Consider the following 45,058-nt stretch of genomic DNA (forward strand, 5'->3'; position numbering starts at 1 on the left):
GAGCGAGACTTACGCAGCTAGGGAGCGAGACTTACGCAGCTAGGGAGCGAGACTTACGCAGCTAGGGAGCGAGACTTACGCAGCTAGGGAGCGAGACGCTCCCACTACTGTATTCTATCCGTATGGTAGTGCGGGCATCTTGCCCGCTAATGCGTCAGTCCTATAATTATCAATTATCAATGAAGAATTATCAATTTATCAATTATCTAACTTAATTATCTAACTTGTCGCTGTAACTGGTCTTGTAAAGGTTGTTCGGAATCGATCGCTAAACCGATGAGATTTCCTGTAACATCTGAGGGAACAAAACTGGCTGTAGAATTGGTAAAGAGTAGATAACAACTGCCACGAGGAAGAGTATTTATACTATTTGCATGAGGTGTTAACCAAACTAAGGGAAACTTTAAGGGAATTTCTGTCGTTTTTTCTTCTTGAATATAAGTAGCGGCAAGGGTTTCCAAAACAACGCGATTTCCTTGCACTAAACCTGTTTGTGCAGTCCACAATTGGACGCTAAATTGGCAGCGACTGGCGTAAAAATAAAGAGATGCTGCTGCAATGACAGCCCGTTCAAATTCCTCGGAGTTCCAAGCTGCACCACTATCTAAACAAATAATTACTTCTTTGCCACTGGTAATCACTTCGAGTTCTCTAACTTGTAGTGTTCCCAGTCTGGCGCTAGTTCGCCAGTGAATTAAACGGGTCGGATCGCCAGTACGATAGGGACGCAGGGCTTTGGTAATTCCTTCTGTTGCTGATTGATAGCGGCGATCGCTTTCATTTTGCAGTCTTTCTTCTCTCCCAATGGTATCGACGAGAGGACAATAACGCAGGGGTAAAACTTGCGGGTAAACAATGGCTTTTGCGGGGACTTTTCGACTGCGACGCGCCCAAAATAAACCCAAGGGAGTTGCGGTTCTCAGTTCTACTTCTTGCCAGCGATAAACGCCCCGTTTTTGGGTAGGATGATAATAGGTAATGCGCTGGGTTTGATGGGGAAGAATTTGCTCGATCGCCGTGGGTTTGGCTGTTCCGAGAACTGAAGGTAAAAGATCGTAGGCTTGTAGCAGCGATCGCGGACTATTGCTAGTATTTTCTATTTCTAGCTCTAATGTGATATTATCTCCCGCACTAATTGGAGCGATGAGACGACGACTTACCTTAATGTGAGAAAGAGAGCGCCCAGCGAGGACGGCACCGAGTCCCAATAAGGCGAAAATAATGCCGCTAATGGCATATAACCACCCGGCCATTGTATTAGTAGCTGCCCCAAAGAAACATAAGGCGATCGCCAGTAAAACACCCCCAGAATAAGCGGGTTTAACCCAATTGCGTTCTAACCAATCTAGCGTCCGTGTCATTATTTTGAACATGATTTCCGCGATCGCAATCTTTGCTTTTCGATTTTAACCGAAAAGATTAGGATTGCAAAGCATCAAATTGTTGTTAAGAAGGTTAGACAGCAATCGGTTCGCGGAATTGCCCCGTATTTCTCAAGGCATCTAAAAAGGCAAAAACAACTGGAGGATGCAGGGCATTTTCTAAAATTGAGGCTCCCAAAGTACGAGAGAGATGACAAGGTAACTTACAAACTTTAATATTAGCAGGAATGGGTTCCGCCGCCATGCGGGGTAAAATTGTTGCCCCTAACCCGCGCATTACCATTGCGATCGCCGTAGAATCTTCTTGGATTTCGTAAGCAATGTCAATGGGTACTTCCGACTGTTGCAAGCATTTGCGAATTCTGGCGCTACAACTGGCATGACGTGAGAGAATTAAAGGATAAGAGGCAAGTTTCTGCCAAGTGAGTTGAGTTTGTTTTTCCCGTGCTTGAGGCGGTAAAAGCGCAATATATTCATCTTCAACGATCTCCCAAGTGGAAAACCCTTCCCCAACTAAACATTCTGTGACTCCAATATCAACTTCTCTTTGTCTAAGTGCCTGTTCGATTTCATAAATTTCTCCGTATTCGGCGATATCGATTTGAATATTGGGGAAATGGCGATGCAGCCTGGCGATCGCCGACGGTAATAAGTGAGTTGCCACGCTTCGGAAAGCAGCAATGCGAACTTGTCCCCCATCTAATCCTTTATCGCGATTGGCTTCTCGGGCGATTCCCTCCAATAAGTGTAAAACCTGCCGAGCTTGTGCTACAATGCGATCGCCAACAGGGGTGACTTTTGCCCCCTGTCGCCCTCGTTTAACCAGTTGTACCCCTAATTCTTCCTCGAGTTGCGCGATCGCGTGGCTGACTGTCGATTGAGACAAGTCCAATTCAAGAGCAGCCGTACTGAAATTTTGACAATCTGCAACCGCAACGAGGGCGCGGAATTGCGAGATTTTTAACTTGTAGGGGTTGATAGCACTCATGGGAAAGAGAGTTGGGAGAGGATAGTGGATAGTTGAGAGTTGAGAGTTGAGAGTTGAGAGTTGAGAGTTGGGAGTTGAGAGTTGGGAGTTGGGAGTTGGGAGTGGATAGTGGATAGTGGATAGTGGATAGTGGATAGTGGATAGTTGGGAGTGAGGGATTGATAACTATAATAGGTAGCTATTTTTTGCTATCTATCGATTTTATCGATAGAAGATATCTACGTTATGCTTTGAATATTAAGTTTTCTTCTTGCTATAGTCAAAGTATCAACCGCAAAAGACGGGAGCGAATATTGAATTATGACTAACTATAGCATTTCCACGACGCAACAAAAATTAGAGCGCATTTACAACGAAGGTGAAGCGAAAACGACTCAAAATGTTGAATTTAACTCAGGATTTCAGCAATTTCTGCAAGATTTCTTTGCTTTTCTCTCAGGTAGCGAAGAACCTCGCGTTTCGATCCGTCGCGATCGCACTGGAAACAAAGTATACAACGCTTACGATCCTGTAACAAATTCTTCATTTTCCAGCACCAGCGAAACAGAATTGAGAACCTGGCTAGAAGGACGCTACTATCATTAAAAAAGGATGTTAGAGCAAAAACACAATCTCGCTAATTCTTGAAAAACTCAAAGGCTTAAAAATGCGATCGCGATCGGTTTTTGACTTTTGAGTTTTTCAGATTCTAGAAGCAAAGCTAAAGCTAAATTGAGGATGGAAATCTATAAATCTCATCACGCGATACAATAGAAGGCGATCGATAACGCATTCTCGAAACGATAATGGCAACAACCGACCTCGAAGAAGCCCCCGCAACAACTCCTGAACTCGATGACCTTCCCGATGATGTTGAAATGTCTCTCTTCGACCATCTCGACGAACTGCGATGGCGGATTTTCTCAAGTTTAATCGCGATCTTCATTTGTTGTATTGGTTGCTTTTTCTTCGTAAAACCCATTGTTAATCTACTGGAAATGCCCGCTCATGGGGTAAAGTTCTTAGAACTTACACCAGGAGAATTCTTCTTCGTTTCCATTAAGGTCGCAGGCTATACAGGTATACTGATTTCTAGCCCTTGGATTCTCTACCAAGTTATTCAATTTGTCTTACCAGGGTTAACTCGTCGCGAACGTCGTCTTCTCGGTCCCGTTGTTCTAGGATCGGGAATTCTCTTTTTTGCAGGCTTGGCTTTCTCATATATTGCCCTCGTTCCCGCAGCCTTAAACTTTTTTATCAATTACGGTGCAGATGTTGTCGAACAAGCCTGGTCGATCGATCGCTATTTTGAATTTATTCTTTTATTGCTGTTCGGAACCGGTTTAGTTTTTCAAGTGCCAATCCTCCAGTTAATTTTGGCACAATTGGGAATCATTAGTTCTGAGAAAATGCTTTCGGGATGGCGTTATATTGTTCTTGCTGCCGCAATTTTGGGTGCAGTGATTACACCTTCTACAGATCCCATTACTCAGTCTCTTCTGGGAGGGGCAGTTTTAGTTTTATATTTTGGTGGTATCGGTGTTGTCAAACTGATTGGGAAATAATTTCTTGATTGTTGGGCGATCGACTCATCTCAAATCTGCTTAAATGAAATAATAAAATGTTTCTAAGGTAATGAACCAAACTCCATCCATATCCGATCCCAGTGTCGATATTTTCCTCTACGATCTATATAGCGGACTCGGTAAAAGCGAAGAGGATATTGAAAGCGATCGCCGCCGTTTTTGGAATCGCATTTACGACGAAAACTATATCGACAAAAACATAGAAGCCTTCAAAAAGAAAGAACGAGATTTTTCTAACTCTATCGAATTGTTAGATTCACATATTAAGCCTTTTGATGCCCCTCTCGATGGCTACTATTACCCTGTTAAACTGGGGGATACTCTGGCTTTACAAATCAATTGTACTGGACGCAATAACGATCCAGATCGCGAACAAAACTCTACTGCTGAAAGATTCCTAGAACTGCAAAAATTTGTCAGAATTATTGACAATCATACCACAAAAATACCAGCTAAACTCGGACAAAGCTGGCTTTTTTTAGGACAGATCGATAGTGCAACTCAAGACCCAAAGGAAATCGAAAAAATTGCCGAATCCTGTTCTAAATATTTAGAAATAATCAAAAAAATTAATTGGAAACAAGATTTAATCGGACAAGGAATCTATCAAGAAGCATATTTATACGAACTCGAACAACCCAATACTATTCTGGATGGAGAAAATCGGACTCATCATATCTTAATCTGTTTATTTCCTCAATATAAAACCCCAGCAGAAATTGAAAAAATTATAGGAGATTTGTATCCCGATTTTATGTCCTTGTTTCATTATCGCAGCAAAATCCTCTGGATTTACGAACAAAGCCGCACAATTAAAGCAATTTTACAAAGCGTATCGGGGGATCTAAAAAATATGGTTGATAATATATCGAGACGGTTAGAAAGTTCTCAACTCGATCTGAAGCAGTTGCAGAAAGACCTCGGAAATACTTTGGAAATGTTGTGTTTGTGTGGTACTCACCTCAGCTATTTTCAAGAATACCTGATGAATATTAAAATAAACCAAAAAAATTATCAAAACCGTTTGCAATGGATGCGCGATCGCAATAATTCTACCCTCTGCGATCTGAAATTTTTTGAGGCATTTGCCAACTCTGCTAAGGATAAAACCGAACAAATAGAGATAGATTATAAAGTTCTCAGTGAAGGAATAAAACCCCTTTATAGTTTCATTCAAACCCTAGAAGGAATCATGGCGATCGAACGCACTCAAAACGAACGTACTTTGAATAATACGATCGCGATCGCAGGAGTAGGAATTAGTGTCGCTTCCTTAGTTGCTGCTAGTATTGGACAAGAAGAAAGTCGCATCATAATCAAACAATTTGTGACTATTCCAGAAGACTCAATCTCTTCTTTTCTACAAATTAGTTTCATATTTTTTCCTTTAGTAATCAGTATTTTTTTAGGAGTCATTAGTGGAGTTTTGACCTTTCTAATCTTGCGATTCTTCAAAAAATAGTCTCAAAAAGATGCACTCTTTTTTCTATTCAATAGAACATAATTCGCCGCAGGGCAAATGCTAACACAGAAACCCCACAGACAATCGTACTTTGTCCAAATAAAGGACGTAGAGAATATTGTAAAATGTCTTGCAATAACGCAATAAATCCCTCATCAATGAAGCCAAAAAGATGCAAACCAATCAAATAGATAATACCTAACAGATGAATGGTAAATAAGCCACAAAAACAACTAAATGCCAGTGCTTCTAGGGTAGGTTTTGTGCGAAAAGCCAAAGAACCGCAAATCCAAGCCCCAGGAATAAAGCCCAATAAATAACCAAAAGTCGGCTCTATAATGTAGTCTAAGCCGCCTCCGTGGGTAAAAATACGAAATCTCGGTAAAAATAGCCCTAATAAGATATAGATAATTTGTGAAAGCGCCCCTGATTGCTTCCCTCCCAAACATCCCACCAGTAATACCGCCCCCACCTGAAATGTTACCCCTAAAGCGTAAGTTTGTACGCCGCTTTCCGATGCCCAATTCCACGGTAAAGTTGTCGTAGAAGGTTCCATAAAAGTCCCACCAATCGTCAAAAACAAACCCACCACCGCCCAAAGCAGTTTGTAAGGTAGGGAAAGATTGGGATTATTTGCGGATTTGCGGCGAATGGGACGACTGCGCTTTCTTCTACGAGGGTTTTTTGTACTCATCTTTAAAATACGGAGAGGGTGGGATTCGAACCCACGGAACCTTTCGGTTCACTCGATTTCAAGTCGAGAGCGTTCGACCACTCTGCCACCTCTCCACAAGTCTTTTCTTATAATAACAAGGAGAAGGGAAAAAAGATGTCTTGAGAAATAATTTGATAATCCTGACCTACCCAAACCAGAGAAATCTTTGTCACCTCTCCATCTTGCAAAACCACAATCGAAAAATTGCGCCGAATGTCGTTCTTACGGTTAATAATACGGGGAACCTGTGCTGCATTCAGATAAAAGGTACTTCCTTGAATTTGTAGCATCTGGCGCTGTTGGTGTTGGGTATGGCGCAAACTTTGGTGCATATGACCAAAGGTGACAAGGGGAATTTTTTTGTTGAAGTGGCGAGTTTTGGCGATCGCCTCCGTTAAATCCAAGTCTCCGCGATCGCCTCCTATGGGTTCCCAGTCCCGGCCGCAAATATCTTCTGGGCGATCGCCTAACCCATAGGGTCCATTATGGGACAGGAAAATCAAGGTTTCTTGAGATGTTTCTTGGGCTGCTGCAACAATGCGATCGCATGACTCAGTAAATCCGTTGACGTTGTAGCGATCGCGGAAAAATTCTGGGCTACTCCACTCAGATCCTCCCCAACTAAAGGGACGACCTCCGACGACAGAAAGCCCCAATTCGGGAAAATCTCGCTTTCCATAGCCCACGTGCGCCTCTCCTAAGATGTCCAACTGTTCTTGCACGCGATCGACCTTTTTAGGGTCATAGGGGGGCTTTTTCCGACCCCAAGGAGAGGCAGTATACCAGGCATCGTGATTGCCTAAAACAGCCGCAAAAGGGAGAGTCGTGGCAGCAACTTCTCGAACGACGGCGATCGCCTCGTTACCAAAATCCCCCACAAAAAGAACTAAATCAACCCCTAAATGTTCGAGAGCAATTCTATCTTCTGCTTCCCATTGGTCGTGAATATCCCCCACGACTGCAATTTTAATTTCTGCTTTCATAACAAAAACAATACAAGTATCCTATTTTGTCTTAAATTGGCCAGAAAAAGCTATTTTCATTAATAATAGGAAAAAGAAATCGAATTCTGGATTAGACCGTGACAGAACAACAGAGCTACAAAGAAACCGTCAATCTTCCCAAAACTGACTTTAGCATGAGAGCTAATGCCGTCCAGCGCGAACCGGAATTGCAACAATTTTGGGCTGATGAGCAGATTTATGAAACCCTGTCGCGGGATAATCCAGGGGAAATTTTCGTGCTTCACGATGGACCCCCCTACGCGAATGGGTCTCTGCACATGGGTCACGCCCTCAATAAGATTCTTAAAGATATTATTAATAAATATAAAATTTTGCAAGGGCGCAAAGTTCGTTATGTTCCAGGTTGGGACTGTCACGGACTGCCTATTGAACTGAAAGTTCTGCAAAAAATGAAGCAGAAGGAACGGGAAAAACTAACTCCTTTATCTCTGCGTCAAAAAGCGAAAGAATTCGCGATCGCGTCCATGGAGGAACAGCGATCGGGATTTAAACGCTACGGCATTTGGGGAGATTGGGACAATCCTTATTTAACTCTACAACCGGAATACGAAGCCGCCCAAATTGCCGTTTTTGGCAAAATGGCACTCAAGGGTTATATCTATCGCGGTTTAAAGTCAGTTCATTGGAGTCCCAGTTCTAAAACTGCCCTCGCGGAAGCAGAGTTAGAATATCCTGAAGGTCACACTTCTCGCAGTATCTATGTTGCTTTTTCCATGTTAAAGGCTGCCCCAGCAGTTGAGGAAAAATTGGCTGAATTTTTGCCCAATTTAGGAGTAGCCATTTGGACAACAACCCCTTGGACAATTCCTGCTAATTTGGGTGTCGCGGTTAACCCTGAATTAACTTATGCTGTGGTGGAAATGGCGGGGGAAATTACTACTCCTCAATATTTACTCATTGCTGAGGATTTACAAGCAAGATTGAGTGAAAAATTAGGCACAATATTAACAGTAAAAACAACAGTTAAAGGGGCAGAATTAGAAGGCTGTACTTATCAGCATCCTCTCTGCGATCGCGAGAGTAAAATTCTCATTGGTGGCGATTACGTGACCACAGAATCAGGGACGGGTTTAGTACATACGGCACCCGGTCACGGTCAAGAAGATTTTATCGTGGGACAGCGCTACGGACTGCCTATTTTGTCTCCAGTTGATGAGAATGGAAACTTTACCGAAGAAGCAGGAAAATTTAAAGGTTTAAATGTTTTAAAAGATGCCAATGGCGCAATTATTGAAGCCTTAATTGAAGCAAACGCTTTACTTTTAGAAGAGTCCTACGTGCATAAATATCCCTACGATTGGCGCACCAAAAAACCGACCATTTTCCGGGCAACAGAACAATGGTTTGCTTCTGTAGAGGGGTTTCGAGATGAAGCATTAAAGGCAATTTCTACTGTAGAATGGATTCCCTCTCAAGGACAAAATCGCATCACCCCAATGGTTAGCGATCGCGCAGATTGGTGCATCTCTCGTCAGCGCAGTTGGGGAATGCCGATTCCTGTATTCTACGATGAAGAAACCAACGAACCTTTAGTGACTCAAGAAACTATCGACCATATCCAAACAATTATCGCCAAAAATGGCTCTGATGCGTGGTGGAAACTATCCGTAGAAGAGTTACTTCCCGAACAATATCGCAATAATGGTAAGACCTATCGGAAAGGCATGGATACAATGGATGTTTGGTTTGATTCCGGTTCTTCTTGGGCTGCTGTTGCTAATAACCGAGAAGAATTAAAATATCCTGTGGATATATATTTAGAAGGATCGGATCAGCATCGCGGTTGGTTTCAATCTAGTTTGTTAACTAGCGTCGCAACTAATGGAATTGCTCCCTATAAAACAGTATTAACCCACGGATTTGCTCTCGATGAAAAGGGATATAAAATGAGTAAATCCCTCGGTAATGTCATCGATCCCAACATGATTATTAATGGCGGGAATAATAAGAAGAAAGAACCCGCTTATGGTGCCGACGTACTGCGTTTATGGGTTTCTTCCGTCGATTACTCTAACGATGTTCTGATTGGTAACAATATTATCAAACAACTGTCCGATGTGTATCGCAAGATTCGCAATACATCGCGATTCTTGTTGGGAAATTTACATGATTTTGACCCTAAAAAACACGCGGTTGCTTATGAAGAAATGGCAGAACTCGATCGCTATATGCTACATCGCATTACGGAAGTTTTTGACGATATTACCGAAGCATTTGATACTTATCAATTTTACCGTTTCTTCCAAGCTATCCAAAATTTCTGTGTAGTCGATCTATCCAATTTCTATCTCGATATCGCCAAGGATCGCCTCTATATTTCTGCGTTGAATTCTCCCCGTCGTCGCAGTTGTCAAACTGTCCTATCTATTGCTTTAGAAAGTTTAGCTAAATCGATCGCCCCAGTATTGTCCCATACGGCGGAAGACATCTGGCAATTTTTGCCCTATAAGACCCCTTATAAGTCCGTCTTTGCCTCGGGTTGGTTGGAAATGAAGTCTGAGTGGAAAAAGCCAAAACTTGCCGCTTCTTGGACGATTTTACGCGATATCCGAACGGAAGTGAATAAGGTGATGGAACAAGCACGCAGCGAGAAGGCGATCGGTTCTTCTTTAGATGCTAAAGTGTTAATCTATAGCACCGATGTAGCGTTAAAACAATCTTTGCAAGCATTAAACCCAATAGAGAGTTTAGCCGGAAATCGCATTGACGAACTGCGCTATCTTTTCCTAGCTTCCCAAGTTGAATTAGTCGATTCTCTCGATACAATTCAAAAAGCAGAATACAAAAGTGAATCCGATAATATTGCCATTGGTATTATCAAAGCAGAGGGAGAAAAATGCGATCGCTGTTGGAATTATTCCACTTATGTTGGTCAATCTAGCCAACATCCTTTGCTGTGCGATCGCTGCGAAACTGCATTGTCTGGAGATTTTTAACTCCTATATATGAAATTATATGAGTTGATTTTAGACGTTTATCTTCTTGCCAATCAACCGTTAACTAAAGATAATGAGGAGGGGCGATCGCCAAATATAATCCGTCCAGGACGGATCATTGTTGCTCCAGCTTGTAGGGCGAGGGGGTAGTCTCCAGACATTCCCATTGAGAGTTCAGGTAGAGTTAAATTGGTCGTGGGATCTTGGGTGATGCGATCGCCGAGTTCTTTTGTTGCTTGAAAAGTCGCCAACTTTTCTGCATCTGAGAGTCCCAAGGGCAGAATTGTCATCAAACCTTGAATTTTTAAATGGGAGAGGCGATCGAGTTTCCCAAGATCGGCGAGTAATTCCGATTGACTCCAACCATATTTATCAGCATCGGGTAAGATTTTTACTTGCAGACAAATTTTAGGATTGCGTTGCATATCTGCTGCAAGACTGTTCAGACGTTGAGCCAGTTTGAGGCTATCACAAGAGTGAATCCAATCAAAACTTTCGATCACCTTTTTGGCCTTATTACTTTGAATATGACCGATAAAATGCCAGCAAATATCCTTTAAATCTTGTAGTTGCTCTTGTTTGGGTAATGCTTCTTGAATGCGACTCTCCGCAAAGTCTCTTGCTCCCGCTTGGTAGGCCTCCCGCATCGCCTCAAGAGAAACTTGCTTGCTTACGGCGATCGCGCGAACCCCCGAGGGCAACTGTTGGTAAATTCGCTGTAGGCGATCGCTAATGGAGTCAGTCATTTTAGAGAAGTAACAGGCAACAGGCAAGAGCAGGATTATTGGAAAGTGCGTTGGTAAACGACTTGTAGACCTTTATAGTCTATATCGGCTCCAATGCGGCGTAATTGACGCAGGCGATTTTCCACCACTAGGCGAGCATCAGAACGCTTGATAGGTTCAAAGCTCAAGTTATCTCGATTGTGAGTTACAAAAAAAAATAAACGTTGAGCATAAAGGGTCGTATATAACTCTCGATTGTCTTCAATCGGGCAAACCTTGAAGAGTAAACCAAACGTAGGGTGATTGAGGTAAGTTTCGTTATTTTTATCCATCGATCGCGAAATAAATTACCCTTATATAACCAGAGGAAACAATCGGAAAAATTGCTAAAATTTTAATTTTCAGACAACTGCCCCAACTCATTATATCTCAATATGGTCTTCTCTGCTGTCTTCTCTTTTTCATTGATTAAGCTGCCCATCCCCAAACCAAGCGCACCCACCAAAAAAGAACTAAAATGCCGAGGGCAACTCCATCACTAATACCCAAGCGGAGTTGATGCCATTGAACGCGATGGCGATCGGGGCTGGTAAACCCGCGCACTTCCATTGCGATCGCAATTTGTTCGGCACGCATGAGGAGATTTTCTAAGAGTCGTTCGGCGACAATCAGCCATAAGTTGAAACTTTGGCGCAGTCCCAGTTTTTTCCAATTGATGGCGCGGGTGGTGACAGACCGGAAAAGATTTTGGATTTCCTCGAGTACGAGGGGAATAAAGCGCAGGGAAAGGGTTAAGGTTAGGGCAATTTCAGTCACAGGAATTTTGAGGCGGCGCAGGGGCTGCATGAGGTCTTCCAGTCCGGCGGTAATCTCTTCGGGAGCCGTGGTCAGGAGATAAAGACTGCTACTGTAGATCAAGACGAAGAGGATGCTACTGAGATTTATAGCAAGATCGAGGGAGTGACGGGTGACATGAAAGCGTCCCACTTGTAGCAAAATATACTGATAATTTGTTGCGGGGGCGATCGCCAAGGCTGAATCTGGCCAGCGCGGTTGTGAGGAAATCGCCAGCCCATCATTGACAAAACAAGTGACAATAAAGGCGATCGTGCAGACAATGAGAAGCCAACCGGCTTGCTGTCGCAATGCTCTAAAGGGAATGCGGGCTGTTAAGGTAATCGCGATCGCCCCTAAAGCTAGAACAATACGCCAATTTACATTAGAAATTACGGGGGTAATCAGAAAACTGAGTAACCATACTAATTTAACCCGAGGATCGAGACGGTGCAGCCATGTAACGGGATGCTCCAGGTAGAGTCCAATGGGAAGCGATCGCAGTAAATCCATATATTTTTATCTATTTTTCTTAACAGAATTTTTGCATCTTATGGTAAGGACTGTCATGGTTTTGCCCAGCTAAACTAGATCTTCTACACCCCATACCCTTTAAGATATGGATTAAAGAATTTACCAAAACGGGTTAATCTTGATGGAGAATGTGACTTCTGCACAAACAATCTCGCGCCACGAGCTTCGCCAATTGGTATGCAACCAATTGCATACCCTTTTGGAGCGAGAAAATTGGGAAGGAGCCAAAGCATTGCTTATTCCCGTACAGCCTGTGGATATTGCGGAAGCAATTGAAGGACTGCCCGATTCAATGCAGGCCATCGCCTTTCGCTTGCTCTCGAAAGATGAGGCGATCGAGGTGTACGAACATTTAGATTCCTCGGTACAACAGAACCTGATTCAAGATTTTAAACGTCAAGAGGCGATCGAGATTGTTGAAAATATGTCTCCGGACGATCGCGCCCGATTATTTGATGAATTACCGGCGAAAGTCGTGCGTCAATTATTGGCTCAATTGAGTCCCAAAGAGCGCCAAGCAACGGCATTATTGCTGGGATATGAGGAAGATACTGCCGGGCGGATCATGACTCCTGAGTATATCTCTCTCAAGGAGAATATCACGGTAATGCAAACTCTCGATCGCATTCGCGCTCAAGCCAATGCTTCAGAACTGATTTACTATCTTTATGTGACGGATAATGCTCGTCGTTTAACGGGAATTGTCTCTCTGCGAGATTTAGTGGTTTCTTCTCCTGAGAAAACTCTTGGGGAAATTATGACTCGGGATGTGGTCAGCGTGACGACGGAGATGGATCAAGAGGAAGTGGCGCGATCGATTCAACGTTACGATCTGTTGGCATTACCTGTGGTGGATAAGGAGGCGCGTTTGGTGGGGGTGGTCACGGTGGACGATACGATTGATATTTTAGAGCGGGAAGCGACGGAAGATATGTACGCTATTGGAGGGGTACAAGGGGATGGAGATAAGTATTTCCAAACCAGTTTATTAGTTGTGGCTCGCAAGCGCATTTTTTGGTTGTTAATTTTGTTGGCAACAAATACGGTGACGGGGGCAATTATTCAAACTCAAGGTGCTTTGTTGGAATATACGGGACAGGCGATCGCGATCGTGGCATTTATTCCCCTTTTAACGGGGACGGGAGGGAATATTGGGGCGCAGTCTTCTACAGTGGTAATTCGGGGTTTAAATACGGATGAGTTACGTGCTTTAGGACCCTTACAAGTGATCTTTCGCGAGGCAATGGCGGGGTTATTATTGGGGACTTCTTTAGGAATTATGGCGACTTTGTGGGCGCATTACCTGATGCAAAAAAATATTTTTGTGGCTTTATCTGTGGGGAGCAGTTTAGTGGTTATTTCTTTATTGGCTTCGGTTTCTGGGTCTTCTTTGCCGTTTTTATTCCGTACTTTGGGTCTAGATCCGGCGTTGATGTCGGCTCCTTTTATTACTACGGCGGTGGATGTTTTAGGGGTTCTTATTTATTTTGCGATCGCGCGGAGTATCTTGAATTAGCAGGTTAATTAAATTTTGTAGTTTGGCGTTGTAAAAATCTGCTAAAATCAAGTATTATCAAGTATTATAAGTTAATTTAGAAGTTAATGACTAAAACCACAGTCCTTCGCGATCGCACTATTACCACAACTACTCCAATCCTATCTTACTGCGTTGCCCTACCAGAACCGCAGAATCACCTATTTGAGGTAACATTGAAGGTCGAAAACTGGCGATCGGATCGGCTAAATCTGCAAATGCCAGTTTGGACTCCTGGTTCTTATTTAGTGAGGGAATATTCGCGTCACGTCCAAGACTTTAAAGCAACAATAAAAAGTGAGAAAGAAAGTGAGGAAGAAAGTCTTCATCTCCGCAAACTGGAGAAAAATCACTGGCAAATTGATACTGAGGATACCACTAGCATAACGGTATATTATCGCGTTTATGCCAACGAACTAACTGTGCGAACCAACCATCTCGATCGCACTCACGGCTATTTTAATGGTGCATCTCTCTTTTTCTTTATTCCCAGTTGGGAAAATATACCTTATCAAATTGCGATCGCGCTACCCTATCCCGACTGGCACATTACTACCAGTTTACCCAAGGTTAAAGGGCAAGAAAATACTTTTATTGCCGAAAATTTTGACGTTTTAGTTGATAGTCCCTTCGAGATTGGCAAGCAAACAATCTACAATTTTGAAGTGTTGGGAAAACCCCACCAATGGGCAATTTGGGGAGAGGGAAATCTAGAACCAGATCGCCTGATAGAAGACACGAAAAAAATCATCAAAACCGAGACAAAGTTATACGGGAATTTACCTGATAGTTTACCCTATGATGAGTATATTTTTCTGCTACATCTAAGCAATGATGGCTTTGGTGGTTTAGAACATAAAAATTGCTGTTCTTTGATTTACGATCGCTTAGGATTTCGCAATAAAGAACGCTATAATCGCTTCTTACAGTTAGTTGCCCACGAATTCTTCCACCTCTGGAATGTAAAGCGTATTCGTCCTAAAGCACTGGAAACCTTCGACTATACCCGCGAAAATTATACTACTTCTCTATGGTTTTGTGAAGGAGCAACGAGCTATTACGACACAATTATTCCTCTTTGGGCAAAAGTCTACGATCGCAAAACCTTTTTTGAGACTATAAATAAAGATATTACTCGTTATTTGCAAACTCCCGGACGCAATGTACAATCTTTAAACGAATCCAGTTTTGATGCTTGGATCAAACTCTATCGAAGACATCCCAATAGCGATAATTCTCAAATCTCCTACTATTTGAAAGGAGAAATGGTATCTTTCTTGCTTGATCTTCGTATTCGTCGTAAATATAAGAATACGCGATCGCTAAACGATGTTATGCAAATAATCTGGGAGAAATTTGGCCAAGCGGAAATTGGCTACACTCCTCAACAATTGCAAGAGGTAATAGAATCCGTCGCTGAGGAAGATTTAAGCGACTTTTTCCACAAGTATTTACAAGAAATGGTTAAATTACCATTCGAGGAATATCTGTTACCTTTTGGTTTAAAAATAGAGAGTGTTTTTGAGAAAAATCCCTACCCGTATTTAGGCATTAGAACAATTATAGAAGAACAAAAAACTAAAATTCAATTTGTTTGGGATCATTCCCCTGCGGCTAAAGTAGGGATTGATATTGATGATGAACTTTTGGCTATTGATGGCATTCGAGTAACTCACGACAATTTAAACGAACGTTTGCGGGACTATCAAGCGGGAGATGCGATCGCAGTAACAGTATTTCATCAAGAAATCTTACAAACCTATCAAATTATACTCGATGAACCTGAACCTATACGCTATCAAATTATACAAATTAAATCTTCAACCTTTGCGGAAAAAGAACTATTAGAAGGCTGGTTAAATAGTTGATAGTTGATAGTTGATAGTTGATAGTTGGGAGTTGGGAGTTGGGAGTTGGGGGTTGGGAGTTGGGAGTTGGGAGTTGGGAGTTGGGGGTTGGGAGTGGGCAAAAATAACTGAATCGATCGCCTATAATTGAGCTATATCAATTGCTAAGAGGTCGTTATAAAGCGATCGCCCCCAATAAGGGCGATCGTTCAACATCAACCTAGATAACCTTTAACATCTGATGGGATGAGTCTGACTATTCACAACTTCCCAAATTCCTTTAAAAATTAAGTCTAAATCAAGCTCAATCTTTCCTGCAAACTCTGAATAAAGAACAGATAAAGTCTCTACTAACCAGGCCCCATCTCCTCCCGTAAAAATAACTCGACCTTCAGGAAAATCTTCCCACCAATCTATAATAAACTCGCGAATTCCTGGTAAAATTGTATAGAGAATTCCACTGGCGATCGCCTCTTCTGTATTCAAACTCCATCGCGCAGGCAATTGGGAAGGTAACACCAGATCGGGTAATGCTGCTGTTGTTTGAGAAAGAGATAAAAACTGCGATCGCAAACCTGGTAAAATAGCTCCCCCTATTAACTTATAATTCTCTTGGATTCCCGTTAAAGTTAGTGCGGTTCCTCCGTCGATAACCAATGCCGGAGAATCCCAAGATTTCACCGCACCATAGGCTGCTAAAGCGCGATCGATACCCATTGTTGGATAAATTCCCTCTAAAGGAAGATGCGCTAAAGTAATTTCTTTGCCACAAGTATAAGACCGCCATAATTGTGTTTGTTCTGGAACAACGGAAGCGAGATAAAGAGGAAGAGAATGGCTCAATTGAGGGGGAATCCCTAACGGCAAAAGTTCCCTAGGGATCGCCGTGACGGGTTGGGAAATATGCTCTGTATCCCAAGTTTTCACGAGTTTTTGCCCGGCAAAATAGCCGAAATGCGATCGCGAATTACCAATAACTAATATAAGGAATCGGAAATCTTTAACAAATGCAGGACTTGAATGTGGCAAAATAGAAATGTCAAGAAAATTTAAGCAATTAGGGGAGGTGGCTGATGTTAGCAACTCTGGAAAAAACGGAAAAGCGCTTGACCATTCAAACGGCAGATATAACCCAAGATACCACCACGATCCGCTCTTTAGACTGGGATCGCGATCGCTTTGATATTGAATTTGGATTGCAAAACGGTACTACCTATAATTCCCATCTGATCCGAGGGGAGAAAATTGCCCTCGTTGATACCTCCCACGCCAAATTCCGTCAACTCTATCTCGATACTCTGACGGGATTAATTGACCCCAAACAAATCGATTATCTGATCATTAGTCACACGGAGCCGGATCATAGCGGTTTGGTGAAAGATTTTCTCGCCTTAAATCCTAATGTTATTGTGGTTGGGGCGAAAATTGCGATTCAATTCCTAGAAGGATTTGTGCATGAAAAATTTGAACGCCAAGTGATTAAAAATGGGGATAAAATTGACCTGGGTAAAGGTCATGTTCTCGAGTTTGTTAATGCGCCCAATTTACACTGGCCGGATACGATTTTAACTTATGACTGGGGAACGCAAACATTATATACTTGCGATGTTTTTGGACTACATTATTGTTCTGATGATCTCTTTGATGTTAATTTGAAGGCGATCGCACCGGATTATCACTTTTACTATGAATGTTTGATGGCACCTAATGCCCGTTCTGTTTTGTCTGCCCTCAAACGCATGGAAAAAATAGGGGAGGTAAAGATAGTGGCTAATGGTCATGGACCTTTACTAAAACATAATGTAGATGAACTGATTGGACGTTATCGGGAATGGAGTTTAGCCCAAACAAAAGGAGAAAAAAGCGTTACTGTTTTTTATGTTTCTGGATACGGAGATAGCGATCGCCTTTCTCAATCTATCGCCCGAGGGATTACTAAAACTGGAATTACTGTGGAAATGATCGATGGGATCGGTGCAGATCTGCAAGAAGTCCGAGAAATTGTCGAAAATTCTGCGGGAATTGCGATCGCCATGCCTCCTGCCTCCGGTGAGAAAGCGAAAGAAGCAGCAACTACTCTCAGTACGATTCTTGCCTCTGCTAATGGTAAACAAGTAATAGGCTTTTTTGAGTCCTATGGAGAAGATGACGAACCTATTGATCCTATTTTAACCAAGTTTCGAGAATTGGGATTAACGACAGTTTTTCCCAGTATTCGCATTAAGGATACTCCCACCGAAGCAACTTACCAACTCTGCGAAGAAGCAGGGACGGATATGGGGCAGTTTTTAACTAAAGAAAAGTCGATTCAAAAGCGGAAATCTCTCGACAGCGATCTCGATAAAGCGATCGGTCGCATTAGTGGAGGACTCTACATTATCACGGCACAAAAGGGCGATATTAAAGGGGCAATGTTAGCCTCCTGGGTCACTCAAGCTAGTTTTGAACCCTTGGGACTTACCATTGCTGTAGCGAAAGATCGTGCAATTGAGTCTGTAATGCAGGTTGGCGATCGCTTTGTTTTGAATATCCTAGAAGAGGGTAATTATCAACATTTAATGAAGCACTTTCTCAAGCGATTTAAACCAGGTCAAGACCGTTTTGAAGGCGTAAATATCCAAGATGCTAAAAATGGTTCTCCAATTTTAATTGATGCTTTAGCTTATCTTGAATGTGAAGTGATTAGCCGCATGGAAGTTAGCGATCATTGGATTGTTTACAGCCAAGTTGATGAAGGCCGCGTCTCTAAACCTGACTCTTTAACGGCTGTTCATCATCGTAAGGTGGGGAATTATTATTAACGAGTAAAAAGTAACAAACAACAATCAATAAAACCATGCCAGAAATTAAACCTCGTGATGTTCAAGTGTTCCCCATTGGCGCAGAAACAAGGGTGCTGCGATCGCGGACTTGGGACAGACTCAAGTTTGAAATTGAATATGCCCTACAAAAAGGCACAACTGCTAATTCTTACCTCATAGAAGGGGATAAAATCGCCCTTTTCGATCCTCCAGGTGAATCTTTTAGCGACATCTTTTTAAAGGCACTTCAAGACCGTATCAATCTGCCAGAGATTGATTATATTATCTTGGGTCACGTTAACGCCAATCGTGCCAAAACCTTAACACTTTTACTGGATATTATTCCTGAAGTTACCCTTGTTTGTTCCAATCCTGGCGCGATCGCCCTTCGCAAACTTATTGAAGACCGAGACTTGAATATTCTCACCATTAAAGGAGAAGAAACCCTCGATCTTGGTCAAGATCATCACCTCCAATTTATTCTCACCCCTAGTCCGAGATGGCCCGATCGCCTCGCCACCTACGACCCTAAAACCCAGATTCTCTACACGGATAAACTCTTTGGGGCGCACGTTTGTAGCGATCAAATCTTTGATGAAGGTTGGACAGTTTACGCAGAAGACCGCCGCTATTATTTTGATTGTTTGATGGCACCCCACGCAACCCAAGTGGGGACAGCTTTAAACAAATTTAACGAATATGAAGTTAAATTTTACGCCCCCGGCCACGGTCCCCTCGTGAAATATGGCTTCACAGAACTCACAAATCTTTACCAAGAGTGGGTGGAAGAGCAGAAAAAAAAAGCGAATACCGTCGCCCTCATTTACGCATCGGCTTACGGCAATACGGCAACCATCGCTCAAGCGATCGCCCGAGGTATCACCAAAGCCGGAGTCGCCGTCACCTCTCTCAATTGCGAGGTCGCCGAACCCGAGGAAATCAAAGCCGCCGTGGAAAAATCCGCCGGCTTTATTATGGGATCTCCTACTCTCGGCGGTCACGCCCCCACTCAAGTGCAAACCGCCCTCGGCATCGTTCTTTCCACCGCCGATAAGAACAAATTAGCGGGGGTTTTTGGCTCTTTTGGCTGGAGTGGAGAGGCGATCGACATTTTAGAAGGAAAGTTCCGGGATGCGGGCTATCGCTTCGGATTTGAACCGATCCGGGTTAAATTTAAACCCACCGATGCTATTCTCAAATATTGTGAGGAAGCGGGGACGGATTTTGCTCAACTGTTGCAGCGACAGGAGAAAAAACGCAAATCTACAGCCTCGGGGGGGGAGTCGGAGTCTGCCCGCACGGAACAAGCTGTGGGGCGAATTGTCGGCTCTTTATGCGTCGTTACGGCACAGAAAGGAGAACTTTCTAGCGCTATGTTAGCCTCTTGGGTATCTCAAGCCTCCTTTAATCCACCAGGATTAACTATGGCCGTTGCTAAAGATCGTGCTATTGAGAATTTAATGCAGACTGGCGATCGCTTTGTCCTCAATATTTTGCCGGAAGGAAATGCGATTCAAAAGCGATTTATGAAGAATTATACCCCAGGAGAAGACCGTTTTGAGGATATTGAAAAAGAGGATGCAAGTAACGGTGGTTTTATTCTCAAAGATGCTTTAGCTTATGTAGAATGTCACGTTAGTAGTCGTATGGAGTGCGGCGATCATTGGGTAGTTTACGCAGTTACCGATACAGGTAAAGTGTTAGATGAGAAAGGCAAAACTGCTGTTCATTATCGCAAAACAGGGAGTTTTTATTAAACACAGATTTTTGATCAATTCTGGTAGTGACGTTACCTGCAACGTCACTACAGAATAGGTTGGATGGGTTACAAATTTTATCAGAGGTAACAAAAATTAAAAAATCCGATAGAATCAATACATTTCCAAAACCAATGATTTAATCATATCCGACAAAGGTAAGGTGCATGAGAGCAATTTTCCTGGGAAAAAGCAGAAAACCCTTAACTATTTTGCAGTGGGTAATTTATTTAGGGGTTGCATTAACCATACTTCGAGGTCATTTTGCTTTTGCGAGTACCGATATTTTTGCCATAAATTCTGAGGAATTAGAACAAAATAATTTATTCTCACAAAATCCCCTGAATATCCCTCAACCTTCAGATCTACAACCGCAACCCCCTTCTCCTCCTATCCCAGAAACTCCCATTCCTGTTTTAGAAGACCCTATTGAATTACCTACAGTCGATCGCCTATCCTGTCCAAAACCTACAGCAAATCCCGAGGGCGATCGCGATACAATTGTTATTCAAGCCTTTGAATTCACTGGGAATACTGCTTTTGATGGCGATCGCTTGGCTCGAGAATTGGCAGGTTATACAAATATTCCGATTACTTTTGCTCAATTATTACAGGCAAAATCCTGCCTGACTGACTTATATGTGAGAGAAGGTTATATTACCACAGGAGCATTTCTTCCCGCTAATTTGTCTCTCGGACAAGTTGAAGCGGCGATCGTTCCCATTAAGATTGTGGAAGGTCGTCTCAGTGAGATTAAAATTGACATTCAGGGTAGACTCGATCCCAGTTATATTCGCTCTCGGTTGCAACTCGCAACCCATCCCCCCCTACACCGCGATCGCCTCTTGGAAGCATTGAAACTCCTACAACTCGATCCCCTCATTCAGTCCCTGAGTGCGGAACTTGCGACTGGGATCGATCCCGGAACTAATGTACTGTATATCTCTGCGGTTGCGGCCAATCCTTGGACGATCGCCATCGATAGCAATAACAGTCGTTCCCCCAGTATAGGTAGTTTTCGGCGCGGTGCAAGTATCGGGAATGGGAATTTTATCGGCATCGGCGATCGCCTCGCTTTGACTTATAGTAACACCGATGGGAGTAATAGTTTTGATATTAGTTATGCTCTCCCCTTGAGTCCTCACAATACGCTTTTGCAATTTAACTTCGGTACTGCAACCAGTACCATTATCGAATCCCCTTTCGATCGCCTCAATATCGATGCAAGTTCCCAATATTATCAGCTTACCCTGCGCCATCCCCTCCAACAAACGCCAACAGAAGAATTAGCCCTTAGTGTTGTATTGTCTCATACTCGCGGCGCAACCACCCTTCAGGATATCCCTTTTCCTCTCTCTCCCGGTGCCGATATCGACGGGAAAACTAATATTACTGCATTGCGATTCATTCAAGAGTGGACGAAGCGGGATACTCAACAAGTTTTTGCTTTGCGATCGCAGTTTAGTTTGGGAATTGATGCGCTGGGGTCTACGATTCAAAGGAGTAACCCCGATAGTAACTTTTTTGCTTGGCAGGGTCAAGGTCAATGGGTAAGACAATTAGGAACCAATACGACTGCTCCCACTATACTCCTGCGGGGCGGGGTGCAACTGTCCGATCGCCCTCTCCTTTCGGGGGAACAATTTGGTTTAGGAGGTTTTGGGAGTGTGCGAGGTTACAGACAAGATAGCTTACTTACCGATAATGGTATTTTTGCGAGTGCAGAAATTCGCATTCCTATATTAAAATTAACAAAAGCACAAACTACTGTACAAATTATTCCTTTTATTGAGGGAGGAATGGGTTGGAATAGCGGTGATTCGGAAACTCCCGATCCGAATACTTTAGCCGCAGTTGGGGTAGGTTTACAAGTCCTACAAGGCGATCGCTTTAACGCTCGTTTAGATTGGGGTTTACCTTTAGTTGATATCCTTTCTTCGGAGAGAACATGGCAAGAAAACGGCATCTACTTCTATATACAGTACAATTTTTAAAACAATTTTCAAACATTTCTCGCTTATTTCTGAGTTGTGTTTTAGTGGGAATGAGTTTCTCTGTTTTAACAAGGGAAGTATTGGCTTCTGAGAACTTTATTTTACAAGGTCGTAGAGCTTATGAAGCCGGCAATTATGAAGCAGCGAGGGAGTATTTATTGCAAGCATTACCAGAAGCGGAAGATAATGCGATCGCACAGATTACGATCTTGAGTAATTTATCTTCTATTTATCAGCAATTGGGAGATTGGGAGCAAGGGGAGGAGACTTTAAAACGTGCTGAGATTTTACTTAATAATGAACCTCGTTCAACCCAAAAAACTGATCTCTTCGCTCAAATTCAAACTTTATCAGGTCAATTAGCCTTTTTGCAAGGACACAGCGATCGCGCTTTGGAAGCATGGAAACAAGCTGAGGAAAGTTATCGGGAAATCGAACAAATTCAAGGACAGATCGAAAGCAAAGTTTATCAAACAATTGCTTTACAAGAATTGGGATTTTATCGAGAAGCATTAAAGATACTTTTATCCCTCTTTCCGCAAGTTTCTTCTGAAGACAGACTTTTACAAGGGAAAGTATTTCATCAACTGGGTAATACAATTCGGGTGGTGGGAAAAGTGGAGGCTTTAGAGCAGTATAACTTATTCGATCGCCAAGGTGATTCGGAAGAAGAGAAAGATTATTTGCAAGTCTCTGAAGTATTTTTAAACAAGAGTCTCGAAATTACGAATCAATTGGGACAAAATTCAGATCGTGCCGATATTTTACTAGATTTAGGCAATACAATCTTTGCTCAATATTATCGGCTTAAAGATGACTTTTATCGGCGTTATACTCTTGAAAATAAAGACGATATTCCTTTTAAACGCCAACTTAAAGAACAAATTATACTCCTCGATCGCGCCCTAAATTATTACCAACAAGTTCAAAAAATCGACAATATTTTGCCAGAGGTGAAACAACAAGCGCGTTTGAATGCGATCGATCTGATGTTGGAATTTTACCCTCGACAACAGAAAGAAGATTTTGCGCTGTTAGGAGGGTTTTCCGAACTGCAAGAACTTCAGAATCATTCTGATGTCTTCTTGGCAGAATTAACGGCATTAGAAGCGGATATATCTACTCTTCCTCTGTCCCAAACGCATCTCAAAATGCAGTTAAAATTGATTCATCAACGGATTCAATGGTACAAACTAACAGGAGAAGAAATTTCCCTACCACAGTTCGAGCAATTGTTACAGAAAGCAGAAAAACAGGCTCAAGAATTGCAGAGCGATCGCGACTATTCTTATGTTAAAGGATATCGAGGATATTGGCAAGAATTGCAGGGAAATTTAGAGACAGCGCAGCAGTTAACGGAAGAAGCAATTTTACTGACTGAAAAGATTCGCGCTCCCGAAGTACGTTATCTTTGGGAATGGCAATTGGGGCGAATTTTAGCAGCAGAAAGTGTACAAAAACCCTATAAAACTGATTCTGCGATCGCAGCTTATCGATCTGCCTTGAACAATTTGGATCGGGTACGCGAAGATATTATTAGCTTAAAAAATCCCGATTTTCGCTTTCTGTTTCGGGATGATGTCGAACCTATTTATCGCGAATTTGCGGCGCTTTTATTGCGTTTTCCTACATCTTTAGAAGTAGCGCAAAAACAGGATGATCAGAAGAGAGAGGAGGCGATCGCCCCCGAAAAAGTACAAGAAGCTATTTCCGTTATTGAACGCTTGCAAGTCGCCGAATTAGAAGACTATTTACGCTGTAATTTACAACAGCGATCGCAAACTTCTTTAGAGCAGTATTTAACCCGAAATTCTCAAGCTAAGGCTGCATCAATTTATCCAATTTTATTAGGCGATCGCCTAAGAATTATTGCCCAACTACCAGACCAAAAAGCCCCAATTTATTATACACATCCTGAACCAATTTCTCGTCAAGAAATGTACGAAAAAATAGACCAACTTAGAAGAGCAATTAGTGAGAAAAAATTCTCTAAAAATAATACAATATTTAGCGAAATTTACAATCTATTATTGGGAGGAATTGAGACAAAATTAGAAGCAAGTGGTGTTAAAAGTTTAGTTTTTGTCATGGATAGCGAATTGCGAAATATTCCCTTAGCTTCCCTCTACGATGGTGAAAAATATGTAATCGAACGCTATAATCTTTCCCTCAATATTGGTTTAGAAGTCGCAGAAAATAAGCCTTTAATTTGGTCAGAAACCCCTATTTTAGCAGCCGGAATCAGTGAAAGAAATCTGAATAAAAAACCCCTCCCTTATGTTAAAGAAGAACTCGAATTTATTAAGAACTACTTTGATCGCGCAGAAATTCTGCTGAATGGAGAATTTACAATTTCCACCTTACAAGATAAAATTAACCAGAATCCCTTTGCGATCGTCCATTTAGCAACACACGGAATATTCAGTTCAAATCCTGATGAAACTGTTCTTTTTGCTTCCGGAGAAACCATTCATTTAAATCAATTGAGTCAGCTATTATCTAGCCAACAAGAACAGCAAGAACAGGCGATCGAATTATTAGTTTTGAGTGCTTGTGAAACCGCAGTAGGAGACAAACGCGCTACCCTAGGAATTGCTGGAATTGCTACTCAAGCGGGAGCAAAAAGCACCCTAGCCACATTATTTACGGTTGATGACGAACCGACTGCACAATTAATGGAAACATTCTATAAAAAACTCAATACTTCCCATATTTCCAAAGCAGAAGCCTTGCGTCAAGCGCAATTAAGTTTGTTACAAGGAGATCATTCAGGAGATGATTCAGAATATCAGAAACCTTATTATTGGTCGTCTTATATTCTGGTTGGTAATTGGCAATAAATAGAGAGTTAAAAATAAATTATGTAATCTTAAATCAAGCGATCGCTAAATAATTAAGTTGTTCTTCACATTTAATTTTCAGGAGTCGAAATCCCATCGGCGATCGCATCATACCCTAATTCGCGTAAGATTTCAATCCAAGCATTTTTACGGGTTTGAGGGTCTTCTATTGCAGCAATTTCTGCAAGGTGATCGTAAAGGCGATCGCCAGACACATTTTCTGATCGTTGAACCCATGCAGAAATAGAGTCTTGTTGCAGGCGATCGGCTTCTTCGGTACAGTAGACATCTAAGAATAAATACCAGCGATACCATTGTCCCATTTCTAAGGTATTTTCTGACTCCTCGAGAGAGAGAGGAACAAGACCGGGAGTTTTCCCTAAAGTATTAAGAGATAATCGTTCTTCGTAAATAATCTCCTCTTCATTTTGAGTACGAACTGATAGTTTTGCTCTCGATAATTGCTCTCTCGTGTAAGGAATATAAACCCACAAAATCGGACGTTCTGCACTTGTTTTTCCCCAGTTAGAACCCACTTCAGAATTGTTTTGATTGATAACAATAGGAGTGAGATTCAGATTGGATTCATCACAAGGATTACGTTCTCCTTTGCCTACGGTTGGAGGATTACCATTTTCGTCCACAGTAACAATGAGTTGACGAAAATGATTTTCTAGACTTGGTAGAGAATCTAAAGGTATAAAAGTGGAAAAATTAGAAATTGTCCACGGAAAAATCATCATAAAGGACACAAAATATTGTTTATTCATGTTGTTTATTTTTGATAAAATGAAGAAAAATGGTGAATAAAGTTGGAGTGAGAATGATGCCAAAACAAACAGGTAAAATAGGAATCCAAAATCCGACAATTAGAGCTTTGTATCCTATAAAAAATAATAACCCGATCGCAGAACATAAAACAAAAAATTTATATTTATTTTTGAGCCTCCAAATTATAGATAATCCTCCGATTGATACTCCAAATAAAATCAAAATATTTTCGTATATTTGAGGAATTCCTCGTAAAATTGGTCGTTTATCAAGTACAGCACTAATTAACTGGCTGGCCATCTGTGCTTGGATGATTGTATTGGATAGACCTTCAGATTTATTGTAGGGTGTAGGATAAAGTTCGCTGATGCTGCGATCGCGGCCAATAAGAATAATTTTATCCCGCACTAAATCAGCCATTTTAGCATCTCGCGCCCCACTAATAATATCAGTTAAACTGACTTCTTGAGGATTAGTAGCGCGATAATTAATCAAAATCTGAAATCCTGCTGCTTCAGCCTGAGAAAGTTGATAGCCTCCTAGAGTGGGAGTTAATCTATCGAATGTTATATCACCGAGTTGTATGCGATCGGGTGTAATTTTAGAGGCTTCTTTTTGCAAATAATGTTGGGCAATTTCAAGACTGAAACCATGAGATACATTGCATAAAGGTGAGGATTTTTTAGCAATAATTTGACGGCGAATGATATCATCTGGCTCGTCAATTAAGTTGGAAAAACCGACACGATTTAAGGGTATTATTGAAGGAGGCGAAATAGAGATTGAGTCTTGATTGGTGCTATGACAAGAGACCAGAAAATGAGGATATTGTAAAAGGTCTGCATTTCGTTTTGAATCGTAGGCAAAATCATGAATATTCAAGGCAACAACTCGGGGTTGATACGGTTTCACTTTTTGCCAGAATAATTCAAGCGCTTCTGGAGATAAAGAATCACGACGATTCATGCCTAAATTATCTTGGTAAGCGAGATCGTTTTCCCCAATTGTTACTAAAAGAAAGCGATCGTCCCTCGGTTCCGCAGGGCGCGATCGCAGCATAAAATCAAAATGATTGAATTCCCATCCTTGCAACCAACCAAGCGATCGCACCCCCATAATTAAACCCGCAACCCCCAAACTGAGCAGAATGGGTAAGAAAGGGGAAGTTTTCTGCTCTTTATCCCCCTTTATTTCCTCAACTCTCTCAACTTCCCTCTCATATAAATCCTGCCAAATAGGCGGCACAGAATTGGGAGTTTGACAGATAACTGGTAGCCAACTCGCACAGGGAAAATCTGAGTCTAACTCGTCGTGGAGTCGCTGCTTGGCTTCTCTGACAGCACTGTAAAAAGAGGAACCGGCTGAAAAATTACGCAGAAAATGAGTGAGGAACTTTTGCGCGACCAAATCCGGCACTAACTCCCGCATGACAATCATTTGGGGAATTTGCAGATCGTCCAGGCGATCGGAAAGCCCCAACCCATCGCAAGAGTTAAAAATAGCTAATTGTAGCCCGCGATCGACCGCTTTTTTCAACCCAAACCAAAGCTCATCAATACTCAAACTCTCCGACTCATTTAGATAAATGCGTCCCGTTTCTCCCTCGGTTTCACTATGTCCGGCAAAGAAGATAATATCCCACGCATTCTCCCAAATTTGCTCCACTACGGTGCTTCTTTGGGGGCAAACGAGAAAAATGACCTCGGCATCGGGTAACGCCTCCAATAAGCTGCGATCGCGCTTGATATCAATGCCCTCATCGTGACCCAAAATCGCCAAAATGCGAACTTTAGCGCCGCGATGGAGAGGAGGAAAAAACTCTCGGGCTTTTAACTCCGGGGGACTGAGAGCGGTTTCCGCATGGGGATAATGCTGGAATAAATTCCATTCTTGCCAGGGGATTTTTTGCAGTTGGCGATCTTCTGTGCGAATGAGAAAGCGAATTTCTTCCTCGGGTTGCAGATGCGATCGCAATTGTTTTTCAATGGAGCGAAACTCTTCACTATCCAGCCATTGATTGAGGGAAACCCCTAATTCTCGAGCAGAAAGGCGACATTCTTCGATTTGGCGATCGCGAGACTTGCGATGGACAATCTTCTGCGGTTTGATCCGAAAGGCGCGATCGTCGGTTTTGCGTCGATAGGGCGCTCCCAGACTGCGATATTTTTCTTGCCAATGCTGATGTAAAATGCGAAGAAGTTCGCGATTCTGGGGAAGTCTCGACTTTAAACGCGCAGGAAGCAGAGAAGAAGAATTAAGCGCGACATTCTCTCGATAAATTTCCAGAGTGATGCGGAATCCTTGCTCAAAAGTACCATCGAGTTCGAGAACAACTAATTTACTCATAGCAGAAAAGAGAAACAGAGAGAAAACTGGGACAGATTAAATTAAAAAACATTCAGTCACACTGACTTCTCCTAATACTATTTTGATACTAAAGCGCTCCCCCAGTTCGCCACTGAAGTGAAATTCCAACCCTTCACTACTTCGAGCCTCGGCCTGCATGATCGATCGCCCCTTCTCATCCAGTAAAAAAAGCTGCAAATCTTCGGGTAAATGAGGCTGGGTGCCAATGGAAGCAACTTCAATAGAAATATCCCATTCCCGATCCGGATAGGGTTGTTGAAAGCCCACAAACAAAGCAATTCTCTCATCGGCTCGCTCTAAATCGAATAATTTTCCTCGCTTAATCCCATTTTTATTCACAGGCGTATTTTGGTGGGATAAAGAGCCGCGTCGAAAATTAGTCGCGAGAGTTGGGGGAGAACCAAGTATGCTTTCAATGGTTTCCCATCCCGCATCGATCGCCTCCTCAAGCCAACGACTCAAACAAACGATCGTCGCGTCTCGAAGAGGGGGAATTTCTACAGGAAGGGGCTGTAAATAGTCCCAGAGAAGTTCGAGAGGGGGAAAAGAGGCGAGGGGAAAATCTTCGCGATCGCCCTCCAACTTAGCCGTAAAGCCCAGCAATTTCGCCTCGCTAAGTTCTGGGTTAAATTGGACGGGAATGTATCCCAAACGGTCTTCTCGCACCTCAAAAGGAATCCTACAAGTGGAAGCGTCGGGTAAGACGGGACGACATTCAATTTTGCCATAACCGGCGATGGTCAAGTCAGCCGTATCGCTTAAGGTTTGTAGGCTAATGTCCCAACTGTCGCTTGTTTCAAAGTTAGTTTCCATGTCCAAAGCCCTTAAATAGGCACGAACGGCACAGACCGCAAGGGTATTAAGATAAACTTGTTTGGCTTTGATGGGGTTGCGGTGCTTTTGCCAAAATTTTCGCGCTTGCTGGTGGTCGAGGGGCGCTAAAGGAATAATCAAAGCAGAGGAATTAGTTTGAACGGTCATGACTCTTGCTGGGGGTGAACTAATGAGAGAGATAAGCGTGAAAATAAGGTTTGAATCTTGTGAGATTGCGCTGATAGAAACAGCTTAGAGTGGGAATTTTAACCCCCAATTCTGTCGATATTTCTTGCCAAGACCAGCCTTCAATGGTTTTGAGGGCGATACATTGGAAGGTTGCGTGGGGATTGTTGCTGACATGGGCGGTTTGGAAGATGCGATCGGGGTCTTCCTCGATGTATTCTCGCAGTTCATCTTCTTCGCAAGGAACAGAATAATCTTGGAAGGAAGGGTTCGCATCTAAATCTTCAAGGGTCATTCTCTTTACATTTTGCCAAGATAATTGTTTGCCTTTACCCAGTCGCGTCACTTCCCCGATCGCCTCGGGAAATCGCCGTCGGAGGAGAAAATTCACCCATTGTAGGACTTCGCCTTTTTCGGGCTTATAGGTGTCAATTTTGCGAAAGAGATAACAAAATAAATGCTGCTTGGCGATCGCATAAATTTCCGAGTACAGCCCCTGTAAATGAGGAGGGACGGGAGGATAACAGAGTTTTTGGGAATTTTGTAGGCTTCTGAGCAAGCGATCGACTGCCTTTTTGCGCTGGAAACTTCCTTGAGGATGTTTTTGAGCTTCGAGAGCCAGTTTTCGCAAGCGATCGTCAATTTCGGACATAGTTCCCCAAAAAAAAGGATGCTGATTGGCGAGAAAGGTCAATAGCGACCTCTATTTTCTTCTCGGTAAAAATGGGGTGGTTTTATGCAGCAGGATAAATTTGTTGCAATTGGTAACAAACTGCATAAAATAATTAAAATCTGCCAGAGAAAAATGTAAGAACTTAAAATTCGGGGTAATTGAAGATGATTTCTATTCGTCAAATTGTGGGAGAGGCGATCGCCCAAGGGTATCTCACTCGGGATGCCGAAGGACAACTGCGGGATTTATTACATGGAAACCGATGCGATCGCGCTGAGTTACAGGCTTTTTTCCAGTTGCAACAAGCGGCGATGGAGGGACGGGTGAAACAACAATCTCGCGAGGAATTGGTAGTTTGTTAAGTTGTGTAACAAACTTTTGCTATTTGCATAATGCGATCGCAAGTTTCCAGAGACATCATTAGTAGGAGGAGATTATTCTGCCTGCGTCTTAAATCTTTAGGAGAGGAAAAATGACAATGTTTAAGTTTTAAAAACCGTTAGTTGATGATTATTCTATTTCTAAATTTAGCTAAAATTGGCGACATTTTAGCGCTAGAGTTTTTTGTCTTTTTTTAGGTGAAGAAATTGTGATGAAAGCGATTAAAATCTGGAGAAAGTTAAAGATTCGGTAAAGTTGTTTATTTGAGAGAGAACTTGTTGTACAACAAGTAAAGACATCCGAGAAACAACTGGAATTGACTCCGTAATTTTGCGGAGAATTGGCTTGTAGAAAAATTTCTCATTCATGTTTATCTACCAAGGAATTATGAAAACTATTCAAAAACTTACAGGAGTTTGTACGGCGGCTATTTTAGGGGCGATCGCGATCGCCTCTCCTAGTGCAGCATCGAGTTTCCACAACGGCTGGTACTACACCATTGATGCCAGCCACGACAGTATCGCCGGTGATGGAAATGGAGGTACTGACGTAGGTGGAACGATTTACGAAATGTACGGTATGGCCATTCGAGAAAACGAAGAAACTGGAGAAATTTGGGTGGGTTTAAATGCCAATTTACCCACCACCGGACGAGCTGTTCCAACCATGTTAAATGGATACCCAGTTCCCGACGGAAATATCGGTTGGGGGGATATGTTTTTTGATTTTTCTGGACTTGGAACATTTCAAGAAGCACTCAACACAAATCAAATGCTAGGGGTTCGTTTTTCTCCGAATAATGATTCTGGAGTGGATGTCGGGGTCTATCGCAATGTATCGGGAATGAGTGTTGCTGGAGACAATGCAGGTTATCGGAATTTATATTCTCATAATAACTTTGTAGTCGATAATGGCACGGGATTGGAGTCGTGGATGGGAGATTTAGCGTGGGATGATTCCTATTATGGGGAACATAAGACATTGCAACCCACCACGAATCGAATGTCCAATGTAATCCAATCTGGGGAAAAGATTGGTGACGTAACAATGCGCGACCAAACGGAACTGGAAGCGCAAGGATTCGATCCCGCGTTTTTCTTTGAACAAGGAGCCAATATTTTCGGGTTTAGTTTCCAAAAACCTGCACAGATGGTGGGTAACTTTTTTGCCACAATTATTGAAGAGTGTATCAATGACGGGATGACTCTTTTGGGGAATTTCCCAGCACCCAATCCCAATCCCGATCCCAATCCCGATCCCAATCCCAATCCCGATCCCAATCCCAATCCCGATCCCAATCCCAATCCAAATCCAAATCCTGATGATGGTTGCGCCGTGACCTTGGGTCAATTAAAAGCTCTTGCACCGGATGTAGTCGATGGAGAATGGAAAATTTTTTACGACACACTCTCTCACCAGTGGTACGATCCTCCTGCTTATAGCGGATACACTTTTCAAACTACTGGTGGTTCACTATTTACCCAAATTAGAGATTTTCCTTGTGGAATTTCTACAGATGATAAATTCTCGGTTTATGTTGGGAACAAAAAAGTTGGCAAGTTTGGGTCTGGTGAGAGTTTAGATTTTGAAGCTCTGTTTGGTATGGGTATCTCAGAGTTTAAAATTGTTTTTCCTTGGGAAGATCTTCTTGAACAAGACTCTCCATTTGCATTACAACTTGCTTTTGAAGATGAAATTAGCGGTTTTCAAATGCGTCCGATGACAGATGAAGAGTTTCATAAATTAGTTCCAGAGCCTAATGTCACTTTAGCATTATTTGCTGTAGGAACATTGGGCTTGATCATTAAGAAACGTAATGTGAAAAAGTAGTTCAGGTGTTGAGGAGAGTGCAAGTATTGCAACCCTACTGAGAGGATTTCGAGAGAACAAGTTTTTGATGATTTTTTTCATTGATTACTGCAAGGGCGTATTTGCATACGCCCTTTTTCTAAGTATACCTCTCCGGGAAACCTGATTATAAAGGATAGCACGTTGTACGTTCATGAGAATTTTGAGAACGTTCTGAAATCAAAATAACTTCACCATTGGCCAATTTTATCCATCCTTGTGCTTCATTAATTTCGGTCAGAGGCTCATTGAATGAAGTTGGGTCATCATCGATTTTTTCCAACTCTATCCACCCCAAATGTAAGCTACGAGAATCTAAAATATTATCTGGAGTTGTCGGAATACCACCACGTCCCGTTTCGTAAAATTCCCCTCGTGCTGTACTATTAGTTCCGTGTCGAGTTTGACAGCGATCGCCGATTGGCTGTTCGGCTAAACCTTCAGGTAAGTCTACATCGGGTTGGAAATTATCGACAATTAAAGTTGTCGTACCATCAATTCCGAAGCTAGAACTTGCACTTAAATCACTTTCAGAAGTGCGGACTAAACGCCCCGGATTGCTAAAGCCAAAAACGCCTTGCGCTTGAACAAAAATATTACCACCTTTTCCTTCAATAGCAGTTGCAGCAATATCGCTATTTTCTGATAATACAGCTAGAACGAAACCGCCAGCAGTAATAGAAATATTTCCCCCATTTCCCGTTCCTAAAGCCTCCGTGAGAATATTGCTGTTATAGCGGAGCCAAACATCATTGGCAACCTGAAGATTAATATTTCCTCCTTCTCCCGATACCGTTCTTGCAAGCAAATTACCGCGATCGAAAAGCAAAATAGATCGAGCCGAAATCTCTAAATTTCCTGCACTTCCCGTTCCCGTTCCGCTTACAGTCACTTCTCCACCATTTTGCACGGTAAAATCTCCCGTATTCAGACTAATTCCTCGAGCATTTCCAGAGCCAAAACTTTCAAAAAATAAGCCACTCCCATCTCCAACAATATCAATCGATTCAGCAGCATTCACATTCAACAATCCACCTTGTCCCGATCCCGAAGTTGTTGCAGAAATTTGACCGCCATTGTCTACAGTTAAACGCTGAGTATTAATATTTAATTGTCCTGCGTTTCCTGACTCAGATGTATTAAAAAAGAGGCGACTGCGATAGCGTCCATTCCCTGACATTCCACTAATTGTAATATCAGATGCACTCACATTAAAAGTTCCAGCATTACCCGTTCCAATGCTTTGAGCAGAAATATTTCCCCCATCTCGAATAATCAATTTTTGAGTAGATAAGTTAAAATTTCCGGCATTTCCTTGTCCAGCAGTTTCATATAATAAACTACTGGGTGCATTTGAACCAGATCCCATGACTTCAACAGAGTTACTTGCATTAATATTCATATTTCCAGCTTTACCACTTCCATAGGCTGTTCCAGATACAATTCCACCATCTAAAATTGATAATTTTTTGGTATCAATATTGAGTTCTCCTGCATCTCCACTCTGAAATCCTCCAAAAATAAATGCTGACGGTAAACCCCTTGATTCTGTACCAATTAAATGGACTGACTCTGAAACACTAATTGTTATACGTCCACCTTGTCCTTCACTATCACTGGATGTATTAAAATATGACCCATTCTTCAAAGTTAAACGATCTGCATTGACAGAAATTTCTCCAGCATTCCCCAATGGTTGTGTGGGAGAATCAATATCTCGATAAGTATTCGCAAATACAAAACCATAATCTAAATTAATGTCTGAAGCATTAAGTTTAATATTACCTGCGTTCCCGACTCCAATAGTATTGGCATAGAATCCTGATTGCTGCTCTTGTCCGAAAGTATTTTGAATTGCAATTGTTTCTGCATTTGCTACAATGTTACCTGCATTACCAAAACCCAAATTTAGTGTCGAAATTTTTGCCCCATTTTGCAAATTTAATAGAGAAGATGTATTCAGTCGTATTGTTCCTCCTTGTCCATTATTGGCTGATGTATAGCTGCGACTAAAAACACTATGATTTAAAGATAGAGAATTTTGATTCATAATTGTAATATTACCTCCGAACAAACCATCAGCACGAATTTCACCCCCTTGAACAATACTTTCTTGAGCAAGAATAGAAATATTACCACCATTGCCTTGAAAATTTTTATTTCCTAATAAATCATAAGCAGAAGTAGTGATTTCTTGATGAGAAATTGATTGACGTGAATCAATAAGTATTGTCCCGCCACCTTTAAAATCTTCTGTATCAATTTTACCATTAATTGTAATTGAACCGGGTAAAGAATTGGCGAAATATTGATTGGTTAAAAAAACATTTCCTCCAGTACGAGAACCGGGAGGAGGTTGAAGTAGAGTTTCAATATTTCCTGATGTAATATCTGCACGATCTAAAGTTGAAAAATTAGGAGTAGGAGTAATCGAACCAAAAATTTGATTTGCCCCTGAAAAACCAGAAATTTTATTCCAATCAACACCTGCACGAATATCTAAAGTATAGTATTTATTTCCTTCAACAGTTACTGTATTTCCTTCTGTGGAAGTAAAGGTAGCAAGACTGCTCAAAAAATTATTAGGGTTAGTAGGATAGATACTATTAGTTGCATCAATATCATCTATTTCTACATCACCAATTGTAACACTGCCACCAGCAAGAATATGTAGTGATGCTCCCGTATAGTCACCAAAAGTTACATTTCCAACAGCTAAAACAATCGGATCGTTAGGACTATACAAATCCCCTAAACTCCCATCCAATTGTTCGATGCGAAAATTGCCCCCACTCCAATAATGTGCGTCCCCTCCCACAGGATTTGCACTGCGAAACGTCATATTTCCCCCAGAAAATAAGCCGCTATCGGCGTGATTTAATGCAAATATATCTACTGCCCGATCGCCTTGCACCAAAAAATTCCCCCCCGCAGCCGCAATAAAAGGACTCACATCACTATCGCGAATTTTTAATGTATCCAAAGCACGTAGAGTTAAATTCCCTCCCGCTTGTAACTGTCCCTGTAAATCCAGATTTCCCCCTGCTAGGAGTAAATCTCCCCCCGTTTCGAGGATACCCCGATTGGTAATTTGTCCCGCATTACTCCCATATTGCAATCCCGGTGTAATATTCACCGTCAACAAAGGAGAAGGAGATCCAGGGGCGATCGCGCTATATTCCAACCCATTGCCAAAAACAAAACTATCTGCTGTCGTCCCCACAAACGACCCCCGAATATCGAGCCGAGCATTGGGACCAAAGAGAATACCATGAGGATTGAGCAAGAATAGATTGGCATTCCCATTCACCCCTAAAGTCCCCAAAATCTGCGAAGGATTCCCCCCCGTGACGCGACTGAAGATATTCAAAATATCCGCAGGATTGGCAAAATACGCCCCTTGTCCATTATTGACGTTAAACTCTAGGAAACTGTGAAACAAATTGCTTCCCCGTATCGCACCCCCTTCAATTAAATCCACCCATTGACCGTTTAAATCCACATTGGGATTCAATTGGGAACTTTCCCCCCCTAAAGTCCCATCTGGGACGATCTGAGCTTGTGCCGTACTTCCTGCCAACGCGATCGCGATCGCCAATGCTGCACCCCATCGAGTCATGTTCATCTCTCCTGAAAATAGAGTCCCTAATTCTTTCTCTGGTGTGCATTGCGTCTTTTATGCAGTATCCAGAAGATTGATACAAAACTTTATAATTATTTCGCATCAATGCTAAATTTCTAACAATCGCTAAAATGAATAGAGATTACCCGAATATTTACTGCATCTACAATTTTCTCTGTTGTCGATCAAAAGAAACTTTATGTCATCGAAACAAGAACTGAATCCCTTCTTGATTGAATCTTTTGTACCATTAATCGCCAAACGAACGGGATTGGAAATACAAGAACACAATCGCAAAACTCTCGGAGAGGCCATTCAATCTAGAATGAAATCTTTGCATTTGTCGGCGTTTAATTCTTATTACGATCTCTTAATCACAGAAGTACCAGAAGACTCCCAAGAATGGCAAAATCTGATCTGTTTATTGACCAACCCAGAAAGCTATTTTTTTCGCGATCGCGGTCAATTTTCTCTCCTCGAAAGATATGTTCTTCCGCAACTGATCAAACGCCGTCAAAAGACAAAAACCCTGCGTTTGTGGAGTGCGGGATGTTCGACGGGGGAAGAAGCCTATTCTTTGGCAATTGTACTCGATCGCTTACTACTGGATAGCGATCGCTGGAACGTATTGATTTTGGGAACGGATATTAACCGAGGGATGTTACAAAGAGCCAAAGAAGGACTCTATGGAAATTGGTCTTTTCGTGCTTCTGAGACAGCGCTGCAACAGCAGTATTTTCACGCAACTGATCACGGCTATCTTCTCCACGATCGCCTTCGCCAGCGCGTGCGCTTTCAGTATTGTAATTTAACCAATTGTGCAGATTTAAGCGACAGCAAACCCGATTTTTTTGATTTAATTGTTTGTCGCAATGTCTTTATCTACTTTACCCAAAGCGCAATTGAAAAAACCCTGCAAACCTTTTCGCGATCGCTCTCCTCTGATGGTTATTTTCTCACGGGTCATGCAGAGTTGTACGGACAAAATTCAACTTTATTTAAAAGCGAAATTTTCCCCGAATCTATTCTTTATCAAAAGAATATTCAAGGCGCAGAAACAGAACCGCGATCGCCAATAAAAGATAATCCCCGATTGATTAACCGAGAAGAACCATTTTTTCCTCTTCCTCAAACATATATAGAAACTTCTACAGAACAAAAAAATCGCAGTACAGCTATCCTTCCCTCCGATTCTCTATATTATCCTGCTACGGCATCCCCTCCCTTTGCGGTTGCTAATCAAACTCAAATTACCCCAGAAACACTGCTCCAAAACGCCGAAACTTTATTTTTACAAAAAGAATTTACTGCGGCGATCGCCAACGCAGAAAATGCCTTAAAATTAAAACCGCAGAGTTTTGATGCCTTTTATCTATTAGCGCAAATTTATGCCAACTCTGGAAAATATCAACAAGCCATTCAATGTTGCCAACAAGCCCTGAAAATCGATGTTTTTTCTGTTAAAATTTATTACTTAATCGCCCAAATTGCCCGAGAATGCGGTAGAACCAGCGAAGAAAAGCAATACTATAAAAAAATTCTTTATCTCGAACCCCACTCAATTTCAGCTTACCGCGAACTGGCTTACCTTTATGAAAGAGAAGGCGATCGCGATCGCGCTCAAAAAATGAATCGTACCGCATTAGAACTGGAAACCCAGACGAGTAAACAATCATTACCTTCTCCCTCAGCAAAAAAACCTCCTATAATCCCTAATAATGCAAACATACCTAACATTTAATTTGGCTCAATCCATCTATGGTATTGAAACATCTGCCGTTGAAGAAGTCTTTTTTCTTCCTGAAGTGACCCCAGTTCTTGAGGCTCCTCGCGAAATTGTCGGTTTGATTAATTTACGAGGAGAAATTCTCCCCATCGTTGATATTTATTTGCGCTTTGGCTATCACTCCCTCGAATATTCATTAACTGATAATATTATAGTTATTCAATATCACAATAGACGCATTGGTATTATTGTTAATCAAGTTCGCGAAGTCAGAACTTTTCCCACTACAAATATCTCTAAAAATTTAGGTTATGATAGAGAAAATGAGGAAGAAAAAGAAATATCCTTACAGAAAGGGATCGCACGAACTGAAGAAAATATCGTTGTTTTACTGAATCCTGAATCTTTAACTTTGACCGCTAAAAAAAATGGCGATCACGATTCAGAAAACCTCCTCAATATCAATATCAATGAATTAGAAGAATTAAAACGAGAATCCGAACATGAATTACAAGAACTTCGCCTATTTTTACCGAATATAAGTCCAGAAGAAAGAACTATTTTGCAAGAACGCTCTCTCGCGTTAATGTCTCAGAATGAATTACTCGATACTCATCACTTTATTCCTTTAGCTATTATTAGTTTAGGGACAGAAATCTTTGGCATCGATCTAAAAATTGTCCGTGAATTTACTGATGTATTGAAAATAACTCCTATTCCTTGTTGTCCATCTTATATTGTCGGAAATATTAATTTACGGGGAGAAATTATTACATTAGTTGATATTTGTGGCTTATTAGCACTACCTTGGAGCAAACAATCATCTCAAACAAAAGTAGTTATTGTTGATGTTGAAGGTTTAGTAATCGGTATGATTGTCAATGAAGTCTTTGACGTTCTTTTGCTTGACCCTGCGAAAATATCTCCAATTCCTACTGCTATTCATTCTGTTAAAAATGAATATTTACAAGGTGCAACAACTTATGGCGAAAAAATGCTCGGATTATTGAATTTAGCGAAAATTTTGACTTCTGGAGGATTAATTGTTGATGAAGCAATTTGAGAATTGTAAATTTTTTCCCAAATTTAATGATTTGAGAATAATTTTTCCGGAAACAGCGCATACAATGGAGTACGCAGAAGAAACCTTAAAAAGGCGATCGCACTAGGAGAAACCAACAAAACAATGGCTGCACCTGAAAATATTGTTTCCTTTAATCTCGATAGCACACGAGACTCGCAAAAACAAACAGGATTTAAACTCCGACACTGGATTATTGCTGGTTATTCTGTCCCTATTATTCTCTCCATTATTTCAGGTGTCGCAGTTTTTGTGACTGTTCATATTCTCAAACAAGAAGCGGCACACGTCACCGAAAAAATAGAGATTAATACCAAAGTTGGCGATCTAGCATTCTACACCCAAACTCTGTCAAGAGCAACGCGAGGATATTTACTCCAAAAAAATTCAGTTTCCTTGCAATCTTATCAAGAAGCTAGAGATAATATCCAGCGTTTATCCATCGAATTGAACGATGTCATTGTAGATCAACAACAAAAAGAAACTTTCTCTAAAATTTCCGAAGCGATCGATCGCCTACGAGCAACGAACCAAGAACTCATTGATACTGTCGATCGCGGACAAACCGAACAAGCCATTCAGCGTTGGCGAACTAACCGATCAGGAGATCAAGTGGAAGAACTACTTGCTTTGTTAGAAATCTTTAGAACCCGCGAGCAAGAGATACTTAATAATGGTGAAAATCACGTCGAGAATACTCTTCGTAGCTTAACTCTTGTTGCTACCATTTCAGTATTCTTATCTATTCTCCTGACTGTTATATTAGGGTGGTGGATTATTACCCGTGCCACGCAAAAAATGAATTATACTGTTAGCACTTTGGCAACATCCTCTAGTCAAATTGCCACAACAGTTGAAGAACAAGAGCGTACAGCAAGCTCACAAGCCGCCTCAGTCAACGAAACCACAACCACAATGGACGAACTGGGGGCATCGTCTCGCCAGTCCGCCGAACAAGCTGAAGCTGCTGCGAATGCCGCCCAACAAGCTCTGAGTTTAGCCGATGGTGGGACTCGGGCTGTCGCACAAACCTTAGAGGGAATGAATTCTCTCAAAGATAAAGTGGGGGCGATCGCCTCACAAATCTTACGTTTGAGCGAACAAACCACAGAAATTGGCAGTATTTCTCAATTGGTTTCGGATTTGGCTAATCAAACTAATATGTTGGCACTCAACGCCGCAGTAGAAGCGGTGCGGGCAGGGGAACACGGTAAGGGCTTTTCCGTCGTGGCCACCGAAATCCGCAAACTAGCCGATCGCAGCAAACAATCCGCTCAAAAAATCAATGATTTAGTGAGTGAGATTCAACGCGCTATCAACTCTACGGTTATGGTAACAGATGAGGGAACAAAAACTGTAGAAAACAATGTCACCATCGCCCAACAAACGGCAACTTCTTTTTCTGGTGTTGCCAATGCGGTTAATAATGTTGTCTTAAATAACCAACAGATTTCTCTCAATATCAAACAACAAGCCGCCGCCATTCAACAAGTTGTCCAAGCCATGAATGCGATCAATCAAGCTGCTCAAGAAAGTGCTACCGGTATCGGTCAAACCAAATTGGGAACGCAAAAATTAAACGAAGCTACACAAATTTTAAAAGAGATGATTTAATGAGTAATTCGGTAATGGGGAAATCATGAAAAGTAAGCGAATTATCCATCAACTCTACTTATTAATTGTCGTTCTGTTCCTTTTTGCTCTTTTTAATCTTGCCGCGATTTACACTGCCATCGATCGCACCACTGCTGACGGAAGAATGATTAACTTTGCTGGCATTGTCCGAGGAAAAAGTCAGCGAATTATTAAATTAGAGTTAGTTCAACAGCCCGCAGACTCGCAAATTAGTGAAGTCGAACAAATTGTTAGCGGCTTAGTTAACGGCTCAAAAACTCTAGGACTCCCTGCTCCTCAAAACCCCAATTTCCAGGCTCAAATAGTCGCAATGGAGGGAGGATGGGAGCGATTATCCCTAGAGATTCAGCGCTGGCGATCGCAATCAATTCAGGGCGATCGCCTTCTGCAAGAGAGCGAAACATTTTGGGAGTTGGCAAATGCGGCGGTTTTTGCCGCAGAAACTTTAGCCAAAGAGAATGTAAACTTTTCTAAAAAGGTTGCTATTGTCATTTTTGTTGCCAACTTTATTTTATTGACAATTATTGCGTTAACGATCCGTAAAATTGTTCTTAACTTACAACAAACTGTTCGCGTTCTGGCCTCCTCTTCCAATCAAATTGCAATTACCCTTGAAGAAAATGAGCGCACAATTAATCAACAAACCGAGACGGTAAATAATACTAATATGGCTTTAGCAGAGTTAGAAATTTCTGCTCGGACAACCGCCCAACAAGCCAAGCATTCAAGCGATCGCGCTGCCGATGTTTTTCAACTCGTTCGAGCCGGACGAGAAACGGCGGACAAAACCCTATCGGAAATGTCAATATTACAAGAGTGGGTGAATGCGATCGCAATGCAAATGCAACAGTTAAACCAACAAATTACTCGCATAGCCACTATTTCGCAAATAGTGAAAGAATTGGCAGCACAAACCAATTCTCTCGCCCTCAATGCAGCTATTGAAGCCATCCGCGCAGAAGCCTACGGTGCGGAGTTTGCCGTCATTGCTAAAGAAATTCGCCAATTAGCCGATCGCAGCAAGCAATCTGGGGAGCAAATTAATGATTTAGTTAAGGACATTCAAAAGGCGATCGATCTGGCTGTTCAAGCGACGGTATCGGGAAAAGAAACAGTTTGGGAAAGTAGCAAAAAGATGCAGATCGATCGCGATCGCTTCCAACCCATGACCGAAGCGATCGCCGAAGTTGCCGAAAATAGTCAGCAAATCTCCCAAATTGTTGGCGACCAAGTTAAGACGATCGCGGAAGTCGTTCGCGAAATGCACGCTCTCGATCACGCCACCCAAGAAAATGCGATCGGCATTAGACAAACAAAAATAGCCATTCAATACCTTCAGGATATTTCCTTAATGTTAAAAGCAATGGTTTAAATATTGGCATCTTTTTTAGTTTTCTTTTCCTTGTTGTTAAAATTCCTGAAAAAATTATGTTTATTGAAGATGACGAACTCCGCAATTTATATAAAACTGCCAGTGAGGAACACTTGCAAAAACTCGAGGCAGGATTTCTCCTTCTGGAAAGACAGCCCGAGGATCTTTCCCCTTTAAAAGAATTACTGCGAGAAGCACACAGTCTCAAAGGAGACTCGCGAATGCTCGGGGTGACAGAGATAGAAAGTCTCATCCATCAAATCGAACATATTCTCGGACAAATTCAACAGCAACAAGAAACCATGACTCCCGATCTCAGCGATCGCCTTTATCGGGGATTAGATGCGATCGGCAATCTTGTCCAGGAGGCTGTTACGGGTAATCCTAGTGGTGTTAAGACTTTTCAGGTTTTAGCAATGCTGATGGGGGCAAAGGAAGAGGTAACAGAGGAAGAGGTAACAGAGGAAGATGTAACAGAGGAAGATGTAATAGAGGAAGAGGTAGATGTAATAGAGGAAGAGGTAGATGTAATAGAGGAAGAGACAATAGGGGAAGAGGAGATAGAAAAAATTCTGCCTTCATCCTTCAGCCCTAATTCCGCCCCAGAAACCCCTTATCGCATCGATACTATTCGCGTTAATACCCATCACCTTGACGATCTCGTGACTCAAACTGGGGAACTTAGCGTCACTCGGATCAGAATTGCTAGTATTGCCGACGAGATCGAAGAACTGCGATCGCTTTGGGAAGAATGGCAGCGTCATACTTCCCTCTCATCACAACGAGATTTTCCCCTCGGGGGAGGCTCCCTCATTGCCCCCGTAATGAACCATCCTCCCGCAAATCAGAATAAAGCAAATCTAACCGAAAAGATCGAAAACCTCATCGATCGCCTCTCCTCCTCCACTAGAGAGCATTCTTCTCGCCTTGACTCCATCTCAACCCATTTAGAAGATCGCGTTCGTACTTTGCGCCTTCTACCCCTTTCTAATCTTTTTAATCTCTTTCCTCGTCTGGTGCGAGACTTAGCGCGATCGCAGGAAAAAAACATTGAACTGACGATCACAGGGGGAGAAACCAACGCCGATAAGCGCATCCTCGAAGATATGAAAGACCCTCTCATTCATCTTCTTCGCAACGCCATCGACCACGGTATCGAAACCCCGGAAGAACGAGAAAAAGCAGGTAAACCACCCACATCTACTCTTCGTCTGACTGGCTCTCAAACTGCTAGTCAGATTATTATCACCATTAGCGACGATGGACGAGGACTTGATAGCGATCGCATTAAACGCACTGCGATCGCCAAAGGAATTTATCAAGAAGAAGAACTGGCCAAGTGGACGCGATCGCAACTCTACAATGTCATCTTTCTGCCTGGATTTTCCACCCGCACCGATGTGACGGCAGTTTCTGGACGGGGAGTCGGCTTAGATGTCGTCCGCACCAATGTTGAGCAACTCAAGGGCAGCATTGAGGTGGATTCTACCCCTGGACAAGGTACCACCTTTTCCCTGCGTTTGGGTATCACTCTCGCCACCGCAAGCGTCCTCCTGGTTAAAGTTTGCAACATTATCCATGCCATTCCCCTCGAAGCCGTGAAAACCACCTTTTTCGTTGCCCCTCAAGATATTTTTACCCTCGAAGGACGCGAAACCATTGCTTTAGAAGGACAAGCCACTTCTATTGCTCATTTGGCGACTTTACTTGAACTTGAAGGCGAGACTACTTCCCTTGAGAATTCTTTAGGCACCCCCTGTATTTTGCTCGAAATCGGAGATAATCGTTTAGGGCTATTAGTGAACGAGCTTTTAGATACCCAAGAAGTAGTTCTTAAACCCCAAAGCCAACTTTTAAAACGAGTGCGAAATGTATCTGGGGCAACGATCTTGGGCAATGGAGAAGTCTGTACGATCCTCAACCCTGGGGACTTATTGCGATCGGTGCAACAAGGTCGTACTTCTCCCACTGTATCCAACAGCGCGATCGCCACAATCAAGAAAAAACTCACCATTCTCCTTGCCGAAGATTCCATTACCATTCGCACCCAAGAAAAGCGCATTTTAGAAGAGGCGGGATATGAAGTGACAACTGCCGTTGATGGGTTAGACGGGTTGAATAAACTACGCAACGGTCATTTTGATGCGGTTATCTCTGACATACAAATGCCCAATCTCGACGGTTTACAATTGGCTGCTCGCATTCGCCAGAATCCCGAATATAATGAATTACCAATTATTTTAGTAACATCTCTCGCTTCCGATGAAGATAAAAAAAGAGGAGTTGAAGCGGGAGCTAATGCGTATATTCCCAAAGGGTCTTTCGATCGCGACATCCTGCTTGATACTTTAAAAAGATTAGTCTAAAAAATTGGTTTTAAAAAGATTGAAAATCAAAGTTCTTATTGTTGAAGATTCTCCCATTGCTCTCGTTATCCTCAAGCGCATTCTTAATTCTGCTCACGATATTGAAGTAGTGGGGACGGCGGGGACGGGTTTGGAGGCATTATCGTTAATTGCCCAAACTCAGCCGGATGTCATCTGTACGGATCTGCATATGCCAAAAATGAATGGTTTGGAATTAACTAAGGAGATATTGGCAACAGATCCTCGTCCTATTTTGGCGGTGAGTTCTTCTGTGGGAGAGGACGATCGCCACAATGTTTTTGAGTTATTAGAAGCGGGGGCTTTAGATGTTTTTCCTAAACCTCAAGCGGCTAATATTGAGGATTATGAAGCAGTTAAACAGGCTTTAATTGCCAAAATTCGCATTCTTGCTGGGGTGAAAGTTTTTCGCAAACTCAAAAAACAAGTTCCTCGATCTTCTTCTTTACCTTCACCTTCACCTCCTCCTTTTGCCTCTCCTCCCATCTCTTCCTTTGGCTCTAGAATCAAATTGATCGCGATCGGTTCGTCTACTGGGGGTCCCCAAGCGCTGAAAACAATTTTTTCGTCTTTCCCTGCATCTTTTCCCATCCCTATTGTTTGCGTGCAGCACATCACCCAAGGCTTTTTACAAGGCTTATTGGAGTGGTTAGGGAATAATTGTCGATTAACGCTGCGGGTTGCCAATATAGGGGAAATGCCTCAAGGAGGAACAATTTATTTTCCGCCAGAAGGCTTGCATTTGGAATTAGATGAAGCGGGACGTTTTTATTATTCTTCGCGATCGTTCGGCAGTCATCGCCCTTCTGTTGATGTTTTGTTTGAGTCAACTATACGTTATTATCGCGCGTCGGTGTTGGGGGTTTTATTAACGGGAATGGGGCGAGATGGGGCGGAAGGAATGCAGGCGATCTCTAAAGCGGGGGGACATACTATTGCTCAAAATGAAGCCAGTTGCGTCGTGTTTGGGATGCCCAAGGAGGCGATCGCGCTGGGGGGTGTCAAGCAGGTTTTAGGGTTGGAGGCGATCGCCCCTGCGATTTTAAGTCGAGTAAGGTGTTAAAATGTATTGGGTTTTTCTATATCACTGACCGCGCACCCATGCTCTAAATTCTCTCATGGTTTTATTACGTCCCTGGGTTTTTACTTTCTGCAAATACTGGGGAATGGTTTCGGTGAGGGGAAAGTTAGGGAAATGCGGACTTTCTGTGACTTCAACGTAGCGATCGCCTTGAAGAACGGCTATTTTTAATCGTCCTT

The 45,058-nt window shown here is 42.3% G+C and carries 31 protein-coding genes and 1 tRNA gene; 18 read left to right on the forward strand and 14 right to left on the reverse strand.

The annotated features are described in order from the left end of the window. Nucleotides 1-215 precede the first annotated feature (215 nt). Both JUI58_RS07070 and JUI58_RS07075 read right to left on the reverse strand, forming a co-directional pair. Entirely contained in the window at nt 216-1,361 is a 1,146-nt protein-coding gene (locus JUI58_RS07070; protein ID WP_204103058.1) for a DUF58 domain-containing protein, read from the reverse strand. 94 nt (nt 1,362-1,455) lie between these two features. Further along, on the reverse strand, nt 1,456-2,370 hold the full coding sequence (locus JUI58_RS07075) for a LysR family transcriptional regulator (RefSeq protein ID WP_204103059.1): 915 nt from the start codon (nt 2,368-2,370) through the stop codon (nt 1,456-1,458). A 300-nt stretch (nt 2,371-2,670) separates the two neighbouring features. Here JUI58_RS07075 and JUI58_RS07080 point away from each other — a divergent pair, with 300 nt between their 5' ends. The 3 genes from JUI58_RS07080 (at nt 2,671) to JUI58_RS07090 (ending at nt 5,397) form a co-directional block, all read left to right on the forward strand. Then, nucleotides 2,671-2,955, forward strand: a complete 285-nt coding sequence (locus tag JUI58_RS07080) for a hypothetical protein (protein ID WP_204103060.1) — start codon at nt 2,671-2,673, stop codon at nt 2,953-2,955. Nucleotides 2,956-3,155: 200 nt separating this feature from the next. Further along, complete coding sequence (tatC, locus tag JUI58_RS07085; protein WP_204103061.1) at nt 3,156-3,914, forward strand: twin-arginine translocase subunit TatC; 759 nt, start codon at nt 3,156-3,158, stop codon at nt 3,912-3,914. A gap of 70 nt (nt 3,915-3,984) precedes the next feature. Next, nucleotides 3,985-5,397, forward strand: coding sequence for a hypothetical protein (locus tag JUI58_RS07090; protein ID WP_204103062.1), 1,413 nt, complete (start codon nt 3,985-3,987; stop codon nt 5,395-5,397). 28 nt (nt 5,398-5,425) lie between these two features. Here the strand turns inward: JUI58_RS07090 and JUI58_RS07095 are convergent, their stop codons facing one another. The 3 genes from JUI58_RS07095 to JUI58_RS07105 all read right to left on the reverse strand — a co-directional run bounded on the left by JUI58_RS07095 (nt 5,426) and on the right by JUI58_RS07105 (nt 7,095). Then, the gene (locus JUI58_RS07095; protein ID WP_204103063.1) at nt 5,426-6,091 is read right to left on the reverse strand and encodes a biotin transporter BioY; all 666 of its coding nucleotides are present in this window, start codon (nt 6,089-6,091) and stop codon (nt 5,426-5,428) included. A gap of 10 nt (nt 6,092-6,101) precedes the next feature. After that, nucleotides 6,102-6,186 (reverse strand) — tRNA-Ser (locus JUI58_RS07100). A gap of 12 nt (nt 6,187-6,198) precedes the next feature. After that, nucleotides 6,199-7,095, reverse strand: a complete 897-nt coding sequence (locus JUI58_RS07105) for a TIGR04168 family protein (RefSeq protein WP_204103064.1) — start codon at nt 7,093-7,095, stop codon at nt 6,199-6,201. Between the two features lie 98 nt (nt 7,096-7,193). On the opposite strand from JUI58_RS07105, the gene ileS reads away from it, so the two are divergent. Next, complete coding sequence (gene ileS / locus JUI58_RS07110; protein WP_204103065.1) at nt 7,194-10,073, forward strand: isoleucine--tRNA ligase; 2,880 nt, start codon at nt 7,194-7,196, stop codon at nt 10,071-10,073. 53 nt (nt 10,074-10,126) lie between these two features. On the opposite strand, the gene JUI58_RS07115 is transcribed toward ileS, so the two are convergent. The 3 genes from JUI58_RS07115 to JUI58_RS07125 form a co-directional block, all read right to left on the reverse strand. Continuing rightward, on the reverse strand, nt 10,127-10,819 hold the full coding sequence (locus JUI58_RS07115) for a YggS family pyridoxal phosphate-dependent enzyme (RefSeq protein ID WP_204103066.1): 693 nt from the start codon (nt 10,817-10,819) through the stop codon (nt 10,127-10,129). Nucleotides 10,820-10,854: 35 nt separating this feature from the next. Further along, nucleotides 10,855-11,130 carry a transcriptional coactivator PipX gene (gene pipX, locus JUI58_RS07120; RefSeq protein ID WP_204103067.1) on the reverse strand — a complete coding sequence of 92 codons (276 nt, stop codon included), beginning with the start codon at nt 11,128-11,130 and terminating at the stop codon, nt 10,855-10,857. Between the two features lie 136 nt (nt 11,131-11,266). Beyond that, nucleotides 11,267-12,145, reverse strand: a complete 879-nt coding sequence (locus tag JUI58_RS07125) for a CbiQ family ECF transporter T component (protein WP_204103068.1) — start codon at nt 12,143-12,145, stop codon at nt 11,267-11,269. A gap of 139 nt (nt 12,146-12,284) precedes the next feature. Here JUI58_RS07125 and mgtE point away from each other — a divergent pair, with 139 nt between their 5' ends. Continuing rightward, nucleotides 12,285-13,682: a magnesium transporter gene (mgtE, locus tag JUI58_RS07130; RefSeq protein ID WP_348539856.1), complete on the forward strand. Its 1,398-nt coding sequence runs from the start codon at nt 12,285-12,287 to the stop codon at nt 13,680-13,682. 86 nt (nt 13,683-13,768) lie between these two features. Continuing rightward, complete coding sequence (locus JUI58_RS07135; RefSeq protein WP_204103070.1) at nt 13,769-15,568, forward strand: M61 family metallopeptidase; 1,800 nt, start codon at nt 13,769-13,771, stop codon at nt 15,566-15,568. Between the two features lie 210 nt (nt 15,569-15,778). Here the strand turns inward: JUI58_RS07135 and JUI58_RS07140 are convergent, their stop codons facing one another. Further along, nucleotides 15,779-16,576, reverse strand: coding sequence for a pantothenate kinase (locus tag JUI58_RS07140; RefSeq protein WP_204103071.1), 798 nt, complete (start codon nt 16,574-16,576; stop codon nt 15,779-15,781). 44 nt (nt 16,577-16,620) lie between these two features. On the opposite strand from JUI58_RS07140, the gene JUI58_RS07145 reads away from it, so the two are divergent. The 4 genes from JUI58_RS07145 (at nt 16,621) to JUI58_RS07160 (ending at nt 24,939) form a co-directional block, all read left to right on the forward strand. Then, nucleotides 16,621-18,348 (forward strand): diflavin flavoprotein, encoded by a 1,728-nt coding sequence (locus tag JUI58_RS07145; protein WP_204103072.1) that lies wholly within the window; start codon nt 16,621-16,623, stop codon nt 18,346-18,348. A 35-nt stretch (nt 18,349-18,383) separates the two neighbouring features. Then, nucleotides 18,384-20,105: a diflavin flavoprotein gene (locus tag JUI58_RS07150; protein WP_204103073.1), complete on the forward strand. Its 1,722-nt coding sequence runs from the start codon at nt 18,384-18,386 to the stop codon at nt 20,103-20,105. A 212-nt stretch (nt 20,106-20,317) separates the two neighbouring features. Next, entirely contained in the window at nt 20,318-22,099 is a 1,782-nt protein-coding gene (locus JUI58_RS07155; protein ID WP_204103074.1) for a ShlB/FhaC/HecB family hemolysin secretion/activation protein, read from the forward strand. 50 nt (nt 22,100-22,149) lie between these two features. Continuing rightward, nucleotides 22,150-24,939, forward strand: a complete 2,790-nt coding sequence (locus tag JUI58_RS07160; protein ID WP_204103075.1) for a CHAT domain-containing protein — start codon at nt 22,150-22,152, stop codon at nt 24,937-24,939. 71 nt (nt 24,940-25,010) lie between these two features. Here JUI58_RS07160 and JUI58_RS07165 read toward each other — a convergent pair whose 3' ends face one another. The 4 genes from JUI58_RS07165 to JUI58_RS07180 are packed head-to-tail and all read right to left on the reverse strand — an operon-like array spanning nt 25,011 to nt 29,728. Then, nucleotides 25,011-25,682: a DUF928 domain-containing protein gene (locus JUI58_RS07165; protein WP_204103076.1), complete on the reverse strand. Its 672-nt coding sequence runs from the start codon at nt 25,680-25,682 to the stop codon at nt 25,011-25,013. 19 nt (nt 25,683-25,701) lie between these two features. Continuing rightward, complete coding sequence (locus tag JUI58_RS07170; protein ID WP_204103077.1) at nt 25,702-28,056, reverse strand: CHASE2 domain-containing protein; 2,355 nt, start codon at nt 28,054-28,056, stop codon at nt 25,702-25,704. A 36-nt stretch (nt 28,057-28,092) separates the two neighbouring features. Continuing rightward, nucleotides 28,093-29,058, reverse strand: coding sequence for a DUF1822 family protein (locus JUI58_RS07175; RefSeq protein ID WP_204103078.1), 966 nt, complete (start codon nt 29,056-29,058; stop codon nt 28,093-28,095). Between the two features lie 19 nt (nt 29,059-29,077). Next, nucleotides 29,078-29,728: a hypothetical protein gene (locus JUI58_RS07180; RefSeq protein ID WP_204103079.1), complete on the reverse strand. Its 651-nt coding sequence runs from the start codon at nt 29,726-29,728 to the stop codon at nt 29,078-29,080. A gap of 185 nt (nt 29,729-29,913) precedes the next feature. On the opposite strand from JUI58_RS07180, the gene JUI58_RS07185 reads away from it, so the two are divergent. Then, a complete protein-coding gene (locus JUI58_RS07185) occupies nt 29,914-30,111 on the forward strand; it encodes a hypothetical protein (RefSeq protein WP_204103080.1) in 198 nt (65 codons plus the stop codon). Between the two features lie 406 nt (nt 30,112-30,517). Further along, nucleotides 30,518-31,960 carry an XDD3 family exosortase-dependent surface protein gene (locus tag JUI58_RS07190; RefSeq protein ID WP_204103081.1) on the forward strand — a complete coding sequence of 481 codons (1,443 nt, stop codon included), beginning with the start codon at nt 30,518-30,520 and terminating at the stop codon, nt 31,958-31,960. Between the two features lie 145 nt (nt 31,961-32,105). Here JUI58_RS07190 and JUI58_RS07195 read toward each other — a convergent pair whose 3' ends face one another. After that, complete coding sequence (locus JUI58_RS07195; RefSeq protein WP_204103082.1) at nt 32,106-35,597, reverse strand: filamentous hemagglutinin N-terminal domain-containing protein; 3,492 nt, start codon at nt 35,595-35,597, stop codon at nt 32,106-32,108. 202 nt (nt 35,598-35,799) lie between these two features. Between JUI58_RS07195 and JUI58_RS07200 the strand changes: the two genes are divergently transcribed. From JUI58_RS07200 to cheB, 6 genes are all read left to right on the forward strand, one after another. Further along, nucleotides 35,800-37,341: a CheR family methyltransferase gene (locus JUI58_RS07200; protein ID WP_204103083.1), complete on the forward strand. Its 1,542-nt coding sequence runs from the start codon at nt 35,800-35,802 to the stop codon at nt 37,339-37,341. A 1-nt stretch (nt 37,342) separates the two neighbouring features. Then, nucleotides 37,343-38,389 (forward strand): chemotaxis protein CheW, encoded by a 1,047-nt coding sequence (locus JUI58_RS07205; protein ID WP_204103084.1) that lies wholly within the window; start codon nt 37,343-37,345, stop codon nt 38,387-38,389. 123 nt (nt 38,390-38,512) lie between these two features. Beyond that, on the forward strand, nt 38,513-40,021 hold the full coding sequence (locus JUI58_RS07210) for a methyl-accepting chemotaxis protein (protein WP_204103085.1): 1,509 nt from the start codon (nt 38,513-38,515) through the stop codon (nt 40,019-40,021). A 25-nt stretch (nt 40,022-40,046) separates the two neighbouring features. Further along, nucleotides 40,047-41,414, forward strand: a complete 1,368-nt coding sequence (locus tag JUI58_RS07215; RefSeq protein WP_204103086.1) for a methyl-accepting chemotaxis protein — start codon at nt 40,047-40,049, stop codon at nt 41,412-41,414. A gap of 56 nt (nt 41,415-41,470) precedes the next feature. Further along, nucleotides 41,471-43,780, forward strand: coding sequence for a hybrid sensor histidine kinase/response regulator (locus JUI58_RS07220; protein ID WP_204103087.1), 2,310 nt, complete (start codon nt 41,471-41,473; stop codon nt 43,778-43,780). A 19-nt stretch (nt 43,781-43,799) separates the two neighbouring features. Then, nucleotides 43,800-44,861, forward strand: coding sequence for a chemotaxis-specific protein-glutamate methyltransferase CheB (gene cheB / locus JUI58_RS07225; protein ID WP_204103088.1), 1,062 nt, complete (start codon nt 43,800-43,802; stop codon nt 44,859-44,861). The last annotated feature ends 197 nt before the right edge of the window (nt 44,862-45,058 follow it).

Origin of the sequence: Spirulina sp. CCY15215, assembly GCF_016888125.1 — a bacterium.
Lineage (GTDB): Bacteria > Cyanobacteriota > Cyanobacteriia > Cyanobacteriales > Spirulinaceae > CCY15215.

Bases quoted from the DNA above. Each gene is read 5' to 3' on its own strand.
- JUI58_RS07070 (WP_204103058.1), bottom strand. From the start codon at position 1,361: ATGACACGGACGCTAGATTGGTTAGAACGCAATTGGGTTAAACCCGCT.
- JUI58_RS07075 (WP_204103059.1), bottom strand. From the start codon at position 2,370: ATGAGTGCTATCAACCCCTACAAGTTAAAAATCTCGCAATTCCGCGCC.
- JUI58_RS07080 (WP_204103060.1), top strand. From the start codon at position 2,671: ATGACTAACTATAGCATTTCCACGACGCAACAAAAATTAGAGCGCATT.
- tatC (WP_204103061.1), top strand. From the start codon at position 3,156: ATGGCAACAACCGACCTCGAAGAAGCCCCCGCAACAACTCCTGAACTC.
- JUI58_RS07090 (WP_204103062.1), top strand. From the start codon at position 3,985: ATGAACCAAACTCCATCCATATCCGATCCCAGTGTCGATATTTTCCTC.
- JUI58_RS07095 (WP_204103063.1), bottom strand. From the start codon at position 6,091: ATGAGTACAAAAAACCCTCGTAGAAGAAAGCGCAGTCGTCCCATTCGC.
- JUI58_RS07105 (WP_204103064.1), bottom strand. From the start codon at position 7,095: ATGAAAGCAGAAATTAAAATTGCAGTCGTGGGGGATATTCACGACCAA.
- JUI58_RS07115 (WP_204103066.1), bottom strand. From the start codon at position 10,819: ATGACTGACTCCATTAGCGATCGCCTACAGCGAATTTACCAACAGTTG.
- pipX (WP_204103067.1), bottom strand. From the start codon at position 11,130: ATGGATAAAAATAACGAAACTTACCTCAATCACCCTACGTTTGGTTTA.
- JUI58_RS07125 (WP_204103068.1), bottom strand. From the start codon at position 12,145: ATGGATTTACTGCGATCGCTTCCCATTGGACTCTACCTGGAGCATCCC.
- JUI58_RS07135 (WP_204103070.1), top strand. From the start codon at position 13,769: ATGACTAAAACCACAGTCCTTCGCGATCGCACTATTACCACAACTACT.
- JUI58_RS07145 (WP_204103072.1), top strand. From the start codon at position 16,621: ATGTTAGCAACTCTGGAAAAAACGGAAAAGCGCTTGACCATTCAAACG.
- JUI58_RS07150 (WP_204103073.1), top strand. From the start codon at position 18,384: ATGCCAGAAATTAAACCTCGTGATGTTCAAGTGTTCCCCATTGGCGCA.
- JUI58_RS07160 (WP_204103075.1), top strand. From the start codon at position 22,150: ATGAGTTTCTCTGTTTTAACAAGGGAAGTATTGGCTTCTGAGAACTTT.
- JUI58_RS07165 (WP_204103076.1), bottom strand. From the start codon at position 25,682: ATGATGATTTTTCCGTGGACAATTTCTAATTTTTCCACTTTTATACCT.
- JUI58_RS07170 (WP_204103077.1), bottom strand. From the start codon at position 28,056: ATGAGTAAATTAGTTGTTCTCGAACTCGATGGTACTTTTGAGCAAGGA.
- JUI58_RS07175 (WP_204103078.1), bottom strand. From the start codon at position 29,058: ATGACCGTTCAAACTAATTCCTCTGCTTTGATTATTCCTTTAGCGCCC.
- JUI58_RS07180 (WP_204103079.1), bottom strand. From the start codon at position 29,728: ATGTCCGAAATTGACGATCGCTTGCGAAAACTGGCTCTCGAAGCTCAA.
- JUI58_RS07185 (WP_204103080.1), top strand. From the start codon at position 29,914: ATGATTTCTATTCGTCAAATTGTGGGAGAGGCGATCGCCCAAGGGTAT.
- JUI58_RS07190 (WP_204103081.1), top strand. From the start codon at position 30,518: ATGAAAACTATTCAAAAACTTACAGGAGTTTGTACGGCGGCTATTTTA.
- JUI58_RS07195 (WP_204103082.1), bottom strand. From the start codon at position 35,597: ATGACTCGATGGGGTGCAGCATTGGCGATCGCGATCGCGTTGGCAGGA.
- JUI58_RS07200 (WP_204103083.1), top strand. From the start codon at position 35,800: ATGTCATCGAAACAAGAACTGAATCCCTTCTTGATTGAATCTTTTGTA.
- JUI58_RS07210 (WP_204103085.1), top strand. From the start codon at position 38,513: ATGGCTGCACCTGAAAATATTGTTTCCTTTAATCTCGATAGCACACGA.
- JUI58_RS07215 (WP_204103086.1), top strand. From the start codon at position 40,047: ATGAAAAGTAAGCGAATTATCCATCAACTCTACTTATTAATTGTCGTT.
- JUI58_RS07220 (WP_204103087.1), top strand. From the start codon at position 41,471: ATGTTTATTGAAGATGACGAACTCCGCAATTTATATAAAACTGCCAGT.